Below are 45,181 nucleotides of genomic sequence, written 5' to 3'. Positions count from 1 at the left end.
GAGATGACTGCGGGAATGTCTGGGCCATGGGCGCGTTAATTCTTTCTGGTCGAAGATGCGCGCAGAGCATACAGCAGCTCGCGACGCGTTGCGAGCCAGCGTCAGGCATTATTTCGCCTGCGTCGTGCACACAAAAAATTGTGCAAGCGAAACGCACTTTCGTCCAACGCCAGGCAGCGATTTATCGGGTACGCTTAGGCGTAATATTGCTTTGGATGGCTGAATATCAGAAGCGTAAAGAGACGAGTGCGTGAAGGAAGGTCAGTCGCCTTGCGCGTTCCTCAGCGCGCCACGGACTTGAAGAGGCGGTTCTTTTCGAGCGTCGCTGCGTCGGGCGTTTTGGCGTTCTCGTCTGCGCTCGCTGCGGCGTTGGCATCTTCGAGCGCGGGCCCGGTGTAGCGTCCGCGCGGACGGATGACCTTGCCCACCCTGAGCTGCTCGATGCAATGCGCGAGCAGCCCCACGCTGCGCGCGGTCGCGAAGAGCGCGAACGAGGCGTCGCGCGGCAGCTTGAGTTGCGCAGCGAGCGTGGCGAGCGCCACGTCGATATTCGGCTTGAGGCCTGTTAGCGCCACGACCTTCTCGATGAAGGAGGCGATCTCCGCGGGTGCGTCCAGCACTTCCAGCAAGGCGTCCGCGCGCGGGTCGCCGTCGGGATAGAGATGGTGTCCAAACCCCGGAATGGGAATGGCCGACTGTAAATGATGGGCAACGACATGCTCCGCGCCGAGCCGCCCCACGTCGTCGAACACCGCGCGCACGCGGCCCGATGCGTCGCCGTGCAGCGGACCGGAGAGCGTGGCGAGTCCCGTGAGCAGGCAGCCCGGCAGCGACGCGCCGGTGGACGCCGTAATGCGTGCGGCGAACGCCGAACTGGTGATCTCGTGGTCGGCCACGAGCACCATGGCGCGGCGGATCAACTCCGCGCCCTCACTGCCTTGGCCCCAGCCTAGCGCGAGGCGCTCGTGAACTGGCGGCGGGGCGGCGTTTGCCGATGCCTCGCAGCGTGCGCCGAACGCATGAGCAATGACCGCCACGAGCCGGCCGGCTTCCGCGTGCAGGGCCGTGTCGGTACGCCCAAGCGTGGAGTGGCCGCGCGCCGCGATGGCCGCAAGCGATGTGAACGCGCATTCGCGGCCGCGCTCCTCGCCGTGCAGGCGCATGTCGGCGGCTTCGAATGTCACGTCCGCGCGCGCGTTCCAGAGGAGGGTGGCCACGTCTTCGAGCTTGGCCGTTTGCGCCATGGCGATGCTGTCGCGGCCCCGGTAATACGGGCGGCCCTTCGAGAACGTGGTGATGCTGCTGTAGATGCACGGCTCCGCGCCGAAGATCGTGCCCGCGGCGAGCGCCTCGCGCTTGCGGCCCACCTGCTTCTTGCGGCACAGGCTGGCGACGTCTTCGGCGCGGTAGAGGCTCTTGCGCGGGTCGTGCGGATCGGGCATGACCGCGATATTGCCGCGGCTTGCGTAGGCATAGACGGTCTGCGCCTGTACGCCGAGTTGACGGGCGGCTTCAGTCAGGGTGATCCAGTTTGGCATGGCAGGGCAGACGGGGCAGTGCGGCTATTCAGCGGCAATATTGACGGTTTTTCAGCGAAAAGTCATCTCTGCGGGCCGCCGCTCGAGCACTTCGATGAGAATCTCGCCCGGCGCGCGCACGAAGCAGGCGCGCACGCCCGGGCGAATGGGCTTCACGGGTTCGACGATTTCCGCTTCATGTCGCGTGAGATGCGCGAAGGCCGCATCGAGATCGTCCACCAACACGCCGAAATGATCGATGCCTTGCGAGCGTGCCTCACGCGTTCGTTGCGCAGCGCGCTCGCCTGTCAATTGCGTGATGAACAGATTGATCTCGCCGATGCGCAGATCCACGCGGCCCGGCCTGCGTACGATTTCGGCATTCAGGCAACGTTCGAACCACGCGGCGGTGGCCTCCGCATTGGCCGAGCAGAGCTGGAGATGGTCCCACTTGAATTCGATCATGCGTTTTTCGCCCCGTGTGTGTGCGAGTGTCAGAGTTCGATGCGCGAGAGCTTGCCGAGCAGCAGCGAATACGAGAGTGTGCCAAGCAGGCAGATCGCGCCCATGAGGTTGAGCGCCCAGTAGAAGTGCCCGGTGTGTTGCGTGATGTAGCCGATCATGAGCGGCGTGGTGACACCCGCAATGTTCGCGGCAAGACTCGTGATACTGCTCGTGAGGCCCACGTATTGACGCGGCGCGATTTCGGAAACGGCGGCCCACGACATGGAGCCAATGCCCTGCGCGAAGAAGGCCACCGTGAGAATGGCGATCACGATCTCGTTCGACTCGACAAAATTCACGAGCACGATCGAAGCGCCCAGCATCGTGCCGATGATGAGCGGCGCCTTGCGCGCAGCCGAGATCGACACGCCGCGCCGGATAAAGAAGTCCGAGAGGAAGCCCGCCGAGAGAATGCCAATCGTCGCGCCAATGAACGGCATGGCCTGAAAAATGCCCACCTTGATCATCGACATATGACGCGCTTCGATCAGGTACGTCATGAACCACGTCGTGAAGAAAACAAGCAGCGTGTTGTTGCAGAACTTGCCGAGGCAAATGGCGAGAATCTGGCGGTAGCTGAGCAGCTTGAGCGCCATGCGCCAGTCGAACTTCTCGCGCGGTTTGCGCGCGGCGGGCGCCGCACCCTCGTTGATGTATTGAAGCTCCGCGGCATTGACCGAGCCGTGCTTGTGCGGATCGCGATACATGCGATACCAGACCATGCTGAAGAGAATGCCGAAGCCGCCCGTCACGAAGAACACCGTGCGCCAGCCATAGGCCGCAGAAATCCACAGCAGCAGGCCCGTGAAGAGCGGTGTGCCCACGTATTGACCCATCACGTACACGCTCGTGGCGAAGCCGCGTTCCTGCACGGGAAACCACAACGTGACGGCGCGCGTGTTCGAGGGGAACGCCGGGGCTTCGAGCGCGCCCATGGTGAGGCGCGAGCCGAGCAGCATGTGATAGCCGCTCGCAAAACCCTGCGTGAGCGTGGCGATCGACCAGCCCACGAGCGAGAGCGCATAGGCCACGCGCGAGCCGAGCACGTCGGTGAGAATGCCGCCTGGCAGGAGCGCGATCGAGTAGGCGAGGCCGAACGCCGCGAACAGTTCGCCCATCTGCATCTTGTTGAGCGCGAGATCTTTCGAAAGGCCGGGTGCCACGATGCCCAATGCCGAGCGGTCGACGAAGTTGAGCACGGTGGCCACGAGCAGCATCGAGAGCACGAAATACCGAACGCGCGAGCGTTTTGCACTATCCGCGTAGGCCGGAGCTTGCGCGGGTAAAACCTGTTCCTCTGCGACTTTCATCGGTGTCTCCAATATCAGTTCTGACGCCTGCTTTTTTATGTTGGGCGTTCAAATCGGGCGAGGCGCTGCGCTATCCCCGGCCGACAAACGGCATGGCGCTCGCCATGATCGTCATGTTGAGCACGTTGGCTTCGAGCGGCAGGCTCGCCATGTGCACGACCGCATTTGCGACGTGCGCGACGTCCATGCGCGCTTCGGGCGCGAGTCGTCCGTCGGCCTGCAGCACGCCTTTGTTCATGCGCTCGGTGAGCGACGTGGCTGCGTTGCCGATGTCGATCTGGCTGCAGGCGATGTTGTACGCGCGGCCGTCCAGCGCGATCGATTTGGTGATGCCCGTTACGGCGTGCTTCGTGGCCGAGTAGGCGATGGTGTGCGGGCGCGGCGAATGCGCGGAGATCGAGCCGTTGTTGATGATGCGCCCACCTTGCGGCGACTGCGCTTTCATGAGCCGGTACGCGGCGCGCGCGCACAGAAATACGCCGGTGAGATTGGTTGCGACCACATCGTTCCAGAAGTCGGTTTGGTAGTCTTCCAGCGGTACGGCGCCCGCGTTGCGGCCTGCATTGTTGAACAGCACGTCGAGACGGCCGAAGGTCTGCGCGATTTGCGCGAACGCGTGCTCGACCGATTCCGCCTGGGTCACATCTGCGGAAAACACGTGGGCGTCTGCCCCTCCGTTGCCGATCCGTTCCTTCGTCTCCAGCAGCGGTTCGACGCGGCGGCCGATTAGCGCAACGGCGAACCCGGCGTTGGCGAGCGCCACGGCGGTGGCGCGGCCGATGCCGGAGCCAGCGCCCGTCACGGCGGCGAACTTTTTCGATGCAGACATTTCGCGTCCTCTTCCCGATTCCATTGAACACGGGAAAAGAATTGCATTCGCGTGAGGCGCGCAGCAATCTTGATTCGTTGAATCAACATCTGGGGCCTTGATATCTGGGCGCCGGATCAGGGTTTTCCTGATGCGCGGATCGCGTAAAGCGCCGCGTACACACGCGCTGAAGCGAATACAGGGCCACAGCGCCCGCCAGAACTTGATTCGCCGAATCAACATTGACCGGCCGGCACACGCTTTCGTAGTCTCTCGACGTCTGTTCATACCCAAAGGGGAAAACACCATGCCGGAAAATCAACGCGTGAGGCTCCTGATCGCGCGAAAAGTGCCCGCCGCTGTGGCGCAACGCGCTGTGGCCGAATTCCATGCCTTCGTGACCGACGCCGATATGGACGCGTGGTCCGTGGTCGACTTCTGCAAGCAGCACGAGGTGCCGGCGGTGCTGATCGGCAAGAAGTCGGGCTTGCAGGCCGAACACATTGCCGCGCTGCCTGCTTGCGTGAAAATCATCGCCAACGCGAGTGCGGGCGTCGATCACCTCGATGTGGCCGCTGCCCGCGATCGCGGCATAGTGGTGACGAACGCGCCCGACGCCTTGACCGAATGCACCGCCGACTTTTCCATGCTGCTTGTCCTGGCAGCATGCCGGCGTGCATCGGAGTACGAACGGATCATGCGCAGCGGCTGGGGCAAGTCGTTCGGCATGACCGACATGCTGGGCACGCGCGTGAATGGCAAGACGCTGGGCATTGTGGGTTTTGGCCGTATTGGCCGGGCGGTGGCGAAGCGCGCGCTCGGCTTCGGCATGCGCGTGATCTACACCGATATCAGTCGTGCTGCACCTTCCGTGGAAAACGGCGCGACTTATTACGCGAGCTTCGAGGCGATGCTGCCGCATTGCGAAGTGCTCACGCTGCACGTGCCGGGCGGCGGCGCGCCCCTGATGACGAAAAGGGAATTTGGGCGCTTGCCGAAGGGCGCGGTATTCGTCAACGCGGCGCGCGGCGGCCTCGTGGATGAAGATGCGCTTTACGACGCCCTGACCTCGGGACACCTGTTCGGCGCGGGCCTCGATGTGTACCGCAACGAGCCCAATGTCGACCAGCGCTTTGCCAGCCTCGACAACGTTTTTCTCACGCCGCACATGGCGAGCGCCACGGTGCAAACGCGCGACCAGATGGGCTTTACCGCGCTCGATAACGTGGCCGCGGTGCTCGACGGGCGGCCGGCGTTGAATCGCGTTTGAGGACGGTGGGCGCGGCTGGCGAACGCCGTATTAGCTGCGCCCGGAGTGCTTGAAGCGCTTGAGCACGACCATGCACAGGGCCGGCAGATGCACGACGCCCATGCCGCAAGCGATCACCGCCCACGGCGGCGCGAACGTTCCGGCCATCATGCCGCCGATCACGCCGAAGCACAGGCCCCCCAGCAACAGCGTGGCGTGGGCGACGATGCGCTTCGGCCCTCGCTCGGTGAAGCGCGGAATGTTCGCGTGGACATACACCACGATCAGCAGGGCGACGGTGGCAACGGCGGGGAACAGCATGGTCGGATCCTCGATTCCAGCAACGATGACGGGAGGCGGGCGTCTCTAGCGCGCCTTCAAAATCTTCGACTGTAGTGGAGGATTGCCGTTGCGTCGATGGCTTATGGTTTAGCGCTAGCACCAAACCACGCTGTCGTACGCCACCGTGCGGCGATACACGTTCTTGCCGCGCCAGCTGGAAAACTCCATATACGCGCATTCCAGCACCAGAATCCAGTTCGTGACCCGCATCGCCGCCCCCAAGGTGTTCCCGGTTGTTCGTTCGACTGCAGGATCAGTCTATGACCTGGGCGCGGCGGACAATGCGGCGAGCAGGGCGCGATATTGCGTCCAGTTCGCGGCATTGCTGAATCAGGCGTGCGGCGCGAGCGGCATCAGCACGAAATCGAACGTTGAGCGCCAGGGCGTGACGCTGTCCGCCACGCGCTCATACGGCGCGACGAGCGACGCCTTCACGCCGAAAACGGCGTCCGACTGCAGGTATGGATCGTCGCTCACGAAGGTATGCGTGACCACCTTCTGGAAGCCCGGCGCGGTGATGAGGAAATGCAAGTGCGCGGGCCGGTACGGGTGCCGGCCGAGGCTTGCTAGCATCTTGCCCACCGGGCCGTCGTGCGGGATCGGGTACGAGACCGGCTTGATGCCGACGAAGCGGTACGCGCCGTTCGCGCCGGTCGTGAAGATGCCGCGGTTGTTCCATTTGGGCTGTACGCCGGGCTGCTGCACGTCGTAGTAGCCGTCGGCGTTGTCGGACCACACGTCGATGCGCGCGCCCTCCACCGGGCGGCCTTCGAGATCGAGCACGCGGCCCTCGAACACGCAGGGCTCGCCTTTGCCGTCGGCGGTGATGCACGCGCCCATCTCGCGCTCGGGCGCGCCGGCCACGTGGAATGGGCCGAACACCGTGTTTTCGGTGGCGGCGGTAGGGCGACGATTGTTGATGGCATCGACGAGCATGGAAAACCCTAGCGTGTCCGAGAGCAGGATGAACTCCTGGCGCTCGGCGCTGCAAAGCTGGCCGGCCGTGGTCAGGAAGTCGATGGCGGTTTCCCATTCCGGCTGCGTGAGTTGCACTTCTTTCGCGAACGCATGCAGGTGACGCACGAGCGCGCTCATCACCTCGCGCAGACGCTCGTCGGCGTTTTCGCCAATACGCGCATTGACGGCCTCGGCGGAGGCGGCTTCGCTGAAGAACTGGGTCATGGTTAGCGGTTACCTGTAGGGTTGCCCGGAGTTGTCAGGCGATGGCGGCATCGAAGCCGCGTCGTAACGGCACGTATTGTGCGCCTGTCGCCATCGGGACCCCAAATCTGGTCCAATTGGCGCATTCGATTCTCTGCTTCGATCTGACATGCTGAAAAACCTCTGGTACGTCGTGGCCGCCGCCGCGGATTTGCGCGAGCAGTTGCTGCCGGTCACGTTGCTCGGTCACCGCTTCGTCGCGTTTCGCGACGCACAGGGCCGCGCGCAATTGCTCTCCGATATCTGCGTGCATCGCGGCGCTTCGCTCGCGGCCGGCCGCCGCGTGAACGGCGAGGTCCAGTGCCCGTACCACGGCTGGCGCTATGGCGGCGACGGCGTGTGCACGCACATTCCCGCGCAGCCGCAGGCGCGCATTCCAGCGCGAGCGCGCGTGGACCGCTACCCCGTGGTCGAGCGTCACGGCTGGATCTGGGCGTTCGTGGGCGACCTGCCCGAAGAGGAGCGGCCGCCGCTGCCCGATCTCGCCTGGGCCGACGACCCGAATGTGCGCGTCGTATACGGCACTTACGCGTGGGAGGCGAACTGGGAACGCGTGATCGAGAACGGACTCGATTTCGCGCACGCGCCGTTCGTGCACGGCAGTTCGTTCGGCGCGCCCGACCGCCCCGAAATCGACGCAGTCAACGTGAACGCCAATGCCTGGAGCGGCCACGCGCGGCTCGTGATGCGGCGGCCCGTGCGCAAGGGCTGGCTGCGCCGCACGCCTACGGGCGAACATGTCGACGTGGTCACGCAAACGGGTTTTCACCTGAGCGGCCCGTGCGCGACGCTCGAACTGACGCTCGCCAATGGGTGGCGCATCCATATCGCGTCGGCGCATGTGCCGGTGGATGCGGGGCGCACGCAAACGTTCTGGATGATGGGCCGCAGCTTTCTGCGCAATCCGCTTTTCGACGGGCGTTTTCGCGCGCGCAATCTGCGCATTTTCGAGGAAGACCACGCCGTGCTCCGGCGTATCCGGCCGGTTCGCGTGCCCGAGAGCTGGCAGAGCGAGGTGTCGGTGAAATCGGATGCCTTGCAGATCGCGTTCAGACAACGCGTGCGGGCGCTGGCGGAGGGCGGGTGGAATGTGCCCGAGGCGGAGCAGGCGAGCCGCGTGGCCACGGTGATTGCCTGCCCCATGCGGCGCATGGTCAACACGTGGGCACTGGAGGCCACCGGCGCTGCCAAGGCGGAGCAAACGGCGGAGAACGCCGGGACATCGCGGCGCTGAACGACCGCGTGCGGCTCCGAACGCCTGCTTGCGAAGCCGGGCAGGAAGCTCAGTGGCGCGGCGTCACCGGCTCGACCGCTGCCCAGTACGGCTCGGCGCCGTAATACGCGTGCAGCGTGCTGCCCCAGCTAGCGTCGGCCATGGCAGGCCAGCTGTCCCGGTCGAAGCCCGGCGCTTCCTTCACGCGCTCGGACGACACGTTGAGCAGGAAGCACTTGCGGCTCGTGTCGAGCATGAGCGCGCTCCAGGGGATGGCGAGCAGCTTGTCGCCAATGCCGAGAAAGCCGCCGCTCGACATCACCACGTAGGCCACGCGGCCGCTCTGCACGTCGAGCATGATCTCCTTGATCTTGCCGACTTCCTGGCCGTCCGAACTGAGCACGCGGTCGCTGTCGAGCGTGCTGGCGGCCATCACGTCGGGGCCGGGCCCCGCTGCGCTTACGCGGCCCTTGCCGACGATGCGCGCGCCATTACCGGTTGGCATGGGCGGAGGAATGAAGGTGGGCATGATGGTCTCCAGATATCAGGGGAACAACGTTGAGTCCGGCCAGACTCCCGACGATTCCCGTGTGAGGCGGCAGGCGATGCCGCGGCGGTTCTGGCCGCTTGCTGGGAGATACAGCAAGCGGCGTACCGCGCTGTGCCCGTCGATTCGATGCGCCGGGGCGAGGCGCATTGGGGGCGTTCCTGCCTGTTTGGAGGCCAAAGCCTTATGAGGCGGGCGTGGCGCCCTTCTGCGGCGGTTCGACGCCGTAGCGTTTCGCCTGTTCGAAGAACGCCCGCTCTGCGGCCTTGCTCATCACCAGAATGCTGATGCGGCGGTTCAACGGGCTGTCCGCCGTGTCGTGGTCGAGCGGCAACACATCGGCGAGGCCGCGCACCTGGAGCAATTTCTCCTCGCTCAGACGGCCGGCCACCAGCGCACGGCGCGCGGCGTTGGCGCGCTCGCTGGATAGCTCCCAGTTCGAGTAGCCCGCAAGTCCCCCCGAGTAGGGCACCGAGTCGGTGTGCCCCGCAATCGACACGCCGCTGTCCACGTCGTTGAGCGCGCTGCCGATTTGCACGAGGATCTCGTACGCGTAGTCTTCGAGCTTCGCGCTGCCGGTTGCGAACATGGGGCGCTTGAGCGAGTCGACCAGCTCGATGCGCAGGCCTTCGTCTGCGATCGACATGCGGATCTGGTCGCGGTACGCGCGCAACTCCGGCTTGCGCTCGATAAGCGCCGAGAGTTTTTCCTTCAGCTGCGAAAGACGCGACTTGTCGAGCGCTTCCACTGGCACGGCGTGCGAGAGCGTGGTCTGTGCGTTCGAGCCGCCCACGGCGGGCGTCTTGCTGGAGAGGTCGCGGCCACCGCCTTGCACCACGCTCGGGTTGGGATTCGCTGCAGCGGGTGTGCTGCCGAGCATGGCCGAAAGCGGCGTGTTGAAGTACTTCTCGATGCCGTCGCGGTCGTACTGCGAGGTTGAGCCGAGCAGCCACATCAAGAGGAAAAACGCCATCATTGCGGTCACGAAGTCGGCATAGGCAATCTTCCATGCCCCGCCGTGATGGCCCTCGTGGCCGCCTTTTTTCACGCGGCGCACCACCAGGGTGACCTTGCTGCCTTCGGTGTCGCGCGCGGCGCGCGAGCCTGGAGTGCGTTCTGGCATATCGGGACTCCTAAGCGGCCTTCGGCGTTTTGGTGGCGCGCACCGCTTCGTCGAGTTCCTGGAAGCTCGGGCGGTCCGACGTGAAGAGGACCTTGCGGCCAAACTCCACGGCCACGGGCGGTGCGTAGCCGGCGAGCGACGCGAGCAGCACGGCCTTCACGCACTGGAACGGCTTGCTGGCGGCGCGGCCCTTGGCGTTGAGCAGGTCGGCAATCGGGCCGACGAAGCCGTAGGCGAGCAGAATGCCGAGGAACGTACCGACGAGCGCGCCTGCGATCATCTCGCCGAGCACGGCGGGCGGCTTGCCGACCGACCCCATGGTGTGCACCACACCCATCACGGCCGCCACGATGCCGAAGGCGGGCAGGCCGTCGGCCATCTTCTGGATGGCGTTGGGCGCGATCGACACTTCGGAGTGGTGCGTGTCGAGTTCCTCGTCCATGAGGTCCTGCATTTCCATGGGGTTCACGTTGCCGCTCGACATCATGCGCAGATAGTCGACGATGAAGTCGAGCAGATGATGGTCGGAGAGCACGCGCGCGTACTTCTGGAAAATCGGGCTGTTCTCGGGCGCCTCGATGTCGGCTTCGAGCGCCATCATGCCTTCCTTGCGCGCCTTTTGCAGCAGCTCGTAGAGGAGGGCGATCAACTCCAGGTATTGCGCCTTCGTGTAGCCGCCGCCCTTGAAGCAGGTGGGCAGCGCCTTGAGCGTCTTGCCGAGCGTGGCCGTGGGATTGCTCACCACGAACGCGCCCAGCGCCGCGCCGAAAATACACAGGAGTTCGAACGGTTGAACGAGCGCGGGCAGGTGGCCCCCCACGCCCACGAAGCTCCCGATCACCGATCCGAGCACGACTATCCAGCCAATTGCGACAAACATGATGTCTACCTTTTCTTTTTCAAAGTAATACGGGTCAATCCATTCAGGCCGGCTCGACAACACGCTTCAGACGCGCCTCGTTCGCCGCACGATCCACGTTCAGCAAAGCGTCGATTTCACGCGCCGCCATCGCTTTGCCGAAGAAATAGCCCTGCGCGTAGTCGCAGCCCTTGGCCGCGAGCGTGCGCGCGAGTTCCGCGGTCTCCACGCCCTCGGCCACCGTGCTCATGCCGAGGTTCGTGGAGAGCGCGATGATCGCGTCGACAATCTTGGCGCTCTCGTTGCACGAAGCCATGGAGAGCACGAAGGAGCGGTCGATCTTCAGCTTGTCCACCTTCAGTTCGCGCAAGTGCTGCAGGCTCGAATAGCCGGTGCCGAAGTCGTCGAGCGACATGCGCAGCCCCGCGTTGCGGAAGTCCGCGAGCACGGCGCGCGCCGCGTCGAAGTCGTACATGAGCGCCGATTCGGTAATCTCGATCTCCATGCGCTCGGGCGGCATGCCCTCGTCGGCGAGGATCGTGAGTAGCAGCGCCGCGAGTTGCGTGTCCTTGAACTGCGCGGGCGAGAGATTGAGCGCGAGGTGATAGCGCGAGGGCCAGCCCAGCGCGTCGCGGCACGCGCGCCGCAAGATCGAAGCGGTGAACGCGGGCGAAATGCCCATCTGCTCGATGAGCGGCACGAACACCTCGGGCGAGATCCAGCCGCGCTGCTCGTGGTGCCAGCGCGCGAGAATCTCGAAGCCCGTGGTCTGGCCGTCTGCGAGACGCACGAGCGGTTGGTAGAACGGACGAATATCGCCGCCCGCGAGCGCGCGGCGCAAGTCCGATTCGAGCGAGGCCTGCAGGCGCAGTTCGTCGTCCATCTTTTGCTCGAAGAAGCGGTAGGTGCCCTTGCCTTCGCACTTGGCGCGATACATGGCGATATCGGCGGCGCGCAACAGCGCGTCGGGGTCGCCGCCGTCGCGCGGGCAGCACGCAATGCCAATGCTCGCGTCCACGTTGATGCGCAGCTTGCCGATGTCGATGGGCGCGCGCGTGGCGGCGAGCAGGCGCTGCGCGAGTTCGCTCGCGGCCTCGATGTGGTCGTCGCGATGCACGCGGGCGAGCACGGCGAATTCGTCGCCGCCCAGACGCGCGACCGTGTCGCCGTCGCGCACCACGCGGCGCAGGCGCGCTGCGATCTCGCATAGCACCGTGTCGCCCGCGGCGTGGCCGTGAAAGTCGTTCACGGGCTTGAAGCGGTCGAGGTCGATCACGAACACGAGGTAATCGGGCGAGCGGTGCTGCGTGCGCTCGAGCGCCGCGCTCATTTCCGCCGCGAGCAGGCGCCGGTTGGGCAGGCCCGTGAGCGGATCGTGGCGCGCGAGCGCCTGGGCGTGTGCCTCGGCGGCGCGCGTGGCCTCATGGGCGATATGCAGCTCGCGAGACTTTTCGCACAACGTATCGAAGGCATGCGCCATCGCGCCAATCTCGTCGGTGCGGTTCATGTCGGGCAATGCGCGCATGTCTTCGCCGTGCGCGAGGCGCACGAGCGAATCGGTCAAGGTCTGCAGCGGACGCAGCAGCGTGCGTTCGAGGTAGTGCAGCAGCACGAGGCCAAAGGCGAGCGTGGCGAGCGCGATCGCAAAGGCCGCTTCGAGCGTGTGATGCACGCGCAGGATGCCGTGCTGGACCTGACTGCGCAGCCGCTCGGCGGCAAGCTCGCGAGGCGAAGCGGAAACGGCTTGCCGGTGCGGCGCTTCGGTCTCCTGCGCAGTGCTTTCGTGGTGCCAGGTCGTATCCATGCGTTCGAAAGCGTGGCCAAACGCGATCAGCTGGCTTGCCAGCAGCGTGGTTTGCGTGGCGAACAACGCAAAAAACAGTCCGATGAAGAACTTCGTGCGGGCGCGGATCGAGGCGCGTAGCGTAGCGCGCGTACGGACGATCCAGGGAAGCGCTGCCCGGGGTTTGAGTGCGGAGGTGGGATCGGGCATGGCCGCCACGGTTTCCTGATTCATGCTTCGATGGCCGTGTGGCGTTAGATTCTGCGCGTGCGCGCCTGCGCCGCGAGGCGGCGCACAGCGTAGTGACGCGATGTGCCGGTACGCACATGAGCGCGGCGCAACGGAGCACGGTGCGCACGGGGCGCCGCGCTCATGCGCGTACTGGTGCCGCGGCCAGCGGCATTGCGGGCCGCAGAGGGGATGCCAGTGGTCTGTTTCAGTCGCAGGGTTTGCGCAAGGGTTCTCATGGTGACACCGGAAAGGGTGGAGCTTTGCCCTTTTTACGGCGATGAAAAACCGTTGCTGAAGTCGCCAGACATCTTTTTTTTGAGGGCTTGATCGATTTCACAACACGATAACCAACCGGTTAAAAATGGCATGTAATTCGGATGCCGAATCAATTGTGGCGTGACGATTTCCGCGCGGTGAGAGGCATGATGCGCCGTGGGCCGGGCCGCGCGGGCGGTAGGGGCATGAAGGCGGCAGGGAGTGATGATTGCGCAACTGCACGTATACCGAACGTTCGTGCGCTTAATTCCCGGCTTCTGCGTAAGGGAAATGCCCGGCGCGGAGGGCCGCGCCGCGCGCGTGCTTCGGACATTGCCGTGCTTCAGTTTTTGCGTGTTCCGGCCGTAAACCGAAGTGAGGCGCGCCGGTGCGGAACGCGCCACCCAACCGTATCCGCCCAGCCGGGACTCTCCACGATGATCACTGCTCCGCTTCCTCTGGATGAGGATGTGCGCCTTCGGGCGCTGCGGCAACTCGACATACTCGACACCGATCCCGAAGAGGCATTCGACCGCATCTCGCGGCTCGCCGCTTTCGCGTTCGACATGCCGGTCGTGCTGATCTCGCTCGTGGACGAAGACCGCCAGTGGTTCAAGTCGCACCATGGGCTGGCCGCGTGCGAAACGCCGCGCAACGTGTCGTTCTGCGCGCACGCCGTGCTGAGCAAGCGCATGCTCGTGGTGGAAGACGCGCTGGACGACGAGCGCTTTCTGGACAACCCGCTCGTCACGGGCGCGCCGAACATCCGCTTCTATGCGGGCTCGCCGCTGCGTCTCGCCGACGGCCAGGTGGTCGGCACGCTTTGCCTCATCGACGAAAAGCCGCGCACGTTCGACGCAGCGCAGGGCGCGAAGCTCGCGGACTTCGCGCACCTGGTCGAACGCGAACTGGAGTTGCGCCGGCAGTTGAACCGCTCGCGCACGGCGCACGAGCGTGACCGCCGCTCGCTCGCCATCAGCGAGGCGCGCTTTCGGACCGTGTTTGAGCAAACGCCGATCGGCAAGGCCGTGGTCGGTCTCGACGGCCATTTTCTCGACGTGAACCAGAAGTTCTCCGAGATCATCGGCTACGACGAGAGCGAACTGCGTAGGCGCACGTTCGCTTCGGTCACGCACCCGGCCGATATTGCCGCCGATCTCGCGCAAGTGGCCGAACTGCTCGCGGGACGCGCGGCCACGTATGCGATCGAAAAGCGCTACCTTCGGCCCGACGGCCAGGCCGTGTGGGTCAATCTCGCGGTGTCGCTCGTGCGCGACGTGGCGGGCACGCCGCTGCATTTCATCGCGGCCGTGCAGGAGATCACCGGCCGCAAGAAGAGCGAAGAGGCGCTGCGCAACTATCACGTCGAGCTTGAAGCGCGCGTGCGTGAGCGCACGGCGGAACTTCGGCGCAGCCGCGACGCGCTGCAGACGATCACCGACAACGTGCCCGCGCTGATCGCCGTGGTCGATCGCGATCTTCGCTACCAGTTCAACAACGAGACGTTCAAGCGCGTGTTCGGCGCGGAGCCGGCCGCGCTGCGCGGTCGCAGCCTGAGCGAAACGCTGCGCCCCGAAGTCTTCGCGCAGTTGCAGCCGCTCTTCGCACGCGCGCTCGCAGGCGAGCGCGTGACCTGCAACGAGGTGCGCTACCGGGCCGACTCCGAGCGCGTATGGTCGGCCACCTACATTCCGTGCCGGCGCGAGGGCAAGGTGACCGGCTTCTACGTGATGGCGCACGACGTGACCGAGCAGCGCCGCACCGAGCAGCGCCTGCGCGAGGGCGCGCTGATCGACCCGCTCACGGGCCTCGCGAACCGGCGCGCGTTGCAGGAGGCGCTGTGCGAGCTGCGCGCGAGCGGCAGCCCGTTCGCGCTCTTCTTCATCGACATGGATGGCTTCAAGGCGATCAACGACCGCTACGGCCACGACGTGGGCGACGCCCTGCTCAAGGAGACCGCGCGCAGGCTCGTCACCACCGTGCGCACGGGCGACGTGGTGAGCCGCCTGGGCGGCGATGAATTCGTGGTGGCGAGCCGCGGCGTGAGCGACGCGCGCACCGGCGAGCGTATTGCGGCGGCCATTTGCCGCGAGGTGTCGAAGGTCTTCGTCGCTGCGGGGCGCGTGATCGAAACGAGCGCGAGCGTGGGTGTCGTGCTGACCGGCGCGGCTGGGGCGGCGGGCAGGGTGGACGCCACCCATGCGGTGCTTTCCGTCGAGGCCGAGAACAAGGCGCTCGCCGACGATCCGCTTTGTCTGGCCGACGCCGCAATGTATGAAGCCAAGCGCGCGGGGCGTAATACGTGGCGGTTGGCGCCGGGCGCCAAGGCGATGGTGGCGTTGAATGCGTGAAGCGGCGCACGCCGTTTTCATGTGACTGATTCGATTGCCGCTGGCGCCCTGCCGGCGGCAAGTGCGGCTCCCTAAATTTTCCCGTAGTCTCGCCAGTGGGCGACGTGTCTTTCCGGCTTCTGCCGGGTTCTCCTTCCAAAATCATGCAACGTGCTCGAGGCGCGCAAATTTGCGCCTCGTTGCGCCCGGTCAAGCTAATTTCCTTTTAGATTCTCTCGGATAGGGTAAACCCAGGGCGCGATGAAAATTAATTTTCACTAAGATCCGTTCATGTAATTTCATTTACGGACTCGCCGTCCTCACTCCGGCCCACGTATGCCAACCCGACCGTCAATTCCCGACACGCCCGAAGCCGAGATCGTTGCGCGCATCACCGCCGCGATGCCCGTTCTCACGCCCGGCCACCGGCGCATGGCTGAGTACGTGCTCGCGAACCTGTTCCATGCCGCGACGATGCGAATCGACGAACTCGCGGGCGCGGTGGGCGCTTCGGTGGCCACGGCCAACCGCTTTGCTCGCTCGCTCGGGTTCGACGGCTATCCGCAGTTTCGCGAGGCGCTCGTGCGAGGCTTCGAGGCCACGCTCGCGCCGGTCGAGCGGTTGCGCAGCGCCCAGGAGTCGCCCACGAGCGGCGCGGAGCTGTTCGGCGCGTCGCTCGAGCAGGCCGAGTCGAACCTGCGCCTGTCGCGCCAGTCGATCGACAGCGCAGCGGCCGCCGCAGCCGTGGACGCGATTCTTTGCGCGCGCCGCGTGTACGTGATCGGCTCGGGCACGAGCGCGTTTCTCGCCGGGATCATGGAGAACGCGCTGCTGCCTTATCTGGACAACGTGCAGGCGCTCTCCTCGGTCGGCGGTCCCACGCATTCCGCGCGCCGGCTGCTCGGCGCGAACAAGGACGATCTCGTGATCGGCATTGCGTTTCCGCGCTACGTGGACGACACGATCAAGCTCTCGCGCCACGCCGCGAAGCTCGGCGCACGCGTGCTCGCGCTCACCGACAGCATCGACTCGCCGCTCGCGCGCTTCGCCGATCTCATGCTGCTGATCCGCTCCGAACGGCGCCTCGCGGCGAACTCGGAAGCCGCGGTGCTGGCTGTCATCGAAGCGCTGTGCGACGCCGTGGCGTTGCGCGCGAAAGATTCCGTCGTTGCCGCTGCGGCCATCACAGAATCGGTGCTGCCGTGGCTTTCCTCGACCTCGGCGCAGGCGAGCCCCGCGCCTTCGGCCCCGTCTTCCCCCACGAAAAAGAAGTCATGAAATCGAATGCAGTCATTGCCATTCACGGCGGCGCCGGCACGATCCTGCGCGCCTCGATGGCGCCCGAAGTCGAAGCCCAGTATCTCGAAGCGCTCAGCCGCATTCTCGCGGCCGGCCAGCGCATCCTGGCCGAAGGCGGGAGCGCGCTCGACGCAGTCGAAGAAGCGGTGCGCCTGCTCGAAGACTGCCCGTTTTTCAACGCAGGCCATGGCGCGGTGTTCACGTCTGCCGGCACGCACGAACTCGACGCCTCGATCATGGACGGCCGCACGCTCGAAGCGGGCGCGGTGTGCTGCGTGAAGCGCGTGCGCAATCCGGTGCTGGCGGCGCGCCGCGTGCTGGAGAAGAGCGAGCACGTGCTCTTCACGGGCGAAGGCGCGGAGGCGTTTGCAGCGGCACAGGGCCTCGAATTCGTCGATCCCGGCTATTTCCACACCGACGCGCGCTACCGCCAGTGGCAGCTCGCACGCGGCGAAGCGCGCGCGATGCTCGATCACGACGGGGCAACGCTTGAGGCGAAGGCCGCAGCAAAGGCAGCGGAAGAAAGCCTGCCGCACGAGCCGATCGACCCGAACCGCAAGTACGGCACGGTGGGGGCGGTAGCGCTCGACGCGCACGGCCACCTCGCGGCGGCGACCTCGACGGGCGGCATCACGAACAAGCAGGTGGGCCGTGTGGGTGACGCACCGCTGATCGGCGCGGGCTGCTATGCCGACGACGCCACCTGCGCGGTGTCCACCACGGGCTCGGGCGAAATGTTCATGCGCATGGTCGCGGCCTACGACGTGGCGGCGCAAATGAAATATCGTGGCGTTTCGCTCTCCGAAGCAGCAACGAATGTCGTGATGGAGCAATTGCCGCGCATTGACGGCCGCGGCGGCCTGATCGCCGTGGACGCACAAGGTAATGTGGTCCTGCCGTTCAACACCGAAGGCATGTATCGCGGCTACGCGCGCGTGGGCGAAGCGCCCGTTGCGTCGATCTACGCTTAAGCGGCGCATCGCTTTGCGCATCAAACGAAGGAATCCTCATCGTGCAGATGTCCTCGCACTCTCTTGATACCGCACTGGCCGGAGAAAAGGCCGCGTTGCCGCCGAACCGCGTGATCGACGTTCGTGATCTGCGCGTGTCGTTCAAGCGCGGCGCGAGCACGTTCGAAGCCGTGCGCAATCTGTCGTTCCACGTCGATCGCGGCGAGACGCTCGCCATCGTCGGCGAATCGGGTTCGGGCAAGTCGGTCACGTCGCTTTCGCTGATGCGGCTCGTCGAGCACGGCGGCGGCAGCATTGCGGGCGGCAGCATCGAACTGCGCCGGCGCAACGGCAGCGTGCTCGATCTCACGCGTGCGAGTGCGTCGACCATGCGTTCGGTGCGCGGCGCGGACATTGCGATGATTTTCCAGGAGCCCATGACTTCGCTGAACCCCGTGTTCACGGTGGGCAACCAGATCAGCGAAGCGATCGCGCTGCATCAGCAGATGAACGCTACGCAGGCGCGCGCCGAAACGCTGCGCCTGCTCGACCTCGTGCGCATTCCCGAGGCGCGCCGCGTGATGGAGCGCTACCCGCATCAGCTTTCGGGCGGCATGCGCCAGCGCGTGATGATCGCGATGGCGCTCTCGTGCAAGCCCGCGCTCCTGATCGCCGACGAACCGACCACGGCGCTCGACGTGACGATTCAGGCGCAGATCCTGCAGCTCATTCGCGGCCTGCAGGACGAGATGGATATGGGCGTTGTCTTCATCACGCACGACATGGGCGTGGTGGCCGAAGTGGCGGACCGCATTCTCGTGATGTACCGCGGCGAGAAAGTGGAAGAGGGCGCGTCCGATACGCTTTTTGCAGCGCCTTCGCATCGCTACACGCAGGCGTTGCTCGCCGCCGTGCCGAAGCTCGGCGCGATGCAGGGCACCGACTTGCCGGAGAAGTTTTCGCTGCTTTCGATGAATGAAGCGGCACGCGCGGCCGCTGCCTCGAATCTCGCGGCGAACGCGCCGAAAACAGACGTCCCGCCGGTCCTGCGCGTGCGCGACCTCGTTACGCGATTTCCCGTGCGCAGCGGTCTGTTCGGCAAGGTCACGGGCCGCGTGCACGCGGTCGAGAAAGTCAGCTTCGATCTTCACGCGGGCGAAACGCTCGCGCTGGTGGGCGAATCCGGCTGCGGGAAATCGACCACGGGCCGCTCGTTGTTGCGCCTCGTGGAGAGCCAGAGCGGCACGATCGAGTTCGGCGGCCAGAACATCAGCACCCTCACCGGGCCTGCGTTGCAAACCTTGCGCCGCGACATCCAGTTCATTTTTCAGGACCCGTTCGCCTCGCTGAACCCGCGCCTCACGGTGGGCTTCTCGATCATGGAGCCGCTGCTCGTGCACGGTATCGCGAAGGGGGCGCAAGCGCAGGCGCGCGTGGAATGGCTGCTCGACCGCGTGGGCTTGCCGAAATCGGCGGCGGGGCGCTATCCGCACGAATTCTCGGGCGGCCAGCGTCAGCGCATCGCCATTGCGCGCGCGCTGTCGATGAACCCGAAAGTCGTGGTCGCCGACGAGTCGGTGTCGGCGCTCGACGTTTCCGTGCAGGCGCAGATCGTCAACCTCATGCTCGACCTGCAGCAGGAACTGGGCGTGGCGTACCTCTTCATCTCGCACGACATGGCCGTGGTGGAACGCGTGAGCCATCGCGTCGCGGTGATGTATCTGGGGCAGATCGTCGAGATCGGGCCGCGCCGCGCCGTGTTCGAAAACCCGCAGCATGCCTATACGAAGAAGCTCATGGGTGCGGTGCCGATCGCCGATCCGGCGCGCCGCCACGCGAAGCGCGTGCTGGCCGCCGACGAACTGCCGAGCCCGATTCGCGCCCCCGGCGACGAGCCGCTAGTGTTGCCGCTCGTGCCGGTTGGTCCCGGTCACTTCGTTGCGAAGCATCGGGTGGGCGGTGCTTACTGAATACGCCATTGTGCGACGCAATCGTTTGCATTTTAGCTGGATCATTTCGCTGAATCGACAAGATTCATTGGTATGGAGACCTGATTGATGAATGAAGTCAAAGCATGGATGAAGGGCAGCGCGCTCGCACTCGCGCTGATCGCGGGCGCGACGGCCGCGCAAGCCGCCGAGCAGCGCGCTGTGATGGCCGTCGATTCGACGTTCTCGACGCTCGACCCGTACGACGCCAACGACACGCTCTCGCAAGCGGTTTCGAAGTCGTTCTACCAGGGCCTGTTCGGTTTCGACAAGGACCTGAAGCTCACCAACGTGCTGGCCACGAGCTATGAAGTGAGCGGCGACGGCCTCACCTACACGTTCAAGCTGCGCCAGGGGGTGAAGTTCCAGGACGGCACCGACTTCAATGCGGCGGCCGTGAAGGCGAACTTCGACCGCGTGACGGACCCGGCGAATCACCTGAAGCGCTACAACATGTTCCGCCGCATCGCGAAGACCGAAGTGGTCGACCCGTACACGGTGAAGGTCACGCTCAATGCGCCGTTCTCGGCGTTCGTGAACGTGCTCGCGCACCCGTCGGCGGTGATGATTTCGCCTGCGGCCATGAAGAAGTGGGGCAAGGATATCGGCCTGCATCCGGTAGGCACGGGCCCGTTCGCATTCGTGAAGTGGGACCCGGCGGGCGACCTCGTCGTGCACAAGTTCGACGGCTACTGGAAGAAGGGCTACCCGAAGATCGACGAGATCGACTGGAAGCCGGTGGCCGACAACAACACGCGCGCCGCGCTCATGCGCACGGGCGAAGCCGACTTCGCGTTCCGCATTCCGTTCGAGCAGGCGAGCGCATTCCAGTCGAACCCGAAGGTCGACCTGATCGCCACGCCTTCGATCATCCAGCGCTATATCAGCCTGAACACCGCGAAGAAGCCGTTCGACAACCCGCTCGTGCGTCAGGCGCTGAACTATGCGATCAACAAGGACGCGCTCGCGAAGGTCGCGTTCGCGGGCTACGCGCTGCCTTCGGACGGCGTGCTGCCCCAGGGCGTGGACTATTCGGTCAAGCTCGGCCCGTGGCCGTACGATCCGGCCAAGGCGCGCGAACTGCTCAAGCAGGCGGGCTACCCGAACGGTTTCGAAACGACGCTGTGGTCGGCGTATAACAACTCGACCGCGCAAAAGGCCATTCAGTTCGTGCAGCAGCAACTCGCGCAAGTGGGCGTGAAGGCGAACGTCGAAGCGCTGGAAACGGGCACGGCGGTGGCGCGCGTGGAAAGCGCACAAGACGCGGCGTCGGCGGGCGTGCGCATGTATTACATCGGCTGGTCGTCGTCCACGGGTGAAGCGGACTGGGGCATCTCGCCGCTGCTCGCTTCGGCGTCGTGGCCGCCCAAGCTCATGAACACCGCGTACTACAAGAACCCCGCTGTCGATGAGGATCTCGCGAAGGCGCTCGAAACGACGGACCGCGCGCAAAAAACGGCGCTGTACACCGACGCGCAAAAGCGCATCTGGGCCGACGCGCCGTGGGTGTTCCTCGTGAAGGAAAAGGTCGTGTACGCCCGCAGCAAGCGCCTGGCCGGCGCGTATGTGGCGCCGGACGGCTCGTTCAACTTCGACGAGATCTCGATTCGCTAATGCGTTGCGCGGCGCGCCGGAATGTTCGAGTCTGGCGCGCCACGCACGCCCCGATGCAGTAACGCGCTCATGCTGAATTTCATTGTCAAACGCTCGCTGGGTCTCCTGCCGACGCTCCTGATCGTCGCGATCCTGGTGTTCCTGTTCGTGCATCTGCTGCCGGGCGACCCGGCGCGCCTCGCGGCCGGTCCCGAGGCGGACGACGCCACGGTCGCGCTCGTGCGCGCCGATCTCGGCCTCGACCAACCGCTGCCGCAGCAGTTTCTCCATTTCTTCGTGCGCATCGCCCACGGCGACTTCGGTGTGTCGATGCGCAGCAAGCGCCCGGTCATCACCGAAATTAGCGAGCGTTTCATGCCCACGCTGCTGCTCACGCTCACCAGCATGGTCTGGGCCGTGGTGTTCGGCATGGCCATCGGCATCGTCTCGGCCGTGTGGCGCAATCGCTGGCCCGATCGCATCGGCATGGCGCTCGCGGTGTCGGGCATTTCGTTTCCGGCTTTCGCGCTCGGCATGGCGCTCATGGAACTGTTCTCGGTGCACCTTGGCTGGCTGCCCGTGGTGAGCGACGGTTCGTGGCGCAGTTACGTGCTGCCTTCGATTACGCTCGGCGCGGCCGTGGCCGCCGTGATGGCGCGCTTCACGCGCGCATCGTTCGTCGAAGTGCTCAACGAAGACTTCGTGCGCACGGCGCGCGCGAAGGGCGTGGCCGAGCAATGGGTGGTGATCAAGCATTGCCTGCGCAACGCGATGATTCCCGTCGTCACGATGATGGGTCTGCAGTTCGGCTTCCTGCTGGGCGGCTCGATCGTCGTGGAGGTAGTGTTCAACTGGCCGGGCCTCGGGCGGCTGCTCGTCGATTCGGTTGCGATGCGCGACTACCCTGTGATTCAGGCCGAAGTGCTGCTGTTCTCGCTCGAGTTCATCGTCATCAATCTGATCGTGGACGTGCTGTACGCGGTCATCAATCCGACCATTCGATTCAGGTGAGCACGCCATGAGCACGACTCAAAACGTTGTCGTACGCGCCCAGGACGAGGCGATCCGCACGCCATGGCGCGAGTTCTGGCGCAAGTTCCGCAAGCAGCATGTCGCGCTTGGCGCAGGCGCGTTCGTGCTGCTGCTGGTGGTGATCGCGGTGTTCGCGCCGCATCTCGTGCCTTACGACCCGGAAAATTACTTCGACTACGACTCGCTCAATGCGGGTCCCTCTGCGGCCCACTGGTTCGGCGTGGACGCGCTCGGCCGCGATATTTTCAGCCGCATTCTCGCGGGCACGCGTATCTCGCTCGCGGCGGGCTTTCTTTCGGTGGCGCTCGGCGCCGTGATCGGCACGTTCTTCGGCTTGCTGGCGGGCTACTACGAAGGCTGGTGGGACCGCATCACCATGCGCGTGGCCGACGTGTTGTTCGCATTCCCAGGCATCCTGCTCGCCATCGGTGTGGTGGCGATTCTCGGCAACGGCATGATCAACGTGGTGTGCGCCGTGGCCGTGTTCAGCATTCCGGCGTTCGCACGCCTCGTGCGCGGCAACACGCTCATGCTCAAGCACCTCACGTATGTCGAGGCCGCGCGCAGCATTGGCGCGTCGGACTGGACGATCATCATGCGGCACATTCTGCCGGGCACGGTGTCGTCCGTGGTCGTGTATCTGACCATGCGTATCGGCACCTCGATCATCACGGCGGCGAGCCTGTCGTTCATCGGCCTCGGCGCGCAGCCGCCCACGCCGGAGTGGGGCGCCATGCTCAACGAGGCGCGCGCGGACATGGTCACGTCGCCGCATATCGCGCTGTTCCCGAGCCTCGCCATCTTCCTCACCGTGCTCGCATTCAATCTGCTGGGTGACGGCCTGCGCGACGCGCTCGACCCGAAACTGGACCGCGCATGAGCAAGAATCGCGGAGATGCCGCGCCGCATATCGGCACACTGGCGAGCGGTGCGACGGGAACGATTGCCGATGTGAGCGGCGTGCGCGTGGGTCACTGCACGCTCGACGCGGGCGATGTGCAAACGGGCGTGACCGTGGTGATGCCGCACGCACGCGACCTCTTTCGCGAGAAGGTGCCGGCGAGCGCTTGCGTGATCAACGGATTCGGCAAGAGCATCGGGCTCATGCAGCTCGAAGAGCTGGGTGTGCTCGAAACGCCGATTGCGCTGACCAATACGTTCGGCGTGGGCGCGCTTGCACAAGCGCAGATTCGTGCGGCGGTCGCGGCGAACCCGCAGATCGGGCGCGGCCTGCCGACCGTCAATCCGCTCGTGTTCGAATGCAATGACGGCTATCTGAACGATCTTCAGGCGCTGGCGGTGACCGAGGCACACTATGTCGCTGCCTGCTCTGCTATGCGCGCTGACTTTGCGCGCGGCAGTGTCGGCGCGGGCCGTGGCATGTCGAGCTTCGACCTGAAAGGCGGCATTGGCACGGCGTCGCGCGTGGTAATGACCGCGGGCGCGCAGTACACGGTGGGCGCGCTCGTGCTGGCGAACTTCGGCCGCCTGCCCATGTTGACGATCGATGGCGTGCCTGTGGGGCGCGAACTTGCGGCGCGCGCGGCGTCGAATCGCGCGGCACAGGCGCCCGAGAAGGGGTCAATCATCATGCTGATCGCCACGGATGCGCCGCTCGACTCGCGGCAGCTTCGGCGCGTGTCGATGCGCGTGGCAGCGGGCCTCGCGCGCACGGGCTCCGTGTATGGACACGGCAGCGGCGATATCTCACTGGCGTTCAGCACGGCATACACACTGGCGCACGACGCGCCAACCTACGCGTTGCCGCCCTTGCTCGCAGACTCGCAACTCGATGCGCTGTTTCAGGCCAGCGCCGATTGCGTCGAGCAAGCGATTCTCGACGCCTTGTGGAGCGCAAGCACCGTGCAGGGCCGCGATGGCCACGTGCGTCTCGCTCTGCGCGAAGCCGTGCCCGATCTCGCCGATCTGCTTTCAGGCGGGGCGCAAGCGTGAAGGTACTGATTTCCGTCGATATCGAAGGCATAGGCGGTGTGTTCAACGTTCAGCAAACGCGCGCCGGCAATCCCGAGTATGAACGCGCCCGCCGCTGGATGACGCTCGAAGCGAACGCGGCCGTGGAAGGCGCGTTCGCGGGCGGTGCAAGCGAAGTGTGGGTCAACGACTCGCATGGCGGCTTCAACAACCTGCTGCCCGACGAAATCGATGCGCGCGCACGCGTCATACTCGGCAAGCCGCGCATGCTCGGCATGATGGCGGGGCTCGAGCACCGGCCCGCGCTCGTTTTCATGATTGGCTATCACGCCATGGCGCAAAGCCGCGGCATGCTTGCGCATACCATCAATAGTTTTGCGTTCGCACGCGTGCTCGTGGATGGCGTCGAAACGGGCGAGGCGGGGCTGTACGGCGCGCTTGCGCAGGAATACGGCGCACGGGTGGCGCTCCTGAGCGGCGACGATGTGTTCGAACGCGAAACGCGGCCCGTTTTTCCCGAGGCGAAGTTCGTGGTGGTGAAGCACGCCGGCGGCCACGCGAGCGGCGATCTGCTGACGCCTGCCGCGAGCAGCGAGCGGATTCGCGACGCCGCACGGGAAGCCGTGGGGCAGATCGCGAGCGACGGCGCGTGGTGGGACCGCGCCTGCGCGGCGCCACGTGTGCGCACGTGCGAACTGCATACACAGACCCCTGCGCTTGCGGATCTCTTTTCGCAGTGGCCAAGTGTCGAGCGCGCGGCGGGCAGCGTGATCCGGTTTGTGGCGCCAACCGCCGAGTACCTCGTGCGCACGCTCAATAGCTTGTCGGCGATGTCAGCGGTCTTGCGGTGAGGCAACTGTCGTTCGCCTCATAGTGCAACTAACTGTCAGCCTCGCCACACGTTGCCCAACGGACCGGCGGCCTCGCCGCCAGTCCGCGAAAAAGCCTGCCATTCATCCCGTGAGATTTTCCTCCAGCCTGGCGAACACGCGTTGCGTCGCGCCGCGTGCATGCAGCGCGAACAACAGCAGCGAACGCCCCGTGACCTGGTAGATATCGCCGGCTTCGAATTCGGGCAACTCGTCGCGCACAGGCATGTTCGTGTCGATGAGGCAGTTCCACTGATCGTTGCCCGGCACGGAAGGCAGCGTGAATTCCACCACGTCGTGGTAGGCGTTGAACACGATGAGCATGGTCGCGTCTGAAGCGAGGCGCATGATGCCGCTCGTTTGCGAGCGCCCATCGATCAGCATGCCGAAGCAACGCATGGCCGGATCGTCCCACTGCTCATGGGCGAGCGGCACGCCCGCAGGCGAAAGCCATTCGACGTCGGTGACGTCGAGCGTGGCGTTGTGCTCGCCGATCAGAAAGCGGTTGCGGCGCAGCACCGGCAGCGCATGACGCAGTGCAGTGAGCTTGCGCACGAAGTCGGCGAGCGCGCGGCCCGTGTCGCCGATGCCCTCCCAGTCCACCCAGCTCACCTCGTTGTCCTGGCAGTACGCATTGTTGTTGCCGCGCTGCGTGCGGCCAAACTCGTCGCCCGCCAGCAGCATGGGCGTGCCCTGCGAGAGCAGCAGCGTGGCGAGGAAGTTGCGCTTCTGGCGCTCGCGCAGCGCACGGATTTCGGGGTCATCGGTCGGGCCTTCCACGCCGCAGTTCCATGAGAGATTGTCGCCGTGGCCGTCGCGGTTCTCCTCCCCGTTGGCCTCGTTGTGGCGCTCGTTGTACGACACCAGATCGTTCAGTGTGAAGCCGTCGTGCGCCGTGACGAAGTTCACGCTGGACCAAGGCCGCCGGCCGCGCCGGTTGAAGCTGTCGCCCGAGGCGCATAGGCGCGTCGCGAGTTCGGGGGCCATGCCTTCGTCGCCTTTCCACCAGGCGCGCGTGGTGTCGCGAAAGCGGTCGTTCCACTCCATCCAGCCGGGCGGGAAGCCGCCCACCTGATAGCCGCCGGGCCCGCAGTCCCATGGCTCGGCAATCAGCTTCACGCTCGAGAGAATCGGGTCCTGCCGGCAGCTGTCGAGAAAGCCGCCGCCTTCGTCGAAGCCGTAGGGCTCGCGCCCGAGGATCGTCGCGAGGTCGAAGCGGAAACCATCCACGCCCATTTCGAGCACCCAGTAGCGCAGGCTGTCCGTGACCATCTGCAGCACGCGCGGGTGCGAGAGGTTGAGCGTATTGCCCGTGCCGGTGTCGTTGATGTAGTAGCGTTTGTCTTCAGGTAGCCGGTAGTACGAAGCATTGTCGATGCCTCTGAACGAGAGCGTGGGGCCGAGCTCGCTGCCTTCGGCCGTGTGGTTGTACACCACGTCGAGTATCACTTCGAGACCCGCCTGGTGCAGGCGGTCCACCATGTTCTTGAATTCGTCGATCGAGCCATGCGCGCCCACCGAGTAGCGCGGGTCCGGCGCGAAGAAGCCGATGGTGTTGTAGCCCCAGTAGTTCGTGAGGCCCCGTTCGAGCAGGTGCGAATCGTTCACGAAGGTATGAACGGGCATTAGCTCCACAGATGTCACGCCAAGCCCGCGGATATATTCGAGCACCGGCGTTTGTGCGAGGCCCGCGAAGGTGCCGCGCTCTTCGGGCGGCACGTCGGGATGGCGGATCGTGTAGCCGCGCACATGCGTTTCGTAGATGATCGTGCGCTCGCGCGCTACGCGCTCGCGCATCGGGTGGTGCCAGATGAAGCCCTGATCGACCACGCGGCAGCGCGGCACATAGCGAGCACTGTCGCGCGTATCGAACGAGAGATCGCCGTCGGGGCTGCCGATGGTGTAGCCGAACACGGCCGGATGCCAGCGCAGCGCGCCCACGTGCGCCTTCGCATAGGGATCGAGCAGCAGTTTGTTCGGATTGAAGCGATGGCCCGCCTGCGGCTCATACGGCCCATGCACGCGATAGCCGTAGATGGCGCCCGGTTCGAGGTCGGGCAGGTACACGTGCCACACCTCGTCGGTGTATTCGGGCAACTCGATGCGTTCGATCTCGCGCAGGCCGTTCTTGTCGAAGAGACATAACTCGACCTTTGTCGCGTTGGCGGAGAAGAGCGCGAAGTTCACGCCGCGTCCGTTCCAGGTGGCGCCGAGTGGAAACGGCTGTCCTTCTACGATGCGGGTAGCGGTCTTTTTCTTCATGGGCTCGTCGGTGGGGGACGCGGTGGCGCGCGCTTCCAACGCCGTTGCGCGCAAGGGCAGGGGCTTCTATCAAGCAAGGTTCGGGCCTAAGCGCGCGCTGCGCAACGCGCTGCAGGGGAAGGCAAGGAGGGGGGCGTGGTACGCGCGGGGCGCAGCGGCATTTTTTTCAGCCGTCGATCGCCGCGTGAATCGTGCCGCGCGTTGCCGCGCGAGGAGGCGGCGCGCGCTGCGAGCGTGTAGCTTTGGCACAGCGCGTGCACGGATTTACCGATACGGTTGCGTGACTTTGTGTGCGCTGCTTACTTCACGGTCTGCACCACTTCGAAGCCTTCGAATTCGGGGTGGCTCAGGTAGACCGGACGGTTTGCGCCGCCCGCGTTGCCCGCGTTTCTGTGCGCCGCGCGAAAAGCTTCGGAGCGCGTCCAGTCTTCGAAGTGCTGGTGGCTCGCCCAGATCGTGTGACTCGCATAGAGCACGTGGTCTTCGCGTTGCGGGCCTTTGAGCAGATGAAATTCGATGAAGCCGGGCACTTGTTTCAAGTGCGTGTCGCGCGTGGCCCAGACTTCCTCGAATGCGGCCTCGGAGCCCGGTGCGACCTTGAAGCGGTTCATGGCGATATACATGCGGCGTTCCTCTTCGCGTACGAAAACTCGATCAAGCGCGGCGGCGGGACAAAGCCTGTGTTCATTCTTGCCCGCCGCCGCTTCGATTTCCGATTATAAGAGGCCGCGAAGGCGCTCGCGCCGCATACGTACGTCAGCTTGCGCCTCAGGCGACGCGAAACACCTGCACAGTGCCGGCGAGCTTGGTGGACTGCGTGTCGAGCGCCTGGGCCGCAGCCGTCACCTGCTCGACGAGCGCCGCGTTTTGCTGTGTGACTTCGTCCATCTGCGTGACGGCGGTATCGACCTGCTCGATGCCGCTTTGCTGCTGCTCCGAGGCCGAGGCGATCTCGTTCATGATGGCGGTGACGCGCTGCACCGACGTGTGCAACTCGGCCATCGTCGCGCCCGCCGTGGTAACGAGTTCCGTGCCGTGCGAAACGGTTGCCACCGAATTCGCAATGAGGTCCTTGATCTCCTTGGCCGCCGCGGCCGAGCGCTGCGCAAGCGAACGCACCTCGCTCGCGACCACGGCGAAGCCGCGCCCTTGCTCGCCCGCACGGGCCGCCTCGACAGCCGCATTGAGCGCGAGGATATTGGTCTGAAACGCAATGCCTTCGATGATGGCCGTGATCTCCGAAATCTTGTGCGAGCTGCCTTCGATCTCGCTCATCGTGCTCACCACGTCCTGCACGACGTCGCTGCCGCGCGACGCCACGTTCGCCGCCGTTTGCGCGAGCGTGCTGCCCTGGCGCGCATTGTCGGTGTTCTGCTTCACCGCCGAGGTCAGTTCGTTCATGCTCGCGGCCGTTTCCTGGAGCGACGCGGCCTGTTCTTCGGTGCGCGCCGAAAGATCGATCATGCCCGCCGCGATCTGGCGCGTGGCCACCGAAACCGACTCGCTGCCCGTGCGCACCGCGCCCGTTACGGAGCCCAGCTCCTTGCGGGTCTTTTCGATGTTTTCGAGCAGCAGGCCCATTTCGTCGTGGCGCTGCGCGCGCACGGTCTGGCTCAGATTGCCCGAGGAGATTTCATTGAGGCTCGTGAGCGCGTAATTGAGCGGCTCCATGATCGCGCGGCGCAGCATCACCCAGCCAAGGCCCGCGCCGAGCAGGCCGAGCGCGACCATCGCGGCGCTCACGCCCGAGAACAGATGGAAATTTGCTTCGGCCTCCTCATAACGCAATTTCGCGTTGTTGTAGAGGTGCTGCTTGACCTCGTTGTTTGCGGCGCTCATGGCGCTGTAAAGGTCGGAGAGCTGCGTCATCGCGATGTTGTCGGCGCTGGCCTTGTCGCCCGATTCGAGTGCCTTCGTGAAGTCCGTTACCGCGTTGCGCATGGCTGTGCGCCGCTCGGTGGTCGCGGCGATCAGCGGCAACTCGTCGCTCTCGTGCGGCATTTGCGTGAACTTCGTCCACCACTCGTCGGAGTTCTGGAAGAAGCCGGCGGCGCGCTGCAACTGGTCGGGCACCGAGGGCGCGTCGGGGTGCAGCGCCACGCGGTCGAGCACGAGGCGCGTGCGCGCGATGAAGATCTCCGCGTTGTCGATCGCCGTGGATTCGGCGAGCTTGTTGCGATAGGTGTCGCGGTTGGCGCTATTGGCCTTTTCCGTGCTGATGAAGCCAAGAACGCCGGAAACCGTGAGCAGAAGGGCGAGAAGCGCGAACGTAAGGGCGATGCGCGCTCGAATGGTGAGTGTCATGCGTCTGTACCGTTTTGACCAAGGGCAACGCAAGCGGGGCGGCCCATCGGTGCAGGCTGCCGCCAACGGGCGTCACCTTACATATCGACAGCTGGCGGCCTGGATTTAGGGTGAACCCGAATATTTTTAAGTTACTACAGAATTCATGGGGTTTGTAATAATTACCGAACAGGTCGTTTGGAGGGCATTTGTTCGCGGCCATGTGCCGCGAACAGGCTGCCAGGTTGAGCGCCGCGTCAATTCGTCCGCAAGCTCGATTGGGGCGGGGCGCCCGCGCCCGCTTGCGCGCGGCGCGGCGTGAGCGCGGCCAGCACGGCGGCGACGATGAAGAGCGCGGGCACGTCGCCGATCAAATGGCCGAGATGGCCGGGCGACATGAACGACTGGAGCGTCATGATCGCGCCGTGCACGACGCTCGACCACACCGTGAACCAGATCAGGCTCAAATGCTCGAGCGGACGCCGCGCCGCGCGCATGAGAAACACGCCCAGCGTGGCGTAGATGCCGACGATCATCAGCGAGTAGTCCGAGTGGCCCGAGTGCCAGGCCCAGCCGGACGGCCAGAGCACCATCAGCGGGTAGAAGCCAAAGGTGGCGATCGCGCCGACTGCGTAAAGGGCGGCGGAGAGGCTTTTGAGCCGCATCGAGTGATCCATGGCGCCCCCCGTTGGGTCCGTCCGACAGTATGGGGAATATGCGCGCGTGCGGTGACGCGTGCAAGTCCGTTGCGATTAGCGCTGCAGTTCACGCGACTTGGGGGGCAATGGGCGACGTTTGCTGATATTTCGCTCTTGCATTGCGGCGCTGGCTTGAAAGCTCTCCGTCAAAATTTCCTTCACAATGAGTAATGTTATAACGTAACATTCGCGTCGAGCTGCAGCCACAACCCTGTGCGACGTACGTCCGCCTCGGCCCCGGACATTCGCCGCCCATCACTCCAACGACGCAAACAAGAAAACATCGTGGCGACCATCCCATTTACGTCCTTATCCGCGCTGCTGGCGGGGCTGCGCTTCGCGCGCGTCCTGCCGCTCGCTCCCTTGCCGCTCGCGCTTTGCGGTGTGCTCGCGCATGCCCAATCGCCTGAAACGAGCGCCGCCGACACGCAGACGGGCGGCGCGACACTCGCGCCGGTGTTCGTCACCGCGAACCCGCTCGGCAACACCGACCTCACCACGCCATCCACCGCGCTTTACGGCGATGCGCTCGTCCTGCGCCGCGCCAACTCGCTCGGGGAAACGCTCGACGGTCTGCCGGGCGTTTCGACGACGACCTACGGCCCGCTGGTCGGGCGGCCGATCATTCGCGGTATGGACGGCGACCGCATTCGCCTGCTGCAAAACGGCGTGGCCGCATTCGACGCCTCGTCGCTCTCATACGATCACGCCGTGCCGCAAGACCCGCTTTCGATCGAGCGTGTCGAGATCGTGCGCGGCCCGGCTGCGCTGCTGTACGGCGGCAACGCGATTGGCGGGGTGGTGAACACGATCGACAACCGTATTCCGCGCGAGCCGGTTTCGGGCGTGACGGGCGCAGTGGATGCGAGCTACGGCGGGGCGAACGACGCGCGCGCAGGCGCAGCCCAGGTGGAAGGCGGCAACGGCGGTTTCGCCTTCCACGTGGACGCGTTCGACCGCGACACGAGCAACCAGCGCATACCCGGCTACGCGCACTCGGCGCAGCAACGCGCGCTGGACGGCCCCGATGCGGCCGAGCCCTACGGCAGCATCCCGAACAGCGACGGCCGCTGGCACGGCGGCGCGGTCGGCTCGTCGTACACCTGGGCCGACGGCTACGCGGGCATCTCGTACAACGGGTTCGACGCGAACTACGGCTCGGTGGCCGAAGACGACGTGCGCCTGCGCATGCATCAGGACCACGTCGCGCTCGCCTCCGAAGTGCGCAACCTGCAGGGGCCGATCAGCCAGCTCAAGTTCGACTTCGGTTATACGGACTACGAACATCGCGAGATCGACAACGGCGAAACGAGCACGACGTTCCGCAATCACGGCTACGAAGCGCGGCTCGAGGCACGCCACGCGAAGCTCGGGCCGCTGGAGGGCGCGTTTGGCGTGCAGGTGAGCCAGAACACGTTCTCGGCATTGGGCGATGAGGCGCTCGTGCCGACCACGCAAACCACCAATGTCGCGCTGTTCGGTCTGGAGGAGTGGAATGTGACGCCGGCGCTCAAGCTGAGTTTGGGCGGGCGCATCGAACATGTGAAGCTCGATCCGGTGGCGGGCGAAGACGGCACGAAGTTCGCGGGCGCGCAATCGCGCGACTTCAACGCGGGCAGCCTCTCGGCGGGCGCGCTCTACAAGCTCACGCCGGTATGGTCGGTGGTGGGCAACGTCGCGTACACCGAGCGCGCGCCGACTTTCTATGAGCTTTATGCCAACGGCCCGCACGACGCGACCGGCCAGTATTTGATCGGCAACCCCGACGCGCAGAAGGAAAAGGCCATTTCCACGGATCTCTCGCTGCGCTATGCGCGCGGTGCGAACAAGGCGAGCGCGGGCGTGTTCTACAGCCGTTTTCGCAATTACCTCACGGAGTACAACACGGGCCGCCTCGTGAACGACGACGACACGCCCGTGCCCGCCGGCACGGCGGATGCGCTCAACGAGGCCGTTTATCGCGGCGTGCCCGCGGAGTTCTATGGCGTGGAACTGGAAGGGCGCTGGCGGGTGCTCGAGCGCGGCGCACATCGTCTCGACGTTGGCTTGACCGCCGACTATACGCACGCGCGCAACGCGGACACGGGCGCGCCGCTGCCGCGCATTGCGCCGTTGCGCGCGACGCTAAACGCCGACTACGGCTACGGCCCGTTCGGCGCGCACGCCGAACTCGTGCACGCATGGGCGCAAAACCGCGTGCCCGAAGACGATTTGCCGACGGCAGGCTACACCACGCTGGCGCTGGCGCTCACGTACAAGTTCCATGTGGGCGCAACGAACTGGCTTGCGTACGTGCGCGGCGACAATCTCACGAATCAGGACGTGCGCTATGCGAGTTCCGTGGTGCGCGACATCGCGCCCGAGGGCGGGCGCAGTGTCATGGTCGGATTGCGCACCACGTTCTAGCGCGTTTTGGCATGACCCGCCGCTCACGCGATGGCAGCCACCGGCCGCACCGCCGCGCCCGGCGGCTGTCCGGTCTGCTGCCGCGAGCGGCCCGAGCTCAGATAGTCGGCGATCGAATCCTGCGTGATCTCGCCGACATAGGCGCCTTCGGCGTCGAGCACCGGCATCCACGAGGCGCGGAACTGGTACATCTTCGAGAGCACGATGCGCAGGTTGTCGTCGACGGAAACCGTGGCCGGGAAGGGCGTGATGCGTTCGCCGCACACGCCTTCGGCGCCGCGCGCGGCACGCCGCGCCACGAAGCCGAGCGCATGCCGCGCGTCGTCGAGCACGGTGAGGTAGCGGCAATCGGCTTCGTCCATCGCGGCGAACGCGTGGGCGAGCGGCGTGTTCATGCGTGCGGTTTCCGGTTGCGTGGCCGCGTCGCCGGCCTTCACGAGCAGCAGGCGCTTGAGCGTGCTGTCCTGGCCCACGAACTGTGCGACGAAGTCGTCGTGCGGGCGCGCGAGCAGGGTGTCGGGATGGTCGTATTGCACGAGCTTGCCGCGCCGGAATACGGCAATGCGGTCGCCCAGCTTGATCGCCTCGTCGATATCGTGGCTCACCATGATGACGGTCTTCTTCAGTTGCCGCTGCATCTGAAAGAACTCGTTCTGGATGGTTTCGCGATTGATCGGATCGACCGCGCCGAACGGCTCGTCCATGAGCAGGACGGGCGGGTCGGCGGCCAGCGCGCGTATCACGCCGATACGTTGTTGTTGCCCGCCCGAAAGCTCGCGCGGATAGCGCTTCAAATACAGCTTCGGGTCGAGCGCGACCATCGACATCAGTTCCGCCGCGCGCCCGGCGCAGCGTTTCTTGTCCCAGCCGAGCAGGCGCGGCACGACCGTGATGTTCTCTTCGATCGTCATGTTCGGAAAGAGGCCGATCTGCTGGATCACGTACCCAATGCGGCGGCGCAGATCCACTTCGTTCAGGCCCGTGGTGTCCTCGCCGTTGATGAGCACGCGGCCCGAGGTCGGCTCGATCAGCCGGTTGATCATCTTGAGCGTGGTGGTCTTGCCGCAGCCCGAGGGGCCGAGGAACACACAGATCTCGCCTTCGGCCACCGAGAGGCTCACCGAATCGACGGCGCGCACGGCCTGGCCGTCTTTCTGCGTGAAGGTCTTCGTGAGTTGGTCGAGTTCGATCATGTCTTCTGTACTCCTTTCGGTGTCAATGCGCGCTGCAGCATCTGCAACAACAGGTCGGCGACGATCGCGAGCACGCTCACGAGCACCGCGCCCACGAGCAGCTTCATCATGCTGCTCTGGCCAATGGCGCGGATGATCAGCGTGCCGAGCCCGCCCGCGCCGATCACGGCGGCAATGGTCATCACGCCGATGTTCATGACGACTGCGGTGCGCACGCCCGCGAGAATCACGGGCACGGCCAGCGGCAAGTCGACGAGACGCAGGCGCTGCCACGACGTCATGCCAATGCCGGTGCCGGCCTCCTTGATGCCAGCGTCGACGTTGCGCAGCGCGAGGTACGTATTGCGCATGATGGGCAGCAGCGAATAGAGGAAGACGGCCGTGATGGCGGGCACCGCGCCAATACCCTGCCCGAAGCGCGAGAACACGGGAATCATGAGGCCGAATAGCGCGATGGAGGGCAGCGTGAGGATGATGGTCGCGAGCCCCAGCAGCGGCGCGGCGAGCCAGTCGTGGCGGCTGATCAGCACACCGAGCGGTACGCCCGCAACAATCGCGCAGCCCACGGCAATGCCTACGAGGTACAGGTGCTGCAGCGTGAGTTGCAGCAGTTCGGGCCAGTTCGAAGCGAGATAGTCGAATACGTTCATGCGGGCTCCTTCAAGGCAGCGAATGCGTGCGCAGGAAATCCGCCGCCACTTCCTGGGCGGATTTGCCGTCCAGATCCACGGCCTTGTTCATGTCCTGCATCACGTCGTTGTTGAGAGCGGCGGAAAGCGCATTGAGCTGCGCGGCCAGCTTCGGGTTGTGCTCCAGCACGTCCTTGCGCACCACGGGCGTGGCGTTGTAGGGCGGGAAGAAATGCTTGTCGTCTTCGAGCGGTACGATGCCGAAGCCTTTCACGCGCCCGTCCGTGGTGTAGACGAGGCCGATCTTCAACTGATTGTTATGCAGCGCCGTGTAAACGAGGCCAGGGTCCATCTGCTTCATCTGCGAGCGGCGGAAGCTCATGTCGTAGGTGGCGAGCAGGGGCTTGAGGCCATCCGGGCGATTCGCGAACTCGGCGTCCATGCCGAACACGTAGCGCCTGGCTTCTGGGTCGGTCTTCAGCCGTTGCGCAAGCTGCGAGACGGTGGTGATGCCCGTTTCCCCGGCGAATTTGCTCGGCAGACCTAATGCATAGGTGTCGTTGAGCGGCGAGGCATTGAGCCAGACGAGGCCGCGCGGTGCGTCGAGCGCCTTCACGCGTTCGTACATTGCTTCGGGCGAGAGCTTTTCCGTTAGCTTGTCGTAGACGAGTGCCGCAGTGCCTGTGTAGTCCCATACGAGGTCGAACTGGCCATTTTCCAGTGCGCTGCGCATGAGCGTGCTGCCGAGGCCTGATCGCACTTCCACGGTGTAGCCGCGCGAACGCAGGTATTGCGCCGTGACTTCGGCGAGCACGTATTGCTCGGTGAAGTTTTTCGCGCCCAAAACGAGCTTCGGCTGCGCGAAAGCGGGCGTGCTGACGGCAACGAGCGTCGCGCCGAGCAAGCAGGCTTGAACGAAGCGGCGCAGGCGTTGGAAGGGTGACGTGAGCATCATACGAGCCCTCCGTGACGCGAGAGCCACTGATGACTGCTGGCGGCGACCACGCCGTCGAGCACGAGCGCGAGCGCGGCGGTGAACGCGGCGCCGAGCAGCAGCAAGGGCTGATCGTTCAAATAGATGCCGGGGAAAATGAGCGAGCCGAGGCTGTCCGCGCCAATCAGATAAGCAAGCGGCGCCGTGCCCACGTTAATGGCGAGCGCGGTGCGCACGCCGCCCACGATAATGGGCAGCGCATTGGGCAGCTCCACGCGCGTGAGCGATTGCCATCCCGTCATGCCGATGCCGCGCGCGGCTTCGCGCAGCGCGCCCGGCACGTTTTTCACGCCTTCGTAAGTATTGCGCGTGACGGGCAGGAGCGATGCGAGAAAGAGGGCGACGATCGCAGGAATGTCGCCGATGCCGAACACGCCGAGCGCAATGGCCAGTACCGCGAGCGACGGAATCGTGTTGCCCACATTGAAGATCTGCATGAAGCGTTCGGCCTGGCGCGCGAAGCGCGGTCGACTAAGCAGCACGCCTGCGGGCACGCCAACCATGATGGCGAGCGCCATCGAATAGCCGACGAGCAGCAGGTGCCGCCCGGTGTAGTAGGCGAGGTCGCCTGCGTGGCTGTGCCATGTATCGGCGCCAATGGCGCGCGAAAGTGCCCACGCAATGGCGGCAAGGGCGATCAGGCTGCCCGCGAGCAGGGCAGAGCGTCGAGTCATGAAGGTACGCCTCCTTGTTCTTGTGCCGCGCGGCGCAACGCTGCGCAGCGGGGACGCCCACGAAGATGCCGGGGGCGCCGCGAAGGAAGTTCGTGATCCCGGCATGGCCGCGATTGGAACCGACGAAAACAACGGACAAAAAAGCGGATAAAAAAGCGGACGAAAGCCAGCCCGCCCGCGCACGATGGCTACGTGGCGGCAGTCGCATGAACGCGCGATTCGCGTTCTTCTGGTTGTCATGTTCAGCTCAACGGCGTCGAGAAAATCGATGCGCGCTGAAGCAGGAAACCGCCTGATGGCGGCATGGATGCGAGGGCTTTAAGCCGCTACGCGAGGGCCGGAGGCCCGTTTGAATGGCGCTTGCGGCACAGTGGTCCTTTAGCGTGGACCATGTGCCTCAATGCACACGAGAACGACTTCGTTGTGATCGAAACGAGATCAGTATAGAGCATTCGATTGGGTGCGTCTACCTTGGGGAGCGATCGCGATTGAACGGATAACAGGCTTGATTGCATTCGGCGTGTCATTTCGGGAAATTAATAAGGTATCCAGATAAACTGTTTTCGGTAGCATTTCCCGTTTTATAAAAGTGACAGAAAACTCGCGTACAGGTACGCATTTTCTGCGCCGTGGCATCTAGCAAGTGGCGTTCCCGGGAGCCATTGCTCAGCAAATCGGAAGAATGTTCTGCTCTTTGACCTGTCTTAAGTTTCGTTTAAGAAAGGGCATTTATTTTGAAGCGCTTCGCATCATCGATGCTCGCTAATCGAACGAAGCGGCCATCGATCTCACTTCCGATTTCACCTTGAGTAGCGCGGCGTTCGCTTGCGTTTCTCTGCTCTGCAATCCGTCATTCGATTCATGGCTTTTCGTGCAATAGCGGCCTCCCCGGGCTTCGCGGGGAAACTCATCGTTGTGTCTGCAATCGGTTTGACGAGCGCCGCGTGGCTTGCACATCGGCACGCCGATGTTGCGACCGACGATCCGCTATCCGGTGCGGCGGCGGTGACGCCTGTCGCGCCGGCGCATGATGCGGCGTCCGCGAGCGAAAGCGCGCCGGCGTTTCGTGTGGAAACCGCCGTGGTCGAGCACAGCTTCTCGGAGGCGGCGCAGCGCCTCGGCCTGGATGCGGCGACGACGGCCCGGCTGGCGCGCGCATTTTCGGGCCGGCTCGATTTCCGGCGCGATCTGCAACGCGGCAGCGAAATCCGCTTCGTGTTTCGCAACGATGCGAACAGCACAAACGACGAAAACGGCGCAAAAGATTCAAGCGGCGTGAGCGCTTCGAATGCCGGCGCGACACAAGACGCACAGTCTTCCCCCGACACGCCGGTTGCGATCCGCATCTCGAACGGCAACGTCTCGCACGATCTTTTTCTCTACCGGAACCTCGCGGGCAAGGCGTTTTACTATTCCGCCGATGGCCACGCGGCCATGCCGTCGTTCTTGCGCTACCCCGTGACGTTCACGCGCGTGTCCTCACATTTCTCGCTGCGACGGCTCGATCCGGTCACGCACCGCATCCAGCCGCACGAAGGCGTCGATCTCGCGGCGCCCGTGGGCACACCGGTTCACGCGACCGCGCGCGGCACCGTGATGTTCGCCGGCTGGCAAACGGGCTACGGCAAGGTCGTGAAGCTCGACAACTTCGGCCCTTACTCCACGACCTTCGCGCATCTCTCGCGCTTTGCGAAGCATTTGAAGGCCGGGCAGACGGTGACCAAGGGGCAGGTGATCGGCTATGTGGGCGCGACGGGCTGGGCGACCGGTCCGCATCTGCACTACGAGGTGCACGTGGATCAGGTCGCGCAGGATCCGCTCACCGTCGACCTGCCGCATCGTGACCCCTTGCAGGGCGAGGACAAGCAGCGCTTCGCGCAGCAGGTCGCGCTGATGGACCCGTTGCTGTAGGCGCAACGCGCGAAAGGTTGCCGCAAGGAAGCGCGCAGCCGCATGTGCTGCGCCGCAGCCACGATTTGCCGATTTTCGATAACACGTCGATTAATGACCCAATAGCATGGTTTCACGCATCCGTGGCGGCCAGGGCTGGCCGCCCGGGCCATCCACAGGGAGAGAACCATGCAACGCGAGTCGAACGCACGCCCCGCAGCGGGCGGCAAGGCCGGCGCGCCGGCACTGAATCAAACGCTCGGCACGTGGCAGTTGTGGGGCATCGCAGTCGGCCTCGTGATTTCGGGCGAGTACTTTGGCTGGAGCTACGGCTGGGCCAGCGCCGGCACGCTCGGCTTCGTCGTCACGGCACTGTTCGTCGCGGCGATGTACACCACGTTCATCTTCAGCTTCACTGAACTCACCACCTCCATTCCGCACGCGGGCGGGCCTTTCGCCTATGCCCGCCGCGCGTTCGGCCCGACCGGCGGGTACCTCGCAGGCGCGGCCACGCTCGTGGAGTTCGTGTTCGCGCCGCCCGCCATCGCGCTCGCGATCGGCGCCTACCTGCACGTGCAGTTCCCCGGGCTCGAACCCAAGCACGCGGCCATGGGCGCGTACCTCGTCTTCATGGCGCTCAATATCGTGGGCGTGCAGATCGCCGCGACCTTCGAGTTGATCGTCACGCTGCTCGCCATTTTCGAGCTGCTCGTGTTCATGGGCGTGGTGTCGCCGGGTTTCGCGTGGAGCAACTTCATGAAGGGCGGCTGGTCCGGTAGCGACCACTTCTCGCTTGGGTCGTTCAACGGCATGTTCGCCGCGATTCCGTTCGCCATCTGGTTCTTCCTCGCAATCGAAGGCGTGGCCATGGCTGCGGAGGAAGCGAAGAACCCGCGCCGCTCGATTCCCATCGCCTACGTGGCCGGCATTCTCACGCTCGTCGCGCTGGCCGTGGGCGTGATGGTGTTCGCGGGCGGGGCGGGCGACTGGACCAAGCTTGCCAACATCAACGACCCGCTGCCGCAAGCCATGAAGTTCATCGTGGGCGAGCATAGCGGCTGGATGCACATGCTCGTCTGGCTCGGCCTCTTCGGGCTCGTCGCCTCGTTTCACGGCATCATCCTCGGCTATTCGCGGCAGATCTTCGCGCTCGCCCGCGAAGGTTATCTGCCCGCGTGGCTCGCGAAGATCCACCCGCGCTTCAAGACGCCGTATCGCGCGATTCTCGCGGGCGGCGTGGTGGGCATCGCCGCAATCTACAGCGACGAGCTGATCCAGTTCGGCGGCCAGACGCTCACGGCCAACATCGTCACGATGTCGGTATTCGGCGCGATCGTGATGTACATTGTCAGCATGGCGGCGCTCTTCAAGCTGCGCCGCATGCAGCCGGCCATGGACCGGCCGTTCCGCGCGCCGCTTTACCCGTACTTTCCGGCGTTTGCGCTCGTAGCCGCAGTCGTTTGCCTCGGCACGATGGTGTATTTCAATGCGCTGGTCGCGGGAGTGTTCGTGGTGTTTCTCGCGCTCGGCTATGGCTATTTCCTCGCCACGCGCAGCCAGCGCGACGCCATGCCGGGTGAAGCGCTGCTCGAGGAGTGAGCCGCGAGATTTGCAGGAGTCCATCACATGCAATATACGGAGACGATCGGCGCGCGCACCTACCGCTTCGCGGACCTCAAGACGCTGCTCGCGAAGGCTAGCCCGCTGCGCTCCGGCGACCAGCTGGCCGGCGTGGCGGCGGCGAGCGAAGAGGAGCGCGTGGCCGCGAAAATGGCGCTGGCCGCGGTGCCGCTGAAGGCGTTTCTTTCGGAGGCGCTGGTCCCCTACGAGAACGACGAGGTCACGCGCCTCATCGTCGACGATCACGACGCAGCGGCGTTCGCCGCTGTGTCGCACCTGAGCGTTGGCGACTTTCGTGACTGGCTGCTTTCCGGAGCAGCAAATACCGAAACGCTCGAGCGCCTGGCGCCGGGCCTCACGCCCGAGATGGTTGCCGCCGTGTCGAAACTCATGCGCAATCAGGACCTGATCGCGGTGGCCAAAAAACGCCCCGTGGTCACGCGCTTTCGCAACACGGTGGGATTGCCGGGCCGCATGTCGGTGCGCTTGCAGCCGAATCATCCCACCGACGACGTGAAGGGCATTGCCGCCTCGATGCTCGACGGCCTGATGTACGGCTGCGGCGACGCGATGATCGGCATCAATCCCGCAACGGACAGCCTCGCGGCCATCGTGAAGCTGCTCGCGATGATCGACGGTTTTCGCGAGCGTTACCGCGTGCCTACGCAGTCCTGCGTGCTCACGCACGTCACGAACACGATTGCGGCAATCGAAAAGGGCGCGCCGGTCGACCTCGTGTTTCAGTCGATAGCGGGTACCGAAAAAGCAAACGCGAGCTTCGGCATTTCGCTCGCGCTGCTGAAAGAGGCGCGCGAGGCTGCGCTGTCGCTCAAGCGCGGCACGGTCGGCAACAACCTCATGTACTTCGAGACGGGCCAGGGCAGCGCGCTTTCGGCGAATGCGCATTACGGCGTAGACCAGCAAACGTGCGAGGTGCGCGCCTATGCGGTTGCGCGCAAGTTCGAGCCGTTTCTGGTCAATACGGTGGTGGGCTTCATCGGCCCCGAGTATTTGTACGACGGAAAGCAGATCATTCGCGCGGGACTGGAAGATCACTTCTGCGGCAAGCTGCTGGGCGTGCCAATGGGCTGCGACATCTGCTACACGAATCACGCCGAAGCCGATCAGGACGACATGGACGCGCTGCTCACGCTGCTGGGCGCGGCGGGCATCAACTTCATCATGGGCATTCCAGGCGCCGACGACGTGATGCTCAACTATCAGAGCACCTCGTTTCACGACGCGCTCTATGTGCGCGACCTGCTCGGCCTGCGCCGCGCACCGGAATTCGAGGAGTGGCTGGAGACGATGGAAATCGTCGACTCCAAAGGCGCGCTCCTGCCCGGCTCGGCGCGCGTGCCGTTGCTCGCGGGCGCGCATGAATGGATGGGGATCGACGCATGAGCGACGCCGTCGAAAAGAACCCCTGGGGCGGACTGAAGGCATTCACGAACGCGCGCATTGCGCTCGGGCGTGCGGGCAACGGCCTGCCCACTGCGCCGCTGCTCGCGTTCAATCTCTCGCACGCGCAGGCGCGCGACGCCGTGCATCAGCCGCTGGACGCCGAAGCCCTGCGGCGCACGCTCGAAGCCGAGGGATTCGCAACGCTCGGCGTGGAGAGCGCGGCGCCCGACCGGCAGCATTATTTGCGCCGGCCGGATCTGGGGCGGCGCTTGTCGGAGGCGAGCCGGGCCGAGTTGGCCGCGTTGGCTGGTTCCACCGCGGTCGCCTCGAACGGCGAACCGCCCGAAGTCGTGTTCGTGATCGGCGACGGCCTTTCGGCGTTCGCTGCGGCGAAGCAGGCCGTTCCGTTGCTGCTCGCCGTGCGTGCGCGCCTTGCAGGCTGGCGCATCGGTCCCGTGGTCGTTGCGCGCCAGGCGCGCGTTGCGCTTGGCGACGAAATTGGCGAACTGCTGGGCGCGAAGCTCGTTGCAATGCTCATAGGCGAGCGGCCAGGACTCAGCTCGCCCGACAGCCTTGGCGTTTACCTCACCTATGCGCCGAAAGTGGGCTGCCACGACGCCCAGCGCAACTGCATTTCGAACGTGCGGCCCGAAGGCCTGCCCTACGAGGCCGCCGCTCACAAGCTGCATTACCTCCTCACGCACGCGCGGCGGCTCGGGCTGACCGGCGTCGGACTCAAGGACGATAGCGACGCGACGTTGCCGGGCAATGCGGGGGCATGTCAGCTTGGTTCGGCGTGAGCCCGCGTGCGGCATGCCATATGGCCCGCCGCAGCCTTGCGCGACCCTTCACGCACCGCGGCGGTGCGCGTCGCCGCGTGTGCCGTAATTGAGCACTCCGGTAACAGGCCATTGCGCCGCCGTGGAGCAGCTTGCCGCGCGATTTGGCCTTTCGGCATATTGCTCGGGCTGGCGCGACTCTTGCATCATTCGACGATCGACAGATGCAAGTGCGAGCTGGGAGGCAACCATGAACGAATTGGCTGAGCGGACCGAAGCCACGGCGGAGGAAACGCGGCGCAACGCGCTGGGCGCGGAGGTGCCCGCAGGCCGTGCGGTGGTCAGCGTCGCGCACGACGCCGACGAGCAGGCGCGCAATCTCGTGGGGTGGCGTCAGACCTACGACCAGCTCGCCGCGGGCCGCTTCGTCGGCACTCTCACCGAGTTGCCGCTCGACACCATGAAGGTGTTTCGCGAAACCACGAGCCACACGCTGCGGCAGGCGTGCGAAGTGCGCGGCGATGCCTGGTGGTTCGGCATTCCGGTCGCGCGCGAAGGTCATGCGCGTATCGATGCGCAGCCTATCGGCGCGAACGCGTTTGCGCTGCGCCCTGGCAACGTCGAATTCGAACTGCTCACGCCGGCGCAATTTTCGATCTACGGCGTGGTCGTGCGCGGCGACGTGCTGCGCCACTATGCGGCTTCGGTCGAGCGCGCGTCGCTTGACGAGCGTCTGCCGGGCACGCCCATCGTGCACGCTGGCGCCGCACGTATCGAGCGCCTTTGCTCGCTGCTCGCAAGGCGTCTCGACGACGGCGGACACGCGCATGCCCACGCGCCAAACGGCCCGCTTTCGGAGTTCGAGCGCAATGAAGTCCAGGCCGAAGTGCTCGCCGCGCTGTTCGATGCCTGCGCGACTAGCGGCGAGGCGGTTGTCGAGCCCGCCTCGCGGCGCCGCTGGATCGTCGCGCAGGCACGTGACTATGTGCTCGCGCATCGCGCGCGGCCTGTTGGCGTGCCGGAGCTTTGCGAGCAGTTGCACGTGAGCCGTCGTACGCTCCAGTACTGTTTTCAGGACGTGCTCGGCATGGCGCCCGCCACTTATCTGCGTGCGGTGCGCCTGAACGGCGCCCGGCGCGATCTGTGCGGACGCGCGGCCGGCTCGGTGCAGGACGTTGCAGCGGCCTGGGGCTTCTGGCATCTGAGCCAGTTTGCCACCGACTACCGGCGCATGTTCGGCATGCGGCCATCGGAGGCGTTGCGCGCGGTGGAGCATGCGTGAGCGATGCGAGCCGCTTTGTGGTCTCGTCGCACTGTCCCAAAGCGTATTTCAGGTCATGAGAGGTGTCGTGAATTTCCATAGGTATTCCACGTTGGGGTATCGTGAGTTCGATATCGCTTCGTGGAGAGGTGTGTGAATACGTTCACCGTAGACGACAGAGGCAACATTCTTCGTTACATCGATATGCATTGCGGTACGAGCACATTCGATCCGCTCGTCTTTATTCACGGCTTGGGATGTGCTTCGAGTAGCGACTATCCGCCGGTCGTGACGTCCAGGTCTTATTCGAAATGCAGATCGATACTCGTCGATCTCATGGGCGCGGGGTTTAGCGACAAACCAGAGGACGGAACCTATACCTCCACGGCACAGGCAGCCGTTCTGGAAAAATTCGTTGCGGCCGAGCCGTTCACGCAGGTGAATCTCTTCGCTCACAGTGCCGGCGCGTTCATTGCCTTGAAACTGGCGAAATGCCTGCCAGGCAAGCTCAGAACGCTGATCTTGTGTGCGCCCGGTCTCACCGATTACGGTATTGCGAGGCTGTCGGAAATGGCATCGACGACCGAAGCGGAGTTCGTCAATGGCGGGTTTGCGCAGCTTCGGGCGCAATTGAAAGCCGAGGGCGGCAATGACGCCTGGCTGGGCCCGTTTGCCGTTGCGTCGCCTCATGCCCTATACCAATGGGCAAAGTCCGCATTGGAAGACAACTCGGGAAGCTGGCTCGAAGACCTCGCCAGGCTGAATACGAGAAAAGGGGTAATTCTTCCGGATACGGCAACGCGCGAGGATATTGCCCGATTCGAGCGAGCAGGCTGTAGCGTCGAACTCGTAGCCAACGCCGAGCATATGATGGCCTATGACAATCCCGATGGTTTGGCGTTGGCAATCGGCAATGTTCTAAAACCGGGCACGTATTGAGCCACGCCGGTACGTGGCCGATTACGGTAAATGAGTGCGTGCTGCCCGTGCCCGCGTTCGTACTGGTTTTATTCGTACCGTCGCCCCATGGTTGGGTGAACGCACGATGAACCGGCTTCGCGTTAGCAGCCTGCCACGTTAGCTGCTTGCCAGTTGCTTGTGGTAGAACGTCGTGCCGCAGAAGGTGCCGTCCGGCATCAGCGCGTAGTTCGGCACGGCGCCTACGCGCTGCCATCCTGCGCGCGCATAGAGCCGCTCGGCTACGCCGCCTGTGACGGTGTCGAGCACCAGCACCGATTTGCCCGCTTCCCGCGCCGCCGCGTCGATCGCCTGCATGAGGCGCAGCCCTACGCCGTTCCCGCGCGCGGCGCGATGCACCAGCACCTTGGCGACATCGGCGCGATGCGGCTGGTTCGCGGGTTGTGCCGTCACGAGCTGGGCCGTGCCCACGATGCGCTGCTGCGCGTCTTCGGCCGCGAGCAGAATGCGTTCGCCGCGCGCCACGCCTTGTGCGACCTCGCGCCAGAACGCAAGCGCCGTATCGCGCGAAATGGGCCACATGAAGCTCACCGAGGCGCCACCCTCCACGCAGTCGATGAGCACATCCGCAAGCGCGGGTGAGGCGGCGTGCGCCTGTTCGGCGGTGAGGCGGCGTATCTCGATGGTTTCGCTCATGTGTATTCGAATCTGGTCAGTTAGTAATCCTGCATAGCGCTACGACGTAGCGCGCCGGTTCGCTCGTGGGATTGCGATAGACGATAGGGCAGTCGAGGCGCATGGCGAGGCAGTCGCCCGTTTCGAGCCGCCACAGGCGCTCGCCAACCGTCATCTCCATCGCGCCTTCCATGACCCAAACCTGCTGATAAATTTCCGCGTCGCGCAGGCTCGTGTCGTAGGCCACGCGCTGGCCTGGCGGAAAGTGCACTTCCACGAGCTGGATGGGCGACCACGCGGCCGGCGACAGATTGCGCCGCACGTAGCCCGATTCGGGATCGGTCCAAACCGCTTGATCGCGGGCCGCGGCATGCGGGGAGGGGACCTGTCGTGCTTCGTCGCCCGGCGCCTCGAAGAGCGACGCCAGCGAGACGCCAAGTGCCGTGGCGAGCTTGTCGAGCACGACGGCCGTGGGGCTGCTCTCGCCGCGTTCGATGAGCGAAATGTTTGAGCGGCTGACCGAACTGCGCTCGGCCAGCG

General features: G+C 64.9%; 40 protein-coding genes (1 of these 40 running past the window's edge). 20 read left to right on the top strand and 20 right to left on the bottom strand.

Features of this window, described 5'->3' with window-relative positions; translation table 11 throughout:
* Positions 1-254, top strand: a 254-nt coding sequence (locus U5A57_RS29015; protein ID WP_321915086.1) for a hypothetical protein, incomplete at its 5' end; no start/stop codon positions are given.
* Between the two features lie 27 nt (positions 255-281).
* Here U5A57_RS29015 and U5A57_RS29010 read toward each other — a convergent pair.
* From U5A57_RS29010 to U5A57_RS28995, 4 genes are all read right to left on the bottom strand, one after another.
* Positions 282-1,538 carry a citrate synthase gene (locus U5A57_RS29010; protein WP_321915085.1) on the bottom strand — a complete coding sequence of 419 codons (1,257 nt, stop codon included), beginning with the start codon at positions 1,536-1,538 and terminating at the stop codon, positions 282-284.
* Between the two features lie 51 nt (positions 1,539-1,589).
* A complete protein-coding gene (locus tag U5A57_RS29005) occupies positions 1,590-1,982 on the bottom strand; it encodes a VOC family protein (RefSeq protein ID WP_321915084.1) in 393 nt (130 codons plus the stop codon).
* A 29-nt stretch (positions 1,983-2,011) separates the two neighbouring features.
* Positions 2,012-3,331 (bottom strand): MFS transporter, encoded by a 1,320-nt coding sequence (locus tag U5A57_RS29000; protein WP_321915082.1) that lies wholly within the window; start codon positions 3,329-3,331, stop codon positions 2,012-2,014.
* A 70-nt stretch (positions 3,332-3,401) separates the two neighbouring features.
* A complete protein-coding gene (locus tag U5A57_RS28995) occupies positions 3,402-4,160 on the bottom strand; it encodes an SDR family oxidoreductase (RefSeq protein WP_321915081.1) in 759 nt (252 codons plus the stop codon).
* 286 nt (positions 4,161-4,446) lie between these two features.
* Between U5A57_RS28995 and U5A57_RS28990 the strand changes: the two genes are divergently transcribed.
* Positions 4,447-5,409 (top strand): D-glycerate dehydrogenase, encoded by a 963-nt coding sequence (locus U5A57_RS28990; protein WP_321915080.1) that lies wholly within the window; start codon positions 4,447-4,449, stop codon positions 5,407-5,409.
* A 30-nt stretch (positions 5,410-5,439) separates the two neighbouring features.
* Here U5A57_RS28990 and U5A57_RS28985 read toward each other — a convergent pair whose 3' ends face one another.
* On the bottom strand, positions 5,440-5,709 hold the full coding sequence (locus U5A57_RS28985; RefSeq protein WP_321915079.1) for a hypothetical protein: 270 nt from the start codon (positions 5,707-5,709) through the stop codon (positions 5,440-5,442).
* Positions 5,710-6,060: 351 nt separating this feature from the next.
* Positions 6,061-6,912, bottom strand: coding sequence for an intradiol ring-cleavage dioxygenase (locus tag U5A57_RS28980; RefSeq protein ID WP_321915078.1), 852 nt, complete (start codon positions 6,910-6,912; stop codon positions 6,061-6,063).
* A gap of 148 nt (positions 6,913-7,060) precedes the next feature.
* Between U5A57_RS28980 and U5A57_RS28975 the strand changes: the two genes are divergently transcribed.
* Entirely contained in the window at positions 7,061-8,185 is a 1,125-nt protein-coding gene (locus tag U5A57_RS28975) for an aromatic ring-hydroxylating dioxygenase subunit alpha (protein WP_321915077.1), read from the top strand.
* Between the two features lie 49 nt (positions 8,186-8,234).
* Here the strand turns inward: U5A57_RS28975 and U5A57_RS28970 are convergent, their stop codons facing one another.
* The 4 genes from U5A57_RS28970 to U5A57_RS28955 form a co-directional block, all read right to left on the bottom strand.
* On the bottom strand, positions 8,235-8,693 hold the full coding sequence (locus U5A57_RS28970; protein ID WP_321915075.1) for a PRC-barrel domain-containing protein: 459 nt from the start codon (positions 8,691-8,693) through the stop codon (positions 8,235-8,237).
* 202 nt (positions 8,694-8,895) lie between these two features.
* Entirely contained in the window at positions 8,896-9,834 is a 939-nt protein-coding gene (gene motB, locus U5A57_RS28965; protein ID WP_321915074.1) for a flagellar motor protein MotB, read from the bottom strand.
* 10 nt (positions 9,835-9,844) lie between these two features.
* Positions 9,845-10,714: a flagellar motor stator protein MotA gene (motA, locus tag U5A57_RS28960; RefSeq protein WP_321915073.1), complete on the bottom strand. Its 870-nt coding sequence runs from the start codon at positions 10,712-10,714 to the stop codon at positions 9,845-9,847.
* Positions 10,715-10,757: 43 nt separating this feature from the next.
* On the bottom strand, positions 10,758-12,710 hold the full coding sequence (locus U5A57_RS28955) for a putative bifunctional diguanylate cyclase/phosphodiesterase (protein WP_321915072.1): 1,953 nt from the start codon (positions 12,708-12,710) through the stop codon (positions 10,758-10,760).
* A 689-nt stretch (positions 12,711-13,399) separates the two neighbouring features.
* Between U5A57_RS28955 and U5A57_RS28950 the strand changes: the two genes are divergently transcribed.
* The 9 genes from U5A57_RS28950 to U5A57_RS28910 all read left to right on the top strand — a co-directional run bounded on the left by U5A57_RS28950 (position 13,400) and on the right by U5A57_RS28910 (position 24,937).
* Positions 13,400-15,313 carry a PAS domain S-box protein gene (locus tag U5A57_RS28950; RefSeq protein ID WP_321915071.1) on the top strand — a complete coding sequence of 638 codons (1,914 nt, stop codon included), beginning with the start codon at positions 13,400-13,402 and terminating at the stop codon, positions 15,311-15,313.
* A 315-nt stretch (positions 15,314-15,628) separates the two neighbouring features.
* The gene (locus U5A57_RS28945) at positions 15,629-16,570 is read left to right on the top strand and encodes a MurR/RpiR family transcriptional regulator (protein ID WP_321915070.1); all 942 of its coding nucleotides are present in this window, start codon (positions 15,629-15,631) and stop codon (positions 16,568-16,570) included.
* Positions 16,567-17,562 (top strand): isoaspartyl peptidase/L-asparaginase, encoded by a 996-nt coding sequence (locus U5A57_RS28940; protein ID WP_321915068.1) that lies wholly within the window; start codon positions 16,567-16,569, stop codon positions 17,560-17,562. The genes U5A57_RS28945 and U5A57_RS28940 overlap by 4 nt, the downstream gene beginning before the upstream one ends.
* Positions 17,563-17,609: 47 nt before the next feature.
* Positions 17,610-19,511, top strand: a complete 1,902-nt coding sequence (locus U5A57_RS28935; RefSeq protein ID WP_321915067.1) for a dipeptide ABC transporter ATP-binding protein — start codon at positions 17,610-17,612, stop codon at positions 19,509-19,511.
* Between the two features lie 108 nt (positions 19,512-19,619).
* Positions 19,620-21,143 (top strand): glutathione ABC transporter substrate-binding protein GsiB, encoded by a 1,524-nt coding sequence (gene gsiB, locus U5A57_RS28930; protein WP_321915094.1) that lies wholly within the window; start codon positions 19,620-19,622, stop codon positions 21,141-21,143.
* A gap of 69 nt (positions 21,144-21,212) precedes the next feature.
* Positions 21,213-22,133, top strand: coding sequence for a glutathione ABC transporter permease GsiC (gene gsiC / locus U5A57_RS28925; RefSeq protein WP_321915066.1), 921 nt, complete (start codon positions 21,213-21,215; stop codon positions 22,131-22,133).
* Between the two features lie 7 nt (positions 22,134-22,140).
* The gene (gene gsiD, locus U5A57_RS28920) at positions 22,141-23,034 is read left to right on the top strand and encodes a glutathione ABC transporter permease GsiD (protein WP_321915065.1); all 894 of its coding nucleotides are present in this window, start codon (positions 22,141-22,143) and stop codon (positions 23,032-23,034) included.
* Entirely contained in the window at positions 23,031-24,107 is a 1,077-nt protein-coding gene (locus U5A57_RS28915) for a P1 family peptidase (RefSeq protein WP_321915064.1), read from the top strand. Before gsiD ends, U5A57_RS28915 begins: the two co-directional genes overlap by 4 nt.
* The gene (locus U5A57_RS28910) at positions 24,104-24,937 is read left to right on the top strand and encodes a M55 family metallopeptidase (RefSeq protein WP_321915063.1); all 834 of its coding nucleotides are present in this window, start codon (positions 24,104-24,106) and stop codon (positions 24,935-24,937) included. The genes U5A57_RS28915 and U5A57_RS28910 overlap by 4 nt, the downstream gene beginning before the upstream one ends.
* Positions 24,938-25,039: 102 nt before the next feature.
* On the opposite strand, the gene glgX is transcribed toward U5A57_RS28910, so the two are convergent.
* The 4 genes from glgX to U5A57_RS28890 all read right to left on the bottom strand — a co-directional run bounded on the left by glgX (position 25,040) and on the right by U5A57_RS28890 (position 30,177).
* Positions 25,040-27,217, bottom strand: a complete 2,178-nt coding sequence (gene glgX, locus U5A57_RS28905) for a glycogen debranching protein GlgX (RefSeq protein WP_321915062.1) — start codon at positions 27,215-27,217, stop codon at positions 25,040-25,042.
* A gap of 299 nt (positions 27,218-27,516) precedes the next feature.
* Positions 27,517-27,840 (bottom strand): antibiotic biosynthesis monooxygenase, encoded by a 324-nt coding sequence (locus tag U5A57_RS28900; protein WP_321915061.1) that lies wholly within the window; start codon positions 27,838-27,840, stop codon positions 27,517-27,519.
* Positions 27,841-27,985: 145 nt separating this feature from the next.
* Positions 27,986-29,521 (bottom strand): methyl-accepting chemotaxis protein, encoded by a 1,536-nt coding sequence (locus tag U5A57_RS28895; protein ID WP_321915060.1) that lies wholly within the window; start codon positions 29,519-29,521, stop codon positions 27,986-27,988.
* A 236-nt stretch (positions 29,522-29,757) separates the two neighbouring features.
* Positions 29,758-30,177: a DUF6632 domain-containing protein gene (locus U5A57_RS28890; RefSeq protein ID WP_415774673.1), complete on the bottom strand. Its 420-nt coding sequence runs from the start codon at positions 30,175-30,177 to the stop codon at positions 29,758-29,760.
* Between the two features lie 315 nt (positions 30,178-30,492).
* Here U5A57_RS28890 and U5A57_RS28885 point away from each other — a divergent pair, with 315 nt between their 5' ends.
* On the top strand, positions 30,493-32,604 hold the full coding sequence (locus U5A57_RS28885) for a TonB-dependent receptor (protein ID WP_415774675.1): 2,112 nt from the start codon (positions 30,493-30,495) through the stop codon (positions 32,602-32,604).
* A 23-nt stretch (positions 32,605-32,627) separates the two neighbouring features.
* Here the strand turns inward: U5A57_RS28885 and U5A57_RS28880 are convergent, their stop codons facing one another.
* Genes U5A57_RS28880 through U5A57_RS28865 form a run of 4 tightly spaced genes read right to left on the bottom strand, consistent with a single transcriptional unit; the run spans position 32,628 to position 36,094 of the window.
* Positions 32,628-33,797 carry an ABC transporter ATP-binding protein gene (locus U5A57_RS28880; RefSeq protein ID WP_321915057.1) on the bottom strand — a complete coding sequence of 390 codons (1,170 nt, stop codon included), beginning with the start codon at positions 33,795-33,797 and terminating at the stop codon, positions 32,628-32,630.
* Positions 33,794-34,447: an ABC transporter permease gene (locus U5A57_RS28875; RefSeq protein WP_321915056.1), complete on the bottom strand. Its 654-nt coding sequence runs from the start codon at positions 34,445-34,447 to the stop codon at positions 33,794-33,796. Before U5A57_RS28875 ends, U5A57_RS28880 begins: the two co-directional genes overlap by 4 nt.
* A gap of 10 nt (positions 34,448-34,457) precedes the next feature.
* The gene (locus U5A57_RS28870; RefSeq protein ID WP_415774672.1) at positions 34,458-35,381 is read right to left on the bottom strand and encodes a glycine betaine ABC transporter substrate-binding protein; all 924 of its coding nucleotides are present in this window, start codon (positions 35,379-35,381) and stop codon (positions 34,458-34,460) included.
* Positions 35,378-36,094, bottom strand: coding sequence for an ABC transporter permease (locus tag U5A57_RS28865; protein WP_321915055.1), 717 nt, complete (start codon positions 36,092-36,094; stop codon positions 35,378-35,380). Before U5A57_RS28865 ends, U5A57_RS28870 begins: the two co-directional genes overlap by 4 nt.
* Between U5A57_RS28865 and U5A57_RS28860 the strand changes: the two genes are divergently transcribed.
* The 7 genes from U5A57_RS28860 to U5A57_RS28830 all read left to right on the top strand — a co-directional run bounded on the left by U5A57_RS28860 (position 36,093) and on the right by U5A57_RS28830 (position 43,987).
* Positions 36,093-36,245: a hypothetical protein gene (locus U5A57_RS28860; protein WP_321915053.1), complete on the top strand. Its 153-nt coding sequence runs from the start codon at positions 36,093-36,095 to the stop codon at positions 36,243-36,245. The genes U5A57_RS28865 and U5A57_RS28860 overlap by 2 nt on opposite strands.
* Before the next feature lie 764 nt (positions 36,246-37,009).
* Positions 37,010-38,005, top strand: a complete 996-nt coding sequence (locus tag U5A57_RS28855; protein WP_321915051.1) for a M23 family metallopeptidase — start codon at positions 37,010-37,012, stop codon at positions 38,003-38,005.
* A gap of 168 nt (positions 38,006-38,173) precedes the next feature.
* Positions 38,174-39,583 carry an ethanolamine permease gene (gene eat, locus U5A57_RS28850; protein WP_321915050.1) on the top strand — a complete coding sequence of 470 codons (1,410 nt, stop codon included), beginning with the start codon at positions 38,174-38,176 and terminating at the stop codon, positions 39,581-39,583.
* A gap of 27 nt (positions 39,584-39,610) precedes the next feature.
* The gene (locus tag U5A57_RS28845) at positions 39,611-41,008 is read left to right on the top strand and encodes an ethanolamine ammonia-lyase subunit EutB (protein WP_321915049.1); all 1,398 of its coding nucleotides are present in this window, start codon (positions 39,611-39,613) and stop codon (positions 41,006-41,008) included.
* Positions 41,005-41,808 (top strand): ethanolamine ammonia-lyase subunit EutC, encoded by an 804-nt coding sequence (eutC, locus tag U5A57_RS28840; RefSeq protein ID WP_321915048.1) that lies wholly within the window; start codon positions 41,005-41,007, stop codon positions 41,806-41,808. Before U5A57_RS28845 ends, eutC begins: the two co-directional genes overlap by 4 nt.
* A gap of 229 nt (positions 41,809-42,037) precedes the next feature.
* Positions 42,038-43,069 (top strand): helix-turn-helix domain-containing protein, encoded by a 1,032-nt coding sequence (locus tag U5A57_RS28835; RefSeq protein WP_321915047.1) that lies wholly within the window; start codon positions 42,038-42,040, stop codon positions 43,067-43,069.
* 132 nt (positions 43,070-43,201) lie between these two features.
* Entirely contained in the window at positions 43,202-43,987 is a 786-nt protein-coding gene (locus U5A57_RS28830) for an alpha/beta fold hydrolase (protein WP_321915046.1), read from the top strand.
* Between the two features lie 138 nt (positions 43,988-44,125).
* On the opposite strand, the gene U5A57_RS28825 is transcribed toward U5A57_RS28830, so the two are convergent.
* Positions 44,126-44,662 carry a GNAT family N-acetyltransferase gene (locus U5A57_RS28825; RefSeq protein WP_321915045.1) on the bottom strand — a complete coding sequence of 179 codons (537 nt, stop codon included), beginning with the start codon at positions 44,660-44,662 and terminating at the stop codon, positions 44,126-44,128.
* Between the two features lie 16 nt (positions 44,663-44,678).
* Positions 44,679-45,181, bottom strand: the 3' portion of a protein-coding gene (locus tag U5A57_RS28820) for an XRE family transcriptional regulator (protein ID WP_321915044.1). Its footprint extends 70 nt past the window's final position; 503 of the gene's 573 nt are visible here — the last part of the coding sequence; its start codon lies beyond the right edge, outside the window — the gene reads right to left on this strand; it ends in the stop codon at positions 44,679-44,681.

This window comes from Paraburkholderia sp. J11-2, from assembly GCF_905220185.1.
In the GTDB taxonomy this organism is placed as follows: Bacteria; Pseudomonadota; Gammaproteobacteria; order Burkholderiales; family Burkholderiaceae; genus Paraburkholderia.
This window is presented reverse-complemented; position numbering and strand designations above follow the sequence as displayed.

What these genes read in the sequence shown, in the direction of transcription:
- U5A57_RS28990 (WP_321915080.1), top strand. Translation starts at nt 4,447, where the DNA reads ATGCCGGAAAATCAACGCGTGAGGCTCCTGATCGCGCGAAAAGTGCCC.
- U5A57_RS28950 (WP_321915071.1), top strand. Translation starts at nt 13,400, where the DNA reads ATGATCACTGCTCCGCTTCCTCTGGATGAGGATGTGCGCCTTCGGGCG.
- U5A57_RS28935 (WP_321915067.1), top strand. Translation starts at nt 17,610, where the DNA reads ATGTCCTCGCACTCTCTTGATACCGCACTGGCCGGAGAAAAGGCCGCG.
- U5A57_RS28900 (WP_321915061.1), bottom strand. Translation starts at nt 27,840, where the DNA reads ATGTATATCGCCATGAACCGCTTCAAGGTCGCACCGGGCTCCGAGGCC.
- eutC (WP_321915048.1), top strand. Translation starts at nt 41,005, where the DNA reads ATGAGCGACGCCGTCGAAAAGAACCCCTGGGGCGGACTGAAGGCATTC.
- U5A57_RS28975 (WP_321915077.1), top strand. Translation starts at nt 7,061, where the DNA reads ATGCTGAAAAACCTCTGGTACGTCGTGGCCGCCGCCGCGGATTTGCGC.
- U5A57_RS28915 (WP_321915064.1), top strand. Translation starts at nt 23,031, where the DNA reads ATGAGCAAGAATCGCGGAGATGCCGCGCCGCATATCGGCACACTGGCG.
- motB (WP_321915074.1), bottom strand. Translation starts at nt 9,834, where the DNA reads ATGCCAGAACGCACTCCAGGCTCGCGCGCCGCGCGCGACACCGAAGGC.
- U5A57_RS29000 (WP_321915082.1), bottom strand. Translation starts at nt 3,331, where the DNA reads ATGAAAGTCGCAGAGGAACAGGTTTTACCCGCGCAAGCTCCGGCCTAC.
- U5A57_RS28970 (WP_321915075.1), bottom strand. Translation starts at nt 8,693, where the DNA reads ATGCCCACCTTCATTCCTCCGCCCATGCCAACCGGTAATGGCGCGCGC.
- gsiC (WP_321915066.1), top strand. Translation starts at nt 21,213, where the DNA reads ATGCTGAATTTCATTGTCAAACGCTCGCTGGGTCTCCTGCCGACGCTC.
- U5A57_RS28940 (WP_321915068.1), top strand. Translation starts at nt 16,567, where the DNA reads ATGAAATCGAATGCAGTCATTGCCATTCACGGCGGCGCCGGCACGATC.
- gsiB (WP_321915094.1), top strand. Translation starts at nt 19,620, where the DNA reads ATGAAGGGCAGCGCGCTCGCACTCGCGCTGATCGCGGGCGCGACGGCC.
- U5A57_RS28845 (WP_321915049.1), top strand. Translation starts at nt 39,611, where the DNA reads ATGCAATATACGGAGACGATCGGCGCGCGCACCTACCGCTTCGCGGAC.
- U5A57_RS29005 (WP_321915084.1), bottom strand. Translation starts at nt 1,982, where the DNA reads ATGATCGAATTCAAGTGGGACCATCTCCAGCTCTGCTCGGCCAATGCG.
- motA (WP_321915073.1), bottom strand. Translation starts at nt 10,714, where the DNA reads ATGTTTGTCGCAATTGGCTGGATAGTCGTGCTCGGATCGGTGATCGGG.
- U5A57_RS28865 (WP_321915055.1), bottom strand. Translation starts at nt 36,094, where the DNA reads ATGACTCGACGCTCTGCCCTGCTCGCGGGCAGCCTGATCGCCCTTGCC.
- U5A57_RS28825 (WP_321915045.1), bottom strand. Translation starts at nt 44,662, where the DNA reads ATGAGCGAAACCATCGAGATACGCCGCCTCACCGCCGAACAGGCGCAC.
- U5A57_RS28985 (WP_321915079.1), bottom strand. Translation starts at nt 5,709, where the DNA reads ATGCTGTTCCCCGCCGTTGCCACCGTCGCCCTGCTGATCGTGGTGTAT.
- U5A57_RS28895 (WP_321915060.1), bottom strand. Translation starts at nt 29,521, where the DNA reads ATGACACTCACCATTCGAGCGCGCATCGCCCTTACGTTCGCGCTTCTC.
- glgX (WP_321915062.1), bottom strand. Translation starts at nt 27,217, where the DNA reads ATGAAGAAAAAGACCGCTACCCGCATCGTAGAAGGACAGCCGTTTCCA.
- U5A57_RS28880 (WP_321915057.1), bottom strand. Translation starts at nt 33,797, where the DNA reads ATGATCGAACTCGACCAACTCACGAAGACCTTCACGCAGAAAGACGGC.
- U5A57_RS28835 (WP_321915047.1), top strand. Translation starts at nt 42,038, where the DNA reads ATGAACGAATTGGCTGAGCGGACCGAAGCCACGGCGGAGGAAACGCGG.
- U5A57_RS28875 (WP_321915056.1), bottom strand. Translation starts at nt 34,447, where the DNA reads ATGAACGTATTCGACTATCTCGCTTCGAACTGGCCCGAACTGCTGCAA.
- gsiD (WP_321915065.1), top strand. Translation starts at nt 22,141, where the DNA reads ATGAGCACGACTCAAAACGTTGTCGTACGCGCCCAGGACGAGGCGATC.
- U5A57_RS28870 (WP_415774672.1), bottom strand. Translation starts at nt 35,381, where the DNA reads ATGATGCTCACGTCACCCTTCCAACGCCTGCGCCGCTTCGTTCAAGCC.
- eat (WP_321915050.1), top strand. Translation starts at nt 38,174, where the DNA reads ATGCAACGCGAGTCGAACGCACGCCCCGCAGCGGGCGGCAAGGCCGGC.
- U5A57_RS29010 (WP_321915085.1), bottom strand. Translation starts at nt 1,538, where the DNA reads ATGCCAAACTGGATCACCCTGACTGAAGCCGCCCGTCAACTCGGCGTA.
- U5A57_RS28860 (WP_321915053.1), top strand. Translation starts at nt 36,093, where the DNA reads ATGAAGGTACGCCTCCTTGTTCTTGTGCCGCGCGGCGCAACGCTGCGC.
- U5A57_RS28995 (WP_321915081.1), bottom strand. Translation starts at nt 4,160, where the DNA reads ATGTCTGCATCGAAAAAGTTCGCCGCCGTGACGGGCGCTGGCTCCGGC.
- U5A57_RS28890 (WP_415774673.1), bottom strand. Translation starts at nt 30,177, where the DNA reads ATGGATCACTCGATGCGGCTCAAAAGCCTCTCCGCCGCCCTTTACGCA.
- U5A57_RS28980 (WP_321915078.1), bottom strand. Translation starts at nt 6,912, where the DNA reads ATGACCCAGTTCTTCAGCGAAGCCGCCTCCGCCGAGGCCGTCAATGCG.
- U5A57_RS28955 (WP_321915072.1), bottom strand. Translation starts at nt 12,710, where the DNA reads ATGAATCAGGAAACCGTGGCGGCCATGCCCGATCCCACCTCCGCACTC.
- U5A57_RS28945 (WP_321915070.1), top strand. Translation starts at nt 15,629, where the DNA reads ATGCCAACCCGACCGTCAATTCCCGACACGCCCGAAGCCGAGATCGTT.